Origin of the sequence: Psychrobacter namhaensis (assembly GCF_016107545.1) — a bacterium.
Taxonomy (GTDB): Bacteria; Pseudomonadota; Gammaproteobacteria; order Pseudomonadales; family Moraxellaceae; genus Psychrobacter; species Psychrobacter namhaensis.
Window position 1 is genome coordinate 1 of record NZ_JABASS010000017.1, and the last position, 51,499, is coordinate 51,499.

The window sequence follows — 51,499 nt, forward strand, 5'->3', positions numbered from 1 at the left end:
CAGAACTCAGTCCTTGATATAAACTTAAACCGTCCAACATTTGGGGGTCAGTTCATGAGCTACCCTTTTTTATTGGCCAAATATGATCGAGCCAAATCGATACTGCGTAGTTATTTAGCGTAACTTGCAGCCTACATTAAAGGCGCAATGCTTTGTGAGATGGTGTTTTCTGTCTCTTGGCTGTTGGCGCTAGTATTAGCCGGGGTGGGCTTCGGAATAACGGTGAGCTTGGCATCTGATTCAAAAACAATCGCTTCAACATCATCGAAGTTGTTTATCCCTTCAGAACGCATCGCACATTCGATCTCTTGCCCAGTCAACCGTTCAGCGCGCATCGCGTCGGGCAAGAACTGCCCTTGATAAAAGACAATACGTGGCTCAGATAAAATAAAACTGCTAAATTGCGGTGAGATAGAGGCGTATTTGGTGACCAAGAACTGCAATAGGTACAGCACCAAGATAGAAGCCACTCCTTCGATAAAAGGCACTTCTTTGAGAAGAATGGTACTGGCACCCAAGGAGCCAATCATCACCGTGACAACCCAATCAAAGTTGTTGAGCTGTGAAGTGGAGCGCTTCCCTGAGGCTTTAGTGACTAGCACGATTAATACATACACCATGGTTGCCGTCAGCACAATACGCCCAAGTTTGTCTACACTGTCAAAAAAAAGCATATCCATGAAGATCACTCCTGTTATCAAAGTAAAACTGCTTTTTATTAGTAAGGTATCTACTAAACTTAGCCTAACGGATTTTGCGCGTCTATAGGAAGAAATTTGTAGTCACTTGTAGAGGCCTTAGATGTCTTGTTAGTCTCAAATCGTCTTGCGTTTGGGATCAAGCAAGCGATTGAACGCCCAAATACTGATTCGAGCGCTGACTAAGGTCAGTACCAGTATCATGATCAACGATGAGAGCAGGGGTAACGGGCGTTGTTTGGCCATCTCAAACAACACTTCGCGATTTACTGCATCAAATAACCAAAACCATATGCCTAAGAAATAAACGACCGTGAGTAACCAAATGGCTGCGACTCCGCCAAACATCAAACGATTGATCTCTTCACTATCTAGTGCGCGCTGCTGATGTTTGACAAATTTGTGTACCGCGATGTAGGCGCCGACAATGACAGAGAGTACGGTGATGAGCTGGGAGTTTAGGGCGATTTGGGTTTGGATCATCATGAATATCACACTGGCAAGCGTATAACCAATCGCGAAAAACCCAACATATTGAGCCAGTTTAGGCTGAGCATGTTCATGGTGTTGTGCTGCCCTGTTATGGCCTAAGTGTGGGTTGGATTTATTGAGTTTAGTTGTCTTACGTGACATAAGCTGACCTTTATAAAGGTAAAAACAGAAGGTTCAAATTAACATTATGATGCGATAAAAGGGGCTCAGTGCTGCGCTGTCCAGTCTAGCATGGCATCTAACACGGGTCTGGCGGTATAAGTATTTAACGCCTGCTCACTATTGATAAGCCCAACCACGACATAGTCCTGTCCTGATATCCCTTTGACATACCCTGCCATCGAAGTGACGTTGTTTAAGGTGCCCGTTTTTATCCACGCGCGGCCAATGGCGGCTGACTCAGGTAAGCGGTCACTATGCGCCGTGATAGTGCCGCTGACACCAGCCACGCCCAAAGAGTTGACGTAGGCATCGAAGCTTGGACGGTTATAAGCGTGTGTTAATAACTCGCTTAAGTTAGCGGCAGTGATCGTACAGTCGCGGCACAGTCCTGAGCCATTGGTCAGATGCGGTGGCGGTGTGTCTAAATGGCGCTGCCACCACTGATTGATGGTCTGTAGTGTCTGCGGATAGTCCGTCGCGCTAACCTGATACAAGCTGCTGGTTTTCTGGAGACTATTTTGTTTGCCAATTATTTGCTCACGAGCCTTTTCACTGGGCATACTTTTATCGGTATTAGGTAAATTTTTGTGATGATAAGCGCCTATCGATAGCGCCACTTGCTCGGCCATGACATTGTTTGAGAAGTGATTGATGTCATGGACCTGCTGCCTTAAATTTAGCGAGGGGTAGCTGACAATGGGTAGTGGTGACATAGGCAGGGCGGCCAGACCTTTTGCTGGCGTTGGCTTTTTTGTCGCATCATACGGGGTTTCTTGGGTAATGACGGTGCCACTTAAGGTATTGCCCAACTCTTGCCACTTAGCGGCGATGGCCCGTGCAGCAAACGCTTTGGCATCAGGGTAGGCGACATAAAAGGCATGCTCTTGGCAGCGGTTTGGCAGATCGGTATTTAGTACTAACTGTTTGGCGTGCCACTTTGGGGCGAGACTATAGCGTGCTTGACCACAGGCCGCTGAACGCACATCTATCACGCTTGGCATGTGATAATTCGCTAATTGCGGCGTGTACGTGAGGCGAGCTTGACCGTTGTCCATCGGATAGCTTTTGATACCAACGGTGCTAAAATTGACCAAAAATCCATCAGGACTGGCGTTATAAGGACGTAGGGGCGCATTGTCAAAGGCGGCAGGGTCTTTAGTAACGTTGTGAAAAATAGAACTATCGACAATCATATCCCCATTGATATGGCGAATCCCTGAGGTTTGTACTTGATACAACAGTTGATTTAAACGCTCATGAGTCATTTTTGGATCGCCGCTCCCTTGAATAATCAAGTCGCCATACAGCCGATCTCCTATCACTAAGCCTGTGTGATAAACACGCGTATGCCAGACAAAGTCGGCACCTAGGGTGTCTAAAGCGATAAAACTCGGCACCAGTTTCATGGTGCTGGCGGGGGTACGCGGGGTATCAGGCTGATGACTCAGTAATGGAGAAAACGAGATTTTGATAGCAGATGCCGCTGTATGAGTATTACTGTCTGCTGCGCCCATGCTGCCATCATCAAGGACTGCTTGGTCGCCAACTGACTGAGAAGCGGAATGATGACTATCGGGGATCAGCGCCGGAATACTCTCCAAGCTTTGATAGGTATAAGGGTCGTCAGTATAAGCGTGTATTTTTTGCTCGTGTTTTTTAATCGTCCGCTTCTCGATAGTGGTTAGGGCAACCTGCGGACTCGAATTGTTTTTACCATCGTGCTGAGCATTTTGAGTACTGTTTTGTTTGAGGCTTTTAGAGTCAAAAGCTGCCTCAGTCTCTGCCGAGTCACTGCTATCGATAACTTGAATGGGAGACGGCAGGTGGCTGGCGTTTTTATCACCGACTGGCGTGATGACCATACTAATATCAGAAGCTGATAACTCTGCACGTGATAAAGCGGCTTGTATGGCCGCTGGCAATGCTGCTTGTGCATAGAGTGGTGTTGCGAGGACTGTCACTGCAGTGAGTATGCTACTAAGTAACGATAAGCGTTTACTGGCTTGAGATATCACACGAAAATAGCCAACAGAAGGTTTTGCTTTGGCGTCATTTTTGGCGTCAATAAGAGCGTTATCATTGAGGGTGTGGCAGCGTTTAGAGGTTGGTTGCATAAGCATCTATCATCAGCTAAAAAAACAGCCTATGGTAACATGAGTTGCTGTTTTCGCGTAGATGCTAGGCGTTGTTTGATAGTCGTCTGTACCGCTTATCATGAGCGCGCGCGTAGATGCAAAAACGCCATTGCGGTCATAATCGCGTCATTATAAGCATCATGAGCACCCAGCTCAGGAATGTCGTAATGCGCTAAAATGTTGCTCAAATGCTGCGATTGATTGGGAATACCTTGAGTACGATCACCCATACGCTGACTGTACAACTGACGGACATCAATGATCTTATTTGGTAGGGCCGTGCCCATGTAACGTTTGACCAATGGGTTTAAAAACCCAGTGTCTAGCTGCGTACAGAAGCCGACGATCGGTCGATTGCCTATAAATGGCAGCAAGTACGCCAGCATCTCCTCATAGCTCATGCCATGCTCCACATCAGCGGTACGCAAACCATGAATAACAATGGTATCGCGATCTGGCATCACAGGTGGTTTGCATACCAGATGCATCCCGTTGCCTGTATCGATCGTATTGTCATTGATATGAATCGCTGCGATAGATAACAAATGGTGTTTTCTTGGGTTCAGTCCCGTCATTTCACAATCAATCGCCACCCACTGCTTGGCTAAGGGTTTGCTAAACATGGCCGCCAGCTCTGGGCGCTGTAGTTGCGTCTTTTGCCAAGCGTAAGACAACTGCTTTAGCCAACTCATATTCGTTACCCATCCATTTACGTTAGTGTTAGCCTTATGATATTTCTAATTGATAGTGCTGACGGAGCTGTGTCTTAAAGCTTTTGACCACTGCCAAGCACTCTTTTAACAAGTCACGCTCAAGCGCAGTTAAGGTCATGGGGTCGACTTGTCGTGCGTGTTTGTCATCGGTCGAGAGTGCCACTGATAAACGCTGCGCCATAAAAAATTCCAACGCTTCCAATAAGGTGTCGGCGCGCTCTTGGTTGATGACATGAGCTTGCACCAACGCCTTAAGACGGTCTTTTGTGCTCGGCACGGCTAAGATGTCATATTCTAATGCCAAGGTGCGAATTCCGTGTACCAGAGGGAAGATACCGGCTTTTTTTAGGTCAATGTCTTGTGAGCTGGACTTGCCACCGAGTAAGGGCATGAACTTTTGCCACCACTGATTGACATCACCAAACTGTAGTGCTGCGCGGGCGAATTGACGAACGAACATTGGATCTGATTGCCGATGGGCGACCTTGAGGTGTTGACGTACTTGGGTCAGGAGCGACTCATCACCGCAGACGTATTCACCATCGAGTATGGCGGACAAATAAATACCATGCATCGGATCGGTGTTTTTAAACCATACGCCAATCTGGGCGTTAAACTGTTTTAGCGGCTGCCGCCACATGGGGTTGGTCATCATGATATTGCCGTCACACAGGGGGTAGCCTAGGTCTGCTAAATGGTGATTAAAAGTGTCAGCAAACTGGGCCAAATCAGGATGCGTGTAGCCATCGCGTATGATGAGCGCATTATCTTGGTCAGTACGCATGATTTGCTCACCGCGACCTTCAGAGCCCATCACGATGAGGCAGGTATTTTTCATGACGGCCTCAGGCACGATCAGCTGCCAAAGCTTGGTAAATACCTGTGCGTTTAGTGTCTGTACCATGCGGCTAACGTTGCCGATTTTTACGCCGTTTTGATGCTGAGCACGAATATAGCGACCGATAAGCTCGACCGCGGTATCTAGGCTCGTTAAGTCTTTTGCTTGTTCGATTTGCATACTAATAAGCTGTGAATGGTGACTAATGTGAGCGAGCAGGTCGCTTTGTCCCAGCACGCCTGCCACGTTACCGTCGTGGTCAATGACTGGCAGTCGATGGATGCGATAGCGGGTCATGGTCAGTAGGGCATCACCAATCTCATCATTCGCTCTGATCGTCCGTAAATTAAAGTTGGCGTAACGCTGACAAGGTGTCGTGGCGGGGTCTTTCTGGTCACTCACAGCGCGGCAAATGTCCGTGTCGGTGAGTATGCCTAATAGATGGCCAGTACGCTGCGGCAACGCGACATCATTTTCTACAGAATGGGGCTGTATCAGTACGTGTTTTAGTCCGGCCTTTGTCATGATACCAGCGGCTTCATAGAGGCTAGCGTTGGCATCGACAATATGTACTGGCAATAACTTAACCTCAATCACGGGCTGCAGCATGATTTGCTGTACTTCTTGTTGGTTATTATAATGAGAGGGATCGATGACTTTGCCACTGCGCCGTTGTCGTAAGGCTTTTAAGCGTTCCGGCAGCTTGTCTGATAACAGCTGGCGTACCAGATGATTCTGAGCGCTGATTTTATCGACTGTACTGCCCGCTACTTGCAGCAGCAAGGTATCTTCAGTCGCTCGAAACTGATAGGTCTGTACAGCTTTAGGGTTGGTGCTGTTTTCATCCCCTTGTTGTAAGCTGTTTTTGGGTGATGCTTCAGGCAGGCGTCGACTATCGAACCAGTCGTTGTTATTGAGATCGTCAGAGTGGTTGCTACCCAAGTAAGACGCGACAAAGTCACCATCGAGTGACTGTTCAATCTGTCCTTTGATGACCACATAAAGGTACTGTAACTCTGCCACAGGTAGGCTTTCATCTTTGGCAAGGAAGCGGATTTGGGTGTTTTTTCTGATACTTTGACGCTCAGCCAAGCTTAATACATCAAAGGGGGGCTGGGTAAAATCAAGATGGGGCATGGCATCATCCTTGATGGCACATTTAAAAAAGACACTTTACTATAGCACTATTAAGGCAAAAAACCTTTAATAACCACAGTTATATTGTGGCTATTAAAGGCTGGGGTCTTTCTGACCGCTCAATCTTTAGGCAGCTACCGTTTATGCGCCCAGCAGTTGACGAATGCGACTGATCGCTTCACGGCTTTCCTCGACACTAGCGACAAGAGCAATACGCACATAACCTTGCCCAGGATTGTGACCATTGACCTCACGGGACAAATAGCGCCCTGCTAGCGCGTGAATGTTGGCCTGCTCATAGAGTGCTTTGACAAATACCTCGTCATCACCATTGAATTGCTCAGGGACCTTTATCCAAAAGTAAAAACCAGCGTCAGGCATACGTAATTCTAGTAACTCGCCAAGCTCAGACATCCAGAGTGCAAATTTTTCTTGATAAAGCTGACGATTGTGTGCCACGTGCTTTTCATCTTGCCAAGCTGCAATAGAAGCAAGCTGATGCGGTATCGGCATCGCACAGCCTTGATAGGTGCGATACTGCAGGTAAGCCTGCAAAATCTTGGCATCTCCCGCCACAAACCCTGAGCGTAAACCGGGTAAGTTTGAGCGCTTGGACAACGAGTGAAAGACCAGGCAGTTGTGAAAATCATTCCGACCCAGAGCAGCGCAGGCTTGTAATAGACCGATTGGCGCTTTATCAAAATACAGCTCGCTATAACACTCGTCGCTTGCGATGATAAAACCGTATTGATCTGACAGACGAATGAGGTGCTCCCAGTCATCCATCGTCATGACCGAGCCTGTTGGATTATTTGGGCTACAAACAAATAACAGCTGCGTGCGCATCCAAACGTCCTTTGGCACCGCGCGATAGTTACCTTTAAAGTCATCATCGGGTGTACAAGGCACAAAGTAGGGTGCGGCTTGGGCGAGTAGTGCCGCGCCCTCGTATATTTGATAAAACGGATTGGGCATGACAACCGTCGGCGGTTGATCAGACCCAGACAGCGAACTGCTCTCTGTATCGGTTGCTTTATGATCAATGACCGCTTGTACCACGCTAAAAATGGCTTCGCGCGTCCCCATGACCGGCAATACCTGCGTATTGGCATCGACATGATGCAAAAAAAACCGCTTCTCTAGCCAGTGCGCGATGGTTTGCCGCAGCTCAAATAAGCCGTTGGTGGTGGGATAATGGCTTATTTTGTCCAAATTTTCGTGTAGGACGTCCAGAACAAATGCGGGCGGCTCATGTTTTGGTTCGCCAATACCCAGCTTGATTTCACTGTAGCTATGGGCTGGCGTGCTATCGGCAAGCAAGGTTGCCATCTTGGCAAAGGGGTAAGGGTGTAGGTGGGTCAAGTTGTGATTCATAAGTAGGGTAACTATAATGGACAATTAATAATAAAGTTATAAAGAAAAGTTACATTTAAGCAGTGTAGCATTTCTTTTGTTTTTTTTCCTTGGCTTCTTATATTAATACTATGTGTCTTGTAAAAGGCCAATAACTGTAATAAATTGAGAAGGCAGGGTTTAAAGAGGCTAAATAGCGTTAAGTAAAGCTTATCAGCTGATAACTTATAACAATGAAAAAAACCGCTATCAGACCTAACGATAGACTATTGTGAGGATAGTTTGATATGCCTAGTGCTTCGAATATTGAAGATATCAATACTAAAGAGAGCAGTGCTGAAGAGAGTATTGCCCAAGATATCAGTAATAAAAACGATGAGAGTAGCCAACAACGCACTAAACTGTATGAGCTATTAAAACAGCGGGAACAGTGCTGGTGGCAAGCGCGTCAGCAACTGATTAATCGTAAAGAACGAAAAGTGGTTTGGTACGGCGAAAACAGCTTAATGATGTGGTTGCTGTGGCAGCTGGTCAGTTATGTGGTCGTGGCGATGGTGCTGATGTTCCTCAGCAGCTTGTTGAACATAATGCTAACTTTATGGCAGTACGTTGCCTTATTTATCTTACAAACCGTGGTTTTTATCGCTATGCTGGCAGCCAAAGGGCGTACAGCAAAAACCCTGCAACGCAAAATTGATAAAGATGAGATAGTACGCGAAGAGGCGTTTAATGAGATGATTATTTTGGCAGAGGACAGTCTGTATCCAGACGTACACGCCAAATCGCCCATCTCTTTGAGACAGTTGTATGAGTGCTTTGATGGGAGTTTTCATCTGGCAACCTTACATGGTTTACTACAAAAAGAAGTCGACGCTGGACGCCTAATATTAGGCCAACAGCAGATGGATGCAAAAATTTTACCGCCAGATCTTGCCGATGATGAGCTTGATGAGCATGCCAGCGAGATGGTGTATAAAAGCACGTTATAAGCACTGACCGACGCTAAATGCTAGAAGGATGCCTATGACCACGTACTAAATAACCAAGTACTAAGGGTAACCATTTTCTCGCTAGCGGTCACACCTTTACAGTGCTTGAACATGTTTCTCAGCCTCCCAGCCCCACATGCCACCAGTAATAAATAGCTTCTTTACGCTGTATCAACAGTACGATGTTTAATGACATTTTTATTCAGTGCGCTCTCTGCTAATCAACGAAATGATTAGCAGAGAGCAAATTGCCATACTTAAATCACTTGGGTGTCTTTTTGGACGCTCAGACTCAGGATTAGTGCTGATTTTAAGGCCTCTAATCGATCAGCTGACAATGGCTCATCATTTTGATCACTGATATAAAACATATCCTCTGCACGCTCACCTAACGTGGTAATACGAGCAGCATGTACCTCAATTCTCTCTTGCAAAAAGACTTGTCCCACTCGTGCCAATAGCCCCGGCTGATCAAGTGTCTCTAAGCTCATGATATGTTGATCTGACGCTTCATTAAATTCAAAGTTAATAACCGTCGTCACTTCAAAATGCCTAAGTTGACGCGGGATGCGTTTATTCGTCAGCTTTAGCACGGTTGGGTCTTTAAAGGCATTGATCAACCGCTGCTTAAGCTCTTGTTGGCTGTCTTCATCGACCAGTAGCGTCCCACTAGGATCGAGCAGCACATAAGAATCCAACGCAAAATCGCGGGTGGCAGTAATGATGCGGGCGTCTAAAACGTCTAGATTCATCTGATCAAACACCGCCATGGTAACCGCAAAAAGATTTGTCTGATCTTGGGTATAAACAAAAACCTGTACCGCATCAAGAGCCAGCTCACGATGCTCTCGCAACACGATCAATGGTGGACTGTCCGCATTGGAGGCAAGACCAATCGGGGGGTGGTTCAAGATAGCTTCGGTATGCCATAAGATGTCTTCAGCAATCTCTCGCAAAAAGTACTCATCACCCAAATCATCCCACAGCCGCAAGACTTCATCGCGATTCATGTGCTGATTATTAACATTGTCTAGCATCGTGAGGGCTTGCCTACGTGTGGCACTGATCATGTCTTGGCGGTTGGTGGGCGCATCAATGTCAGCGCGCAAAATGCGCCGCGTTTGCGAGTACAACTGCTTCATCAAGGTGGCTCGCCAACTATTCCACAACTGTGGGTTAGTGGCATTCATGTCTGCGACGGTGAGCACATAGAGATGATTGAGGTGGGTCACATTACCCACTAGGTTGGCAAAAACGGTGACGACTTCTGGGTCTGAGATGTCTTTTTTCTGAGCGGTCATCGACATCAATAAGTGATAGCGGGTCAGCCAGCCGACTAGGTTTGCATCCGCTAAACTCATGCCATGAGCCAAGCAAAAATCAATTGATTCTGTTTGCCCAAGCTCACTATGATTGCCGCCGCGACCTTTAGCAATATCATGAAACATGGCTGCGAGCACTAAGATCTCTTTGCGCTCGATACGTTGAAAAATAGAGCTGACCAATGGGAAGTCTTCATAAAAACGTGGATCAGTGAAACGGTGCAAAATCCGAATCAAAAACAACGTATGGGCATCCACCGTGTAACGATGAAACAAATCATACTGCATCAGACCAGTGACTTGCGCAAAAGCGGGAATATAGCTGCCCAAAACGCCACAGCGATTCATGGTGCGGAGGCGATGAAAGAGATAGTTTTGTTCTTTTAAGTTGGCTAAAAAAAGCGCTTGGTGAGTGGGGTTGTCGCGATAAACCTGATCGATACCGCGTGCTGCGATTTTTAATGCCCGCAGGGTATGTGTACGGACGTTTTTGATACCGTATTGACCCATCAATAAAAACATCTCTAAAATGGCGTCAGGATGCTGGGCAAATACTCGATGATGCGCCATGGCGATTTGTTCACCCACTTGATTAAAGTGTGCGTTGATTGGCTGCTTTTTCGGGCGCTCATCATCTGGCAGCTGCGGCTCTATGATCGTCTCGTAGTAATGATTGGTCAACATCTCAGACAGCGTCGATATCTGCATAGCACAGCGATAGTAATCCCGCATAAAGCGTTCCACCGCCGCATTAGGCTGATCGTCCGGCTGCGTCTCATAGCCCATAAGCTGGGCAATCTCACGCTGATAGTCAAACAGTAGCTTGTTTTCATTACGGCCAGTCAGCACATGCAAATAATGACGTATTTGCCATAAGTAGCCTTCTGCAAAGCTGAGCTCATCAAATTCCTTTTCGGTCAAAAAGTTTTGCTGGACTAAGTCATACAGCTTGCCGACTCGAAAATAACGTTTGGTCACCCAGCCGATGATGTGAATATCGCGTAAGCCTCCAGGGGCCGTTTTGATATTTGGCTCAAGATTGTACTCTGTGGCGTTGTGCTGTAGATAGCGCGCTTTGGCTTCTGCAATTTTTGCGTCAAAAAAGGCACGGGGCGTCCACTGCTTATTGACAATCTGAATAGGCACATCTTGCAGAGCCTCATTACCAATCAGCAGCCGAGCTTCGAGCTGTGCACTAGCAATGGTATGATCAAGCGCCGCTTCTAGAGCGTCACTAACGCTACGCACAGAAAGGGCAGGCTCTAGGCCTATGTCCCAGAGTAGCGCGACCAAGCGGTCAATTTTTCCACTCGTATTTGTGTCAACTTCTTCAGGGGAGAGCAGTAAAATATCGACATCTGAATAAAGCGACAGCTCACCGCGACCATACCCACCAGTTGCAAACAATGCCAAATCGGTCTGATCCAATTCAAACCACTTGAACAACGCTATCAGTAGGCTGTCAATCGCACAGGCCCGCGCTGCCACTAATTGACGAATATTGACGCCGCGTTCTAAAGAGCGGCTAATATCCTCATTGATTTGAGCCAACCAATCAGGAATGCCAAGCAACGATTTTTCTGTTGCAGCGGTGTCTGGCAGCAGTGAGGCATTTGTCGCTATATCACTTGATAGTAAAGGCAGAGGCGTGAGATCAAGAGTCGCGACATCGCAATTAAACATGAGTGTTATCCAATTAAGAATTTAAAAATCAATCGTTAGAGCTAACAGTGGACTAAAAAAAAGGCGTAACAATTAAGATATCGCTACGTGAAGGTACTGCTATATGGTCATTAGAATGTAACTGTATTTAATGAGCAGTATAAAGGGACATCATTGCTAAACAGTCACTAGACAATCACCACGCATAGTACGCAATATGCCTGAATTTTAGTCCAAAAAAAAGACCGCCTAGGCGATCTTTTGTAGTACTACTGGGTCAAAAAGCTTAAATCTTCTTCAGGGCGAGTGGTAAACACTTCACAGCCATTATCGGTCACGACCATCGTGTGCTCCCACTGGGCAGATAGCTTACGGTCTTTGGTAATTGCTGTCCATTCATCAGGCAAAATCTTAGTCTGCCACGTGCCTTGGTTAATCATCGGCTCGATGGTAAAGGTCATGCCTGTTTTTAGCTCAAAGCCGGTGCCTTTTTTGCCATAGTGCATGACTTGCGGCTCATGGTGAAACTCATTACTAATACCATGACCACAGAACTCGCGCACGATACTAAAACGCTCAGGTTCCACCACTTCTTGAATAGCAGCACCGATATCGCCTAAGCGAGCGCCATTTTTGACGACACTCATACCTGCATATAGCGCGTCTTGTGCCACTTTGCAGATACGCTGCGCCATAATTGAGCCGTTACCCACGATCCACATTTTTGAGGTATCGCCGTAATAGCCGTCTTTAATCACCGTGACATCAATGTTGATGATATCACCATCTTTTAGCAGTTTGTTTTCGGTTGGGATGCCGTGACAGACGACATGGTTTACCGAGGTACAAATAGACTTTGGAAAGCCATTGTAGTTGAGCGGCGCAGGAATCGCCTGTTGCACATTAACGATATAGTCGTGAGCGATTTGGTTCAACGCCTCGGTACTGATACCGACTCGGACGTGCTCATTGAGCATGACAAGGACATCGCTGGCAAGTTTACCGGCCACACGCATTTTTTCTATGGCGTCGGCGGACTGGATAAGAGATTTTTTAGTCATCATGATCTTACTTATAGTTATGGAATTAATGTCTTGCATTATAGCATAAATGCAGCTGCGGCTGTTTTGTGAGACTGGCATATAGAGCGTCAGTTTAGCTAACCGCTAACCTAAGAGGTTATAAGTTTATACATTCAAAGAAATGACTATATGGTCATAAATAAATTGCCTATCGTTAATAAAATAATTGAATGTTGCAAAATATAGACGTATTGTAAATTTAGTTGCTAAAAGGATTAGCCATTGTTTTGAGAGTGTTTGTATTGCCGGTAGTACAAACGCTCATGCATGAGAACGACAAAACACTAACGATAACAAGGACGTTATTATGAGGCTCAAAGCTTACCTTTCGACGGCGTTTACGCCTGCTCTGTTTTTACCTTCCCTTGGTGCCATTGGTGTTGGTGTGGTCATGATGGCAGTGCAAACCACCTCTGCCCAAGCCGCTGGACAGTACTACAATTGTGCCAACCCTACGGGGTGCAAGCTGGTCAGTAACCAGTATTGGACGTCAACTTATACAGCCACCCAGTACCCCATTGTCATGGCTCATGGTCTTGGTGGTTTTACTAAGGCATTTGGGTTGGTGGATTATTTTCATGGTATCCCTGAGACCTTAATGAGTGGAGGAAGTCAGGTATATACGACCAAAACCTCATCGGTTCACAACAGTGAGTTTCGCGGTGAGCAGCTGCTGCAACAAGTTAAAACCATCAGTGCCATCTCAGGCAGCCCAAAAGTCAATTTACTCGGGCATAGTCAAGGCGGTATTGATATTCGTTATGTCGCTGCTGTAGAACCGAAATACGTGGCGTCAGTAACGGCTATCGCAAGCCCAGAGCAAGGCTCAAAGATGGGCGACTGGGTAATCAAACAAGTCGTCGAAGGGAGTGCAAAGGATGGCTATGATGAAGGCGAGTTTAATGTTGGCTCACAGATAGCCATTGGGTTTTTTAAGTTTGTGGGTGGCTTTATGGACGTCAGCGCGGGTATTGGTTTTAAAGAGATACAAGAGCAAGACGGCTGGAACGCGGTTCTTGCCTTATCGACTGACTATGCCACTCAGTTTAACGCCAAGTTTCCAGCGGCGATGCCAACCACCTATTGTGGTCAGCCTGCTAACACGGAAGTTAACGGCATAAAGTACTACTCATTCAGTGGGATTGGTCAGCTCACCAATGGCCTTGACCCTAGTGACTATATGCTGGCCTTAACAGGCACCACCTTTGATAACGATCCAAACGATGGCTTGGTATCTGCCTGCTCGAGTCGACTTGGGTATGTCATTCGTGATGACTATCGTATGAATCATTTGGATTCAGCCAATCAAGTATTGGGCTTGACTGCCTGGGGGCAGCCAGACCCAAAAACCTTATATCGTGGTCATGTTAACCGTTTGAAAAGGGCCAATTTATAAAGCTCATTGATAAAGCTGGTATGAGTAACCATCGGTGAGCTTGAGATTACCAAGCTTATGTATAACCAGTTGATACATAAGCTTGGTCATAAAACTGATTTATTAAAAAGGTGTTTTACTATGAGACGCAATCGCCGCCGACCTTTTTTATCTGTGTTTATTATCACTGTCATACTCGCGATAACAGTGGCGATTATTCTGTGGTTTAAGCCTAATAATAAAAAAAGCACGATGTTTCCTCACCTGCCTTTCACAACGATCGGTGAGAATGACCTAAGCAGCTCGATAGATATGACCATGTTTAGTAATAAAGTGCGCAGCGCAGCCACTCAAAATAATACCTCGTTTACCACAGGGCTAGAAAATTTACCGCGCTCTTTACAAGGTACGGAGGTGGATGGCGAAATCATTATTAATGAAAACAAGCAACTGATCGTCACTGAAGGCTTACGGCGTTTGTTTGATTATTTTTTGTCAGCGCTGGGTGAGGAGGATGACGCTGTTATCTATGCCCGTGTGGAGCATTATATTCGCAATCACACGCCTGAACCTGCGGCCAGTCAAGCAATCGCTATATTTGATCGCTACGTTGCTTATCTTAAGGCCATTCCTGAAATAGAAAACCGTTACGGCAATTTGCAATTGCAAGCCACGAAAAGCGGCGAGCTGGATCTGAATGTCGTGGCACAGCAAAAGCAAGATGTGACCAAGCAACGCCAGCAGTATTTTGCCAAGGACACCATCAAAGCGTTCTTTGGCGCTGATGATGCCTATGATGATTATAGTATCGAGATGATTGGCATTAACCAAAACAAACAGCTGTCTGCTGCCCAAAAAGAAGCGGCAAAGCAGGATTATATTAGCCGTATGCCAGATAATGCCACCAAAGCCCATATTGAGCAGCAAACTAATCTGAATGAGCTAATGAGTCGTACCGCACAAATGAAAGCAGAAGGTGCCACAGCTGAGGAGCTGTACAATATGCGCCGTGAGCTGGTAGGAGCGCCTGCCGCTCAAAGGCTTGCGCAAGTAGACCAAGAAAACGCCAATTTTGACCAGCGCTTCACTCAGTATGAAACACAAAAACAACGCTTATTAAGCCAAAATCCGGACCAAGCTCAAGCACAAGTTCAGATAAATCAGCTTGAGCAGCAATTGTTTGATGAGACTGAGCGCCAACGTTTGGCAGGGTATACCGCTCTGCAAGAAACAAAGACGCAATAAGAACATTTGAGTAACATTAAATAATTTACAGTGATGTAAGAGACAGGTAAGCTAAAAATGTGAATAAGTTATGGTTACTGGTAGAAGTACGATCCAATATCTGTAGCTTTATTACAATGACATGCATACTTCCATTGAACCAAAGAACTATTAAAAACATTCTAGGAGCTAAGATGAAAAATATAACCAAAGCATTGATGACAGGTATTGTCATGGTAACGGTATTGGTCGGTTGCCAATCTTTATCAAGCATGACGGCACCCGCCACTAACGAGCCAGAAATTACGGGTACTGACGTTATCTAAGGTTGTCGCTGACACGTTTATTGATAGCGAAACGCTTTGTCTAAAGAAGCGATAAGTACAATCAGCAATAACGCATACGACTTTATTGAAGCAACACTATACAAAAACACCTCGCTATTGAGCGGGGTGTTTTGCGCAGTAACGCTTGTTTTAGAGATGTTAGGAGAAAAACTAGAAAAGGGTTAGCAGCTAATGCGTCGCCTAGCAAGACGTGTTAGCAAAACAACCATAGAGTGGAACAAATAGGTGGGAATCTTACACCTAACCTATCAAGACAGGTAAGTATCAGATGTGCATAATAGCGACATTGTTTAGGTGCATGAATAAAACAATAAATGAATCATAATAAAAACGAACATTTAGAGTGAAAAATATCTTGGTTGTTCATTCTAAATCAAACCACTGCGGAGATGATATGAAAAATATGACTAAAATAATGATGGCTGCAACCCTTGCGGTAGGGACACTTGCGGCCGGTTGCCAAACCACCCCTAATATCACGGCCCCTGTCACCCAGCCCATCACTGCAGAGGCACTGCAAGCGTATAATTGGCAACTTGTCGATGCCAAGCGTACCAATGGCGACAAAGTCAGCCAGTTGTTTTTTGATCCAGCCAAGCCGTTAACGCTAAATTTCTTTACCTCTAACGGTAGTGACCGTGTGACCTTTATCAATACGTGTAACAATATGGGTGCAGAATACAGTGTGGTCAATGGCAATGTACAGATTAAAAACGGCATCAGTACTTTGATGGCTTGTCCTGAGCCGCAAGCGAGCTTTGATACAGCGACATTAGCGACTGTACAAGGTAAATATAGCCTAGATAAAAATGCGAATAAAACGCCTATATTGACCATCAAAAATGACAGTCAAGTGGCTTACTTCAAAGGCGTCGCTAAATAATTCAATCATCACAAATAAGGGATTTAAGCCCACTGTTTTTTTAACCTAATATTTAGTTTTAATCATGCCTCACTATTAAGTGGGGCATTTTTTTATCTAAAATCAAAGCGCAATGTACGCTACACTAGAAGCAATACACGCCTTTAGCAAAAGACGCATAACGCATCTTCGAAGGCTATATTGGACTTTATCTTATGTTAAAAACCTCTGCGCTAAAAGTGGCCATAAACGTGCGCCTAATAAACCACACTATCGTCATTGGCACTCTCAGCGTGTTAACGGGGTGTCAGACGCTATCCAGCCCGCCTGCCAAAACGCCTACCAATACAGTCGCGACCAATCCACTGACAGCACGTATGCCCGCAATAGACCGTCAAGGCTACATTGCCTATGTGGAGGAGCAAGGAGTGGGCAGCGCTAAAATATCGACACTTTATCGCATTCGTCCTAATGGTAGCGATCGCCAACTGATCGACCAGTTAAATGGCTATATCTATGCGCCAGCGTGGTCAGCTGACGGGCGATTGCTCGCCTATAGCAAACAGGCCCCGCGTGAGCACCCCAACATTTATATTTATGATCGGAGCAATCGCACGCGCAATCTGGTGGTCAATGCTGACGGTAGCAATCTGTCAGCATCCTTCTCCCCTGATGGACAAAAATTACTCTACAGCTCCACCGTTGGTGGCAACGCCGATATCTATGAGATGCGTTTGAGTGATGGCGAAACCCGCCAGCTGACCACCTTACCCAGCACAGAAGTGCAGCCCAGCTATGCAGCCGACGGCAAGAGCTTTGTCTATACCAGTGATAAAGTCCGCGCTGGGCGTCCTCGTATCTACCGTTATAGCTTTGCCACTACCAATGCCGTACCGGTGTCGACAGGTGGCTACGCGGCCAGTCCCCAGTTGAGTCTAGATGGTCAGCGTCTGGCGTACCTCAATGGTCGCAAGGCAGCGGTCATGACGCTCGCCACGGGACAAGTGAATAATCTGGCAGAGACAGGACTGGATGAACCAGCACGGTTATCACCCTCTGGACAGTATGCAGTCTATCCAACGCGTCATTCGAATTTAGACGGGCAAGTAGGCGGTCAAAGCGGTGGTAGTTTGATTATCCATTCACTGTCTGGCAACGCAAGCTATACCATCAATCGTAAAGATGGCGGGGTAGTACGCTCACCAGCGTGGAGCCGTTAACATGACAGTTTTAAAAATTTAGTCACCAATCTAATCAATCTAAGGGTAATAAGGAATGGCGCACAAAAAGAAGAACGTCCGCAAAAAAGAATGTCCGGTCTGCGAGCGCGAGTTTAGCTGGAGCAAGAAGCTCGATAAAAACTGGGACAACATGGTCTACTGCTCAGATCAGTGCCGACGGATTAAAAAGTATGAGGGCGTCGAGCATCAGAAGTAAGATGATACCAAACAACAAAAATACGATTAGCTGTGTCAAAATCGCTTAGCCTACAACGCGTAGTACTTGCACTCTTTTTCCTTGCTACTCTAATTTTTGTGAATGGTATGAATAATTCATCAGTCGAATAGATAAGGTAGGGCAGTTATGGCACATAAGAAAGTCAACTTACCGCAAAAAACCTGTCCCGTCTGCCAGCGTCCGTTTACGTGGCGTAAGAAGTGGGAAAAAGACTGGGAGCAGGTGATTTATTGTTCGGAGAAGTGTCGGCGTGGGAAGGATAAAGCTGATTAAGTTAATTCAAGATAGTAAGGTAAATTATGAGTAAGCATTATGAACAATCAAGCTTCCGAGAAAAGCTTATTGAGCACTTATTTATTGGTGAAATACTAAAATTATCGTGGTTAAAAGGTGATTGTCAGTTGGAGGTTATGAAACCTGAAGTTGATAACGCAGGTTGTGATGTTGTCCTTGAAGACAATAATATTATTCGTCATATTCAACTCAAAACGTCAAAATTAGGTGCTAAAGCGTCAAGTCAAAAAGTTAATGTGCGTTTAGCCAATAAACCTTCAGGATGTATTGTTTGGATAGTATTTGATGAAGATACTTTAGAGTTATGCTCGTTTTATTTTTTTGGTGCTGAGGCTGGCAAGCCATTAACTGGACTAGAGAATGCTAAAGTTGCAAAACATACCAAAGCCAATGCGGATGGCATAAAAGCTGAAAGGCCTAATATCCGAACTATTAATAAAGGAAAATTTGATCGTTACGATAGCATTGAAGCTTTATATAACGTCTTGTTCATTCCAAAAAGCTAAGGTCGCACTAGGCAAGACAGTGACAGGATTGAAGTGAAAATCTGGCTATGACTCTATAAAAAATGGCTTACTCATCGTAAATGAGTAAGCCAAAAGATAGTCACAAAATGGTTAAGCGTTAACTGATTTTCACACCTCTACAAATTCGGATTCAACCACTTCTCAGCAGTTTTCATATCCCAGCCTTTACGCTCCGCATAGCTCTCTAACTGGTCACGACTGATTTTACCGACGTTGAAATATTCACTGTCAGGGTGTGAGTAATAGAAGCCGCTGACCGACGACGCAGGCCACATCGCATAGCTTTCGGTCAAGGTTGTACCGATGGCATCGACTGTACCCAGCCAGTCAAACAATTTGCCTTTTTCCGTGTGTTCAGGACAGGCAGGATAGCCGGGCGCTGGACGGATACCGACGTATTTTTCTTTAATCATCTCATCATTGGTGAGTGACTCAGTCGGCTGATAGCCCCAATAGTCTTTTCGAATCAGCTCGTGCAAGTGCTCAGCAAAGGCTTCTGCCAATCGATCAGACAAGGCTTGTACCATGATGGCATTATAATCATCACCCGCCGCTTTATACTTTTCTGCCAATGCTTCTGTGCCGACGATGGAGACGGTAAAGCCGCCCAAGTAATCATTATAGGCATCCGAAGGCGAGATAAAGTCCGCCAAGCTCAAGTTCGGCTTGCCGCTAGATTTGTCGCTTTGCTGGCGTAAGTGCTCAAACTGATGGGTTGGGTTGCCACCCTTGCCCCCATCAAACGCAGCATCATTGTCATAGACCGTGACGGTGTCTGCACCAGTACGACGGGCGGGCATGAGTTTAAACACGCCTTTGGCCACGATTAACTTTTCATCGATCATTTTTTGTAGCATGTCTTCTGCATTGGCAAACAGATCGCGTGCCGCTTCGCCCACCACGTCATCTTGCAAGATCTTTGGGTATTTACCCGTCAGGCCCCAAGAGATAAAGAATGGTGTCCAGTCAATATAAGGGAGGAGGTTGGTGATGGGATAGTCGTCAAATATCACTTGTCCGAGGGTATTTGGGACAGGCGGTACATAGTTTTCCCAATCATACTGAAAGCCAATCTTAACCGACTCAGCATAGGTCAACTTGGCCGCTTTCGGTTGACGCTTGGCCAGACGCTCACGTACTTTGACATACTCTTCGCGTGTCTCATCGATAAGCGCTTGACGGTGCTCTTTTGATAGCAGTTTGGTCACCACGCCGACTGAGCGCGAGGCGTCTGAGACATAGATCACACCATCGTTTTGGTATTGTGGCTCGACTTTGACAGCGGTATGGGCTTTTGAGGTGGTGGCACCGCCAATCATTAGCGGTAAGGTCATGCCGCGCTCTTGCATTTGTTTGGCGACGTAGACCATCTCATCAAGACTTGGGGTAATCAAGCCTGATAGACCGATGATATCGACTTTTTCTTTGATGGCGGTATCGAGAATTTTTTCACAAGGCACCATCACGCCCAGATCAAGGATATCGTAACCATTACAGCCCAGTACCACGCCGACGATGTTTTTGCCGATATCATGCACGTCACCTTTGACCGTTGCCATCAGGACTTTACCTTTGACTTCACCCTCGACCTTTTCGGCTTCAATGTACGGGTTGAGCCAAGCGACCGATTGCTTCATGACGCGCGCCGATTTTACCACTTGCGGCAAAAACATTTTACCCGCGCCAAAGAGATCACCGACGATATTCATACCGTCCATGAGTGGTCCTTCGATGACCTCTAGCGGTTTGGGATATTTCTCCCACGCTTCTTTGGTATCGGCTTCGATAAAGGTGGTGATGCCTTTTACTAGCGCATGAGCAATACGCTCTTCTACCGTCCCTTCACGCCAGCTCATATCAACGGTGCTGTCTTTTTTCTTACCACCATCTTGATAATTTTCCGCGACAGTCATGAGACGCTCAGTCGCATCTTGCCCCGTGTCACCTTGATTGCGGTTCAGCATCACATCTTCGATGGCCTCACGCGCCTCGACAGGAATGTCATCGTACACTTCAAGCATGGCGGGATTAACGATACCCATGGTCAGACCGTTTTTGATCGCATGGTATAGGAACACAGAGTTGATCGCTTCACGGATAGGGTTACCACGGAAACTAAATGAGACGTTAGACACACCGCCCGACACCATAGCGTTCGGTAGGTTTTCAGTGATCCAGCGCGTGGCATTGATAAAGTCAGCGCCATAGTTGTTGTGCTCGGTGATACCCGTTGCGACCGCAAAAATATTGGGATCAAAGATAATGTCCTCGCTAGGAAACCCCACTTCATTGACCAACACATCATAGCTGCGCTGACAAATCTGAATTTTACGCTCGTAGGTATCGGCTTGACCATCTTCATCAAAGGCCATGACAATCACAGCCGCGCCATAACGCATACATAACTTAGCGCGTTCGACGAACTCAGCATGGCCTTCTTTTAAGGAGATGGAGTTGACGACAGATTTGCCTTGTGTGCGTTTGAGGCCTTCTTCAATGATGTCCCATTTAGATGAGTCAATCATCAAGGGGACACGGCTGATGTCAGGCTCACCTGAGACCAGATTAACAAAATGGATCATCGCTTGCTTAGAATCAAGCATGCCCTCATCCATGTTGATATCGACGATTTGCGCGCCGCCCTCGACCTGATCACGAGCGACATCGAGCGCCTCAAGATAGGCTTCGGTTTTAATCAAACGCAAGAACTTCTTTGACCCAGTGACGTTGGTACGCTCACCCACGTTGACAAACAAACTCTCAGGCGTGATGGTAAAAGGTTCAAGTCCTGATAGACGGCAGGCAGGCGGTATCTCAGGAATGACGCGAGGCGGATAGTTCGCCACCATGTTGGCAATCTGGCGAATGTGCTCAGGCGTCGTACCACAGCAGCCGCCGACGATATTTAAGATACCAGCCTTGGCAAAACCTTCGAGTAGGGCAGCCGTTTCCTCAGCAGTCTCATCGTACTCCCCAAACTCATTGGGCAGACCGGCATTTGGATGCGCAGAGACAAAAGTGTCCGCGATGTTTGACAGCGTCTGAATGTGTGGACGCAGCGCATCGGCCCCCAGCGCACAGTTAAAACCCACAGATAATGGTTTGGCATGGCGGACAGAGTTATAAAACGCCTCAGCCGTTTGACCTGATAGGGTTCGACCCGAGGCATCGGTAATCGTCCCTGAGATCATAATTGGTAATTCAAAGCCGATATCATCAAACACACCAGTGATCGCAAATATCGCCGCCTTGGCATTGAGCGTATCAAAGATGGTTTCAATCAAGATAATATCCACGCCGCCTTCTATGAGTGCCAAGGTCGCTTCACGGTAATTTAGCACCAGCTCATCAAAGGTAATATTACGAAAAGCAGGATCGTTGACATCAGGCGACAGCGAACACGTGCGCGAAGTTGGACCCACGACACCAGCCACAAAGCGCGGCTTATCAGGCGTTTTGGCGGTAAACGCATCCGCCGCCGCACGTGCAATGTTGGCCGCCGTCTTATTCAGCTCGGGCACCAGATATTCCATATCGTAGTCGGCCATCGATAGGCGCGTACCGTTAAAGCTGTTGGTCTCAATGATATCTGCCCCAGCCGCCAGATGATCGTGATGAATCTCTTTAATCATGTGCGGCTGCGAGAGTACCAGCAGATCGTTATTGCCCCTGACGTCTTGACTGATATCTGCAAAACGCTCACCACGATAATCCGCTTCTTCCAACTTGTAAGTTTGAATCTGGGTACCCATCGCGCCATCTAACATCAAAATTCTTGAGGTCATCTGCTCAGTGATGCGGGCACGTGCCGTCAGTTGTTTTTCTTTATAAGGAAATACAGCAGGCGGCGTTAGCACAAAGCCGTCAGTAGAGTGTGATGAGCTAGGAGTGGTATCAGTTTGAGAGGAAGTCTGTGAAGTCGTTGTTTGAGTCATAGGAGTGCTGCTTATATCGTCAATATTATAAAAGGAGGGAATAACAAATAGGGTGCAAAATTTTATAAAAGGCGTCGGCAAATCCAGATTATTTTAGCATGAAAATCATATAGTACGCCGGATAGTCCTTATTCCTCTTTGGGAATTTGATAAACCTGATGTCAGTTTAATGACGAACGGGCATGGCATCAAAGTCTATGGCATAAAATGGTTTGGCACAAATGAATATCATTTCGCTAAAAGATTACAGAAAGCTTTGCTTTTATAAATGAAAGCCAACGGGCATTCGTAAAAGTCAGACAAGGTTTACACCGATACTACAAAAAATAGCGGAAAGAGGAATTGATAAAACGGCTTTATATGTTAATTTAATTTCAGAAGAGTTGGTTTTTTATAAGTAATACTTACTAGTAAATGTTAATGATTGCTATTCGCTATTTTTCAGTATAAATCAATAACAGCCAAGCAAGTAGGGACTTTAGAAAACCAATTTGATCTGTAAGTCAGTAAGATCGTAGTCAAAAAATAATTAATCATTAAGGACAATGTTATGAAAATTAGTAAAATTGCTACCATCGGTACATTAGCGGTTTCAATCGCAGGTCTAAGCGCTTGTAATAATATGATGCCTCATGAGACCGCACATATGAAAGCGCCTATGCACAGTCAATCGATGGCAAAAATGAACGTGGTACAAGTTGCCCAAAGTAACGCTGATTTCTCATTGCTCGTAGAAGCGATACAAGCAGCTGGTCTAACGGGTGCGCTTGCCAATCCAAATGCCAATTACACCATATTTGCCCCAACCAACGCCGCCTTTGTGCAAGCTCTGCAAGAAACAGGGATGACGAAAGCGCAGCTGTTTGCCAATAAGCCATTGCTAACCAAAATCTTAGGTTACCACGTGATCAACGGTGATATGGCGATGTATGCCAAAGACGTGAAGCCAGGCAACGTCATGACTCTGAGCAACGACACATTAATGGTGACCAGCCAAGGCAACTTGATGGATGAAAACGGTCGTACGACGAACATCATAAAAACCGACATCGCGGCTAATAACGGTGTGGTACACGTCATTGACAGAGTATTACTACCGAAATAAGGGTAAGTAAAAACTTTGGTTGTTGGGAGTAGGAAACGAGCCCCTGATTACTTTATACAACGAATATGACACGACGAAGCTGGTCTAAGTACTGGCTATCGTCTTTTTTAACCTAAGGGTCAGACAGTGGTCATTGTTCAGGCGGTATTGTTTTCGATGCCCACTCTCTAGTGGTACACGTGATTAATACAGTGATACTACCTAAGTAAGCATCAATCTAAAAGTAATAAGTTACACTCATAGTGATTGGTATAACAGGTTTGAGGTAGTTGGCACTGGCTAACCTGCCATGCTTGCCATTAATAAAATATTTACTGTTATATTCATTGGTTACATACATACATTCATTAAGAGACACTATTTATTTAGCAAAATTATTTGTTCAATCAATAGTCTAATCATTCATTTATAAGGAAATACTCATGTTAAAGAAGAACGTACTATCTATCGCCGTTGTTACTGCTGCCATGTCGTTGGCGGCCTGTAATGACACTGAAACTGTCGCAGATCCTGTGGAGCCTGAAGTCACTACTGAAGAAGTGGTGGTAGTAGATCCAGTGGTTGAGGCTGAACCAATGGTGGAAGCTGAGCCAATGGCTGAAACTGACGTAGTCGGGACGCAAACCATTGGCGAGATGGCAGCGAGCAATGAAGATCTAACCATTCTTACGGCTGCACTACAAGCCGCTGGACTAGATACAATGCTGATGGCTGATGACAAATACACGGTATTTGCCCCTACTGATGAGGCGTTTGCTGCTTTATTAACCAAACTGGACATGACCAAAGAAGAGCTATTGGCTGATGAAGCGACGCTAAAAAGCGTCCTGCCTTATCACGTCGTTCCTATGGTCGTGACAGCGTCTGATATCCCTTATGGCACTGATATCGAAACGGCAAATGGCCAAGCCTTCATGATTAGTGAAGATAATGTGATCACTGATGCGAGTGGCAATACGGCCAATATCGTTGGCACAGACATGATGGCAACCAATGGTGTGGTCCATGTAATCGATACCGTACTATTACCAAAATAAGCCTGTGTAAACGATTGCTATAATTTGCAGATGTTACCTAAAGAGCCTAGCGATGAGCTGGGCTTTTTTGTGCTTGATTATTGTCCATAGGCCTCTCAGGAATGGAGCCGCAGAGACATTAGAAGCGCGCTTAGCATGGGCAGCCATACCTAGTGAGGAGGTATCAATGAGAGACTGCCGATTTAACGCCACATTTCACTTTTTCATGCTTTGGCTTTACGCATTCAACGTTCAAAATGAAAAAAGCCCGAGACGATGGCCTCGGGCTTTTGCTTAAGATACTTATTTAGCAACCGTTGTCGTGATTACTTACGCTCTTTACGTAGTGGGTCAGCCGCCAGTCTTTGTTGCTCTAGTAGATGACGCTCTTCCCAATAAGGCGCATTTTTGATACCGAATTTTGCAGGATCAAAACTGTAGCGTGCAACGCCAGCTTTACGCTGTGCTTCATAATCTTTAAGCATAGTGAGTGTTGGACGTGCCACGATAAAGATGACCAAGATACCAACAATATTGAGCCATGCCATGAGGCCAACACCAATATCACCAATAGCCCAAATGTAACCCGCTGAGTTTAGACCACCGTAGGCAACCATCACCATGATGAGGACTTTAACTAAGAATAAGCCCGTCTTATTGGCACCGCGACTGAGAAAGCGAGTCAAGTAAGCCACGTTCACTTCAGCGATGTAGTAGTAGGCCAAGATAGTCGTAAAGGCAAAGAAGAATACAGCCACCGCGATAAAGGTATTACCAAAACCACCGTATACAGATTCCATTGCCATTTGCGTAAATGCAGGCGCGTTGATCTCAGTGGTAGCAGCGACATTCTGTACGATGAATTGACCGTCTGGTAGCGTACCTTGGATATTATAAGTACCCATCGTCAAGATCATAAAGGCAGTAGCAGAACATACTAGCAATGTATCAACATACACTGAGAATGCCTGTACCAGACCTTGCTGTGATGGATGCTCAACTTCAGCAGCAGCAGCAGCGTGAGGGCCTGTCCCTTGACCTGCTTCGTTTGAGTAAATACCACGTTTGACACCCCAACCAATAGCCGCACCGAAACCTGCTTGTGCCGTAAAGGCATCGCTAATGATGAGACCGAATACTTGTGGAATCATGTCAAAGTTAGTGAACATAATGATGAGGGCTAGCACGATATAGCCTAACGCCATAAAAGGGACGGCAAACTCAGTAAAGGTTGCAATACGTTTAATACCACCAAAGATGATGATACCTAAAACCACTAGGATGATAGCTAGAGCGACCAAACGCATAGAACCGACTTCTAATGCGCCGATACTCATGACAGTGCCTTCACCCATTACCTGTGCGAACGCATTGATCACGCCGTTGGCCTGAACGCCTGGCAAGAACATACCACAAGACAAGATTGAGGCGATGGCAAAGAGGATACCGTACCATTTTTGACCAAGGGCACGCTCAAAATAATACGCAGGGCCACCGCGGTACTCGCCAGTGACCGTGTCTTTTTCTTTATAAATCTGTGCAAGTGTCGACTCAACGTAAGCCGTAGATGCGCCTAAGAAGGCCACGATCCACATCCAAAACACCGCACCCGGACCACCAAAGCCGATAGCCGCAGCAACACCTGCGATGTTACCCATACCCACACGGCCTGCGAGTGAGACGGCAAGTGCCTGAAATGATGAAATACCTTGTTGGCTGGACTTACCAGTGAAGAGCAATTTGATCATTTCACCGAATAAACGCACTTGTACAAAGCGCGTCAGAATGGAATAGAACAGGCCCGCGCCCAAACACAGATAGATCAGTGCGGGGCTCCAGATAATTCCGTTTACTAAGTTAACTAAACCTTCCATATGTATATTCCTAGTACTGTCTCAAAGTGGCTCTGTATGCTAGGAGTAAGCTAACTGGTTAACTTACTTATTTAAGTTAAGCAGTTAAATTAGCTACATTGACTTATATATCAGATAAGTCTCATACGCGCTTAGCCACTAAGAATGGACTGTAGTTGTCTGTATTTATCCGCTTAGCTCATCAGCAACATTGACGGTTTGCATAACACCTACTGACGCCAATATTTCTATCAGCGACATTTGCCACGCTTTTGCTGTCTTTATTACTGGTGCATCTTATTATCACATCATAAATAAGATAAGTTATAAGTAGACCAGCGGATAAAATAGGCGGCTAATCATTAAATACTGATCGTATTTAACTTGTTATGAGCCGTACCGATTGATGACAGGACGGGCGTGGATGATTGAATCTGTGAGCAACTGTCTAATAATTGATTGACACTTTTATACATCAATCAACGATTGGCTAGTACTAATCAAACGATAAGTCCACTACCAAATGTATTCAAACCGTACGGCTACGTAACTGCAATTTGCCATATTTTTTTACCAATTACTAGAATTTTCTTTGTACATAACCATATATATTCTTTTTGCGTGAGGTGGTCACTGTCATAAATAACGCTAACGTGGGGGCATATAACGCTGCTAGGTGTGGCAAGACCGCCTACTAAAAAATGTATCACCTAATGAGAACGCTAACGTTGTCACGGCTTTTACCACGCTCTATCTATGAATAGTAAGGGACGGAAAGCGGCATCAAAATAAGGGTTTGCGGTTGTTTTTTGGTAACGGTGAATTGTAAAAGTGCCGTTATCACGCCATTATTGTTAGGATAACTTATAGGCTATAAACCTGAGTATAACTTGAGCGTATGATTAGTATTTAATCCGCCAGCGCTTGTGTTTTGCATCTGCACTTATGTTTATATTTTTTGAATAAAAATACAGCCCCACAGAACGTTACTGACAGTAGTCAGGAGTTTCAGTAGTCAGGCGTTCTGAAAACAAGATTAAAAGCTGTGACTGGTTATTTGTTATTTATCATCATTAGGAGAGACATCGATGACGCGTCAATCAATTGTAAAACCCATGTTGCTTGCAGCAGTATTAGCAACTTCTACTGTTGGTCTAAGCGGTTGTGGCTATAATAACCTTCAAGCCCAAGACGAGCAGGTGACGGCGTCGTGGTCAGAAGTGGTCAACCAGTATCAACGCCGTTCTGACTTGGTGCCAAACTTAGTCAAAGTGGTACAGCAGTATGCGGAGCAAGAACAAGAGGTGTTTACTCAAGTGGCTGAGGCTCGCTCACGTGCTGGCAGTATCACCGTGACGCCTGAGGTACTCAATGATCCAGAAGCGATGGAGCGTTATGCGGCTGCGCAAGAACAAATGACGGGGGCGTTATCACGTCTGATGGCAGTGTCTGAGCGATATCCTGAGCTAAAGTCAGATGCGTTGTTCCAAGATTTACAGGCACAGCTCGAAGGCACTGAAAACCGGATTGCTGTCGCTCGTAACCGTTATATACAAGAAGTACAAGCTTACAATACCACTGTGCGCCAGTTCCCAACCAACATCACGGCGAAAGTGTTTGGTATGGATGCTAAGCCAAACTTTAGCGTGGCGAATGAAGAGGCTATCTCAACTGCGCCAAATGTCGACTTCGGTGATGATAACGCAGCGACAGCTGAGTAACCTTAATTAAATGCATGAGTAGCGAGGTATTTGCCTGGTTGCGGGTTTAGAGGGCACTGCCAGATTTGTTTTAAAGGTGTCGATAGTTATGAATGCCTATTAATTTAGTACCGATGTCACTTGAGGTGGTATAGAGTAGATGAATAATTCCAAAGCAATCTTATCAACATTGTTGTTCACCCTAAGCATGAGTAGTGCCTCTGTGCTGCATGCTGCGCCTGCTGACACGGCTATGGCGACAGAAAATAACCCCTCAAGCATACAAGACCGTAGCGTCGAGGATTTGGTGGCTATTGCCAAAGCCGGTGAGTCCAATGAAGCCATCAATGACGCTGTACTGGGTAATGATGCCATTAACCCAGCGGCGGCCAACAGTGAGGCCACCGCTGAGACCTCAGCAGCCACTCGCCCTTCTGTACAATCAAGCGCGCCTAGTGTCGATGCAGACAAACTGATATTAAATGAGCCAGTGATTGATCAGGCCAATATTTTAAACCCGCAAGAAAAACAGCGCTTGGAAGCACAGCTTAGAAATATCTACCAGCAAGGTCTGGCACAAGCGGCTGTTGTCATCGTACCGACGACAAATGGTCTGCCTATCTTTGACTATGCCTTGCAAGTGGCAGAAAAATGGCAGCTTGGCGATCAAGACATCGATGATGGTTTGTTAATTGTCGTTGCGGTCAATGACCGTGACATGTATATTTTAACGGGCTACGGCCTAGAGGGCGTCTTGCCAGATGCTGCGGTCAATCGTATCATTCGGGAAGAGATCACCCCGCTATTTAAACAGGACAACTATGGCGCTGGGATTTTAGCTGGGGTGGAGGCCTTAAAAGCGCGTCTGAGCGCTGACCCTGAGGTTTTGGCGCGTGCCGATGCGCAAGCGGCCGAACGTAGCCAAAATCCAAACGATGTCGGTGACAACTCATCACCCGTTTTTTTATTCGTCATGGCGATGATATTTGGTAGTTTCATTACCAGCATCTTTGGCCGCGTTTTTGGCTCGATCCTGACGGCCGGAGGTTTTTTTGCCGGTTCATTGGCACTCGGCGGCGGCTTTTTTATGACGCTGATTATGGCGATATTTATCTGGATGTTCCTGATTTCACGCGGTGGTGGTGGCAAAGGCGGCGGTAAAGGTGGTCGCAGAGGCGGCGGCATGATTTTCCTACCAGGCATGGGCGGCGGCGGTTTTGGCGGTGGTGGTTTCGGAGGCGGCGGCTTTGGCGGCGGTGGTGGTGGCTTTGGCGGCGGCGGTGCTGGCGGCTCGTGGTAGACCCATTCACTAAATGAACGTCAGTAATGACGTACTTGAGGAAATAATATAATGGCAGAAAACAGCGCTTCAAATTCCAGTTTTGCCCGCTGGTGGCGTCAAGTCTTGTTTGTCCCTTTATTGCATAGTAAGTGGCTGACAGCAGACGCCAAAGCACGTTTAACAGATAAAGTAACACGCGCTGAGCGTGGACATCGGGGTGAGGTGTTTTTGATTGTAGAAAACCATCTACCCATTCAAGAGGCCTATCACATCGGCTGCCGCGACCGTGCGATTGACTTGTTTAGTGAGTATCGAGTTTGGGATACCGAAGAAAACACCGGTGTTTTGATCTATGTCAATATTTGTGAGCATCAGCTAGAGATAGTCGCTGATCGTGGCATCAGCGCGCACGTCAGCCCAACGGTATGGCGAGCGATGTGTGAAAAAGCGCTATCAGGTATTGCGAATAAGAAAACAGAAGAAAGTTTGACTGAACTGTTAGATGAGGTGGGACAATTGCTGCGTCAGTACTATCATCTTGAGCACAATCCAGCTGGTAATGAGTTGTCTGATACGGTGGTGTTTTTGAAGTAAGTACTATGATTAGCTATTTCTATGAGTCTTCTTATTGATAAAGGGCACATTCATCGCGTTAAATGGTTTGCTTTTAGCCTATGGGGTTTTGTGGGTAATTCAAATATAATACGCGTCTAGCCACAGAAAATGACTGATGTGTGTCGCATTTAAGCCCATGTATCGTCTGCCTGTCTTGATAAAAAACACTACTGGAACACTATGATTGAGTTAATAAAGAAACTACCGAAAGCGGAACTGCATCTACATATTGAAGGCTCACTAGAACCTGAGCTGATGTTTCGATTGGCCAAAAAGAACGACGTAAAGATTCCTTATGAAAACATAGAAGATGTACGCAAGGCTTATAACTTCACCAATTTGCAAACCTTTTTAGACATTTACTATGCGGGTGCAAATGTTCTGCTCACCAAAGATGACTTTTATGATTTGACTTGGGAATACATTCTTAAATGTGTTGAGGACAATGTCATCCACACGGAGATCTTTTTTGATCCCCAGACACATACAGAAAGAGGCGTGCCTTTTGAGGCTGTAATAACGGGTATCAAAGAGGCACTTGCGGATGCTAAAGAAAAGTACGGCATCACCTCTTGTATTATTATGTGCTTTTTGCGTCATTTATCCCAAGAAGAGGCCTTTGAAACGTTAGAGCAAGCCTTGGCATTCAAAGACGACATCATTGGTGTTGGTCTTGATTCATCAGAGCTGGGCAATCCGCCATCGAAGTTTAAAGAGGTATTTAAAAAGGCCAAAGAAGAAGGCTTTAAATTGGTGGCCCATGCAGGTGAAGAGGCAGATTTTTCGTACATTTACGAAGCGTTAGATTTATTGAATATCAATAGAATCGATCATGGTGTGCAATCTATAAAAAGTCCAGAGCTGATGCAACGACTCAAAGATGAGCAAATGCCGCTGACCGTCTGCCCGAACTCAAATATCGAACTGAAAGTTTTTGAAACCTATAAAGAGCACAACATCAAAGAGCTGTTGGATTATGGTCTAAATATCAGTGTTAACTCAGACGATCCAGCGTACTTTAAAGGCTACGTCAATCAAAACTTTATCAACTTATATGAGAATCTACCGATCACGGAAGATGATGTCATAACCTTGGTGAAAAATTCTTTTCGTTCGGCATTTATAGATGATGAATTAAAAGAGGCGTATTTAGCGAAAGTTGATCTAGCGTTACAATAAGACCTGTTTGGATCGTGGTCTCGTACAAAGCTTAATGGTTGATACAAACCGTTAAGCCTTTTTTTTGGTCTGATAAAAAGTTAAACGAACTCAGCCCCTAAGCTAGTGTTAGATTTTATGATTCGTCACACAGCCATAATTATAACTCAGTGATTGCTTGTATGAGTGCTGGCATTATCACCCCCGCTTTTTCTGCTAACGTGATATCAACGACAGTATTGGGCGTCGGATTTGGATTTATTTCAATGATTTTAGCGCCATTGTGCTTTGCTAACTGGGCCAGTCCCGCAGCAGGATAAACGAGGCTTGAGGTACCAATACTGATAAACACTTCACAGCTAGCAGCGGCGTCCTCTGCCGTCTGCCATGCCTGTACGGGCAGCGCTTCCCCAAACCAAACGATATCTGGCCTGATATAACCGCCACAGTGCTGGCAAGTGATTAACGTATCAGTAAAATCTGTGTCATTCTCGCTATTAGATGAGCCTTCTGGGTTGCTTTGATAAGGTGCTTTACACTGACTACAACGATTACGCCACAGATTCCCATGCAGATGAGACACGGTACTGCCAGCTTGTTCATGTAAGTCATCGACATTTTGAGTGATGAGCGTTAACTGCTGATGGTTTGCTTTGATATGTTGCTGCCACTGGGCTAAGGCAACATGCGCGGGATTTGGCGTTTTATCCGCTACCAACTCTCTGCGCCATTGATACCACGACCATACCAGTTTTGGGTCGCGGGCGAACGCAGTTGGTGTGGCCAAGTCCTCTGCATGATAGTTTTCCCATAAGCCTGTTTGCTTATCTCGAAAAGTTGGAATACCGCTTTCTGCTGAAATTCCTGCCCCCGTTAAAACACAAATACGCTGTGCGGAAGCCAATAGTTTCGCTGCATCCTGTACTTCTGCTATTAACGCTGGTGTTAATTCTGCTAACATAAGCCAACCCTTGCTAATAATGGATACTCTTCTTATGATAGATGGAATTTGGTGGCTTGTCATATTTTTTGCCGTTATCGCCGCCTTATGGCTGGTGGCAAAGTCACGTGGGACAAAAGTAGGAGAGCAGAAGGGGCACACACAGTCAAAAAAAGATAAGTCTCATGATGGCTTACAGAAGACCTCTGCATTATTAAAAAAATATTTCCCTAATTATCGAGTGACCCGTAAGGCAAATCATTTATTACTGAGTAAGCAAGATAAAAAAATTGCCATGATCACCATTGATAGAAAGCTTGCCACAGGGCAGCGCCGTCTTGGTGATGTGCCAGTGATTAACTACCACCGTGTCCCTAGCCGCGCGCAACTAACGGCTAATTTGCAAGAGGCAGAATAAGCTCACGTTATAAGCAAAACATTTAAAAAGATAGGCGCACAGCAACAAACACAAATATCTTTAAAGACATATTTGCATAAGGGTGAGCAATGTAAGGTAGTGCTAGGGAAGGGTGAAATACGATGATTGGTGCGCTCGGCGGGAATCGAACCCACGACCCTCGGCTTCGGAAACCGATACTCTATCCAACTGAGCTACGAGCGCATCATAACAACGGCATCTTGTATTAAACAACATAACGCTTAAACGAGGTTATAAGCGGTATTAGGTGTCGAAAAATAAAGACCGCTTAGTCTAACAAATAAAAGTCATAAAGCCAATAAATGAAGACAAGGATTGATGTTTTTTAAGAAAAAACAGCATAGTCATGAAACAGGCATGGCAATTTACCTGCCTTTTCCCTTATAATGACAGGGAGAATTCATATTTATAATCACCGATTACAAGTGTGCTGACACGCGGGATGGCTGTTTGCTATTGATGACGAGAGGTCATTAAAGGAGGACAGACAGAATGTCCGAGCCGTGCCAGCCTTTGTACATGTAATAAGAGAACGTGACGAATGAGAAAAGTAGTTATGTTATCGGCAGCTGCCATTCTAGGAATCGCTAGTATCGCGGTGAGCCAAGCTGAAGATGTGGCAGGGCCTTCTGTCACTGTTACTGATGTAGCAGAAGCGCAGGAAGTGGTAGAAAATGTTCCTCAAAAGCTAGGTAATGATACCCAAGCTGCGGCAGTGACGACAGAGAGCGAAGTTTCTCCTGATGAAGCCGCACAAGTAGATGGCGCAGCCGTTGAAGAAACGGCCGCTGCAGCGCCTGCTGCTGAAGAAGAGTCCATTCCGCAAGATACACCGCAAGTACAAAAACTGATTGCTTTATACCCCAATCTAATCGCACGTATTCAGCCTGTTGCCAATGTGTGCTTTGAAGATGATGACGTTTGTGATGTGACACCACGTGCCGCTGGCCCATCAGCAGGTGACGGTCCTCGTGATGGTAAAGCTGTGTACAATGCTGTGTGTCAGACTTGCCATGGTGCAGGCTTACTTGGCTCTCCTATTTTTGGCGATGCTGGCGCTTGGGGACCACGTATAGCAAAAGGTAAAGACACGTTATATACCCATGCTATCAATGGTTTTAACGCCATGCCTGCAAAAGGTGGTGCTGATATCCCTGATGAAGAAGTCCAAAATGCGGTGGACTACATGATTGATGGAGCAAGCTAATAAAATTTGCGATGTCTGTCTGTACAGCGCCTATTTCATTTGATGAGATAGGCGCTTTTTTAATGGTAACTGTTATTAATATACGCCTTCCAAGCCGCTGCAGTTGAAATTTATCCTCAACAGCCTCATTTCATGACAGTATCTTTTCTAGATAGTAGAGTGTGTTAAATATTTCACGGCGCTTTTGTCAGTGTCGTCGTTGAATGTTCAACACGGCCTATTATTCTAAAACCATTTTTTATATAAGTTTATAACAAATAAAGAGGTCTTCATGTCTGAGGTACCAGCACTTTCTATCCAGAACTTATCCAAAACCTACGACAATGGGTTTTCGGCGCTCAAGGATGTCAGTTTGACCGTCCCCCAAGGGGGGTTTTTTGCATTACTTGGGCCAAATGGTGCCGGTAAGTCAACGATGATTGGCATTATCAGCTCATTGTTTAAGCCCACCACAGGCAGCGTGAAGATTTTTGGCACCGACCTGCTAGAAAACCCCTCCATTGCCAAGCAATATCTAGGCGTGGTGCCGCAAGAATTTAATTTTAATCAGTTTGAAAAAGTACAAGATATCTTGATCACCCAAGCGGGTTATTTTGGTATTCCTGCCAAAGAAGCGCGCCCACGGGCGAAGCGGCTACTGACAGCGCTTGGTCTATGGGATAAGCGTGACAACAAATCACGTGAGTTATCAGGTGGTATGAAGCGCCGTTTGATGATTGCTAGGGCTTTGATTCATAAGCCCAAGCTGTTGATTCTTGATGAGCCAACCGCTGGGGTTGATATCGAGCTGCGCCGTTCTATGTGGGAGTTTATGCAGCAGATTAATATTGAAGAAAAGACCACTATCATTCTGACCACTCACTATCTTGAAGAAGCCGAGCAGTTATGTAAGCGCATTGCTATTTTGGATCATGGTGAAATTCGTATCAATACAGAGATGAAAGACTTATTGGCGCAGTTATCCGTTGAAACATTTGTTTTTGACTTAAATACACCGCTCACACGTCAGCTGGCTTTGACAGGAGTGACGGGGATAGCACAACCAGATGATCAGACGCTTGAAGTCACCTTGACAGAAGGTGAGTCGTTAAACGGTGTCTTTGATCAGCTGTCTGAGCAGGACATCAGTGTGGCGAGTATGCGCAACAAAGCCAATCGACTAGAAGAGCTGTTTATGCGTTTAGTAGATAAAAATATTCAAAGTACAGATAGTATGAAGGAGGCAGGGTTATGAGTCAGGAACTGATAGATCGCAATAAAACGGATCTTAGCAAAACCATGTCATGGAGTAAGAAGTGGATCGCTTTTCGTACTATTTGGTTTAAAGAGATTCGTCGAATCCTACGTATTTGGCCACAGACCTTGCTGCCGCCCGTTATCACAATGAGCCTATATTTTGTCATCTTTGGTAAGATGATTGGCTCACGTGTGGGTGAGATGGGCGGTGTACCGTATATGCAGTTTATCGTGCCTGGCTTGATTATGATGTCTATCATTACCAACAGCTACTCAAACGTGGTTTCAAGCTTTTTTAGTGCCAAGTTTACAGCCAGCATCGAGGAGCTTTTGGTCTCACCAGTCTCTAAGCATGCGATCTTGATGGGTTATATCAGTGGTGGTATCTTTCGTGGACTGGCCATTGGTGTCATTGTCTCAATAGTGGCGCTGTTCTTTACTGATCTTGGTATCGAGCATTTATTCGTGACGGTGTTTACTGTACTTGGCACCTCTATTTTGTTTTCACTTGGCGGTTTTATCAATGCCGTATTTGCTCGCTCATTTGATGATATTTCTATCATTCCAAGCTTTGTGCTCACGCCACTGACCTATCTTGGCGGAGTGTTTTATTCACTAGAAAACTTGTCACCATTTTGGCAAAATATTTCGCTTTTGAACCCGATTGTCTATATGGTCAACGCATTTCGTTACGGTATTTTAGGTTATTCTGATGTAAACGTTTGGTATTCAATGGTCGCTATTTTTGTCTTTTGTGCGATATTTTATACGATTGCCTATCGTCTGCTGAGTAATGGTTCACGCGTGCGTTTGTAAGGTTTTTGGGCCAAAAGCCAGTGTGACTCATGTAAGATTTGGGTCAAGGTACTCTCTATCGGACTGATTCGTAAAAGTCAGAGTACCATAATTTTTTAACGGTTTAATATTAGGAAGGTAAATGAGTATTCACGGCATCTTGGGTGAGCAAACCACCGACTATCCAACCACGTATAGCCCAGAGACGCTATATCCTATTGCACGCAGTATGGGACGTGACGCTATTGGCTGGCAAACAGATAAGTTAACGGTGGGTGTTGATTGGTGGCAGGCTTTTGAGATGTCGTGGCTTAACACACAAGGCGTCTCGCAGGTCGCTATCGCACGCTTTAGTATTCCTGCCAGCTCGCCATTTATCGTAGAGTCCAAGTCACTTAAGCTATATCTGAATAGTATTAATTTTACTGAGTTTGCCAGCTGGGACGACGTACAAGCGTTGATAACTAAAGACTTGTCCGCCTGTTTGCAAGCACAGGTGCAGGTCGCGCTGTTTGGCTTAAATGAGGATCTAAATGACAACGCATCCGGGCTGTTAATTGCCCAGCCTGAAGGGGTTTGTATTGATGATGCGTTGTCAGACAGCACTGACAAAATCGCATTAACTGAGCACCCTGATGCGTCGTTGCTGCGTCATCATGACACACAAAGCAGTACGAGTGCAGTAAGAGACAGTAGCCAGCCTTATGCGTTCTACTCCAATCTACTGCGGAGTAACTGCCCTGTGACCAATCAGCCAGATTGGGGCACATTAGCCGTTTCGATAAGGAGTGAACACCCCATCAGTGAAGCCAATATGCTGCGTTATATATTGAGTTTTCGTCAGCATAATGGGTTTCATGAGCAGTGCGTTGAGCAGATATTTGCTGATTTGAGCAGATGCTATGCGCCAAGTGAGCTGATGGTGCGCGCCTGGTATACACGCCGCGGTGGTATCGATATCAATCCTTGCCGCGTTAGCGATATAAGCTTGCTGCCTAAGCCTAGCCGTTTGATTCGCCAATAAATAAGCACTTGTAAGGTGGGTTGTAAGTAAAACAGATACGATCAGCTTTATTAATAAAAAAGCGCCTATCTCTTCAGTGAGATAGGCGCTTTTGCTTGAGCGGTCTGTATTAAAAGGGCTACTTGCCGCTGACTTTTGCCAATACGTCTTCACGGCTTAGCATTTGCTTCTCGGTTTCGCGGCGATTGACGTACTCGTACTTGTCTTCTGCCAGATTGCGGTCAGAGACGACAATACGATGCGGAATACCAATCAATTCTAGATCTGCAAACTTAACGCCTGGGCGCTCGTTACGATCGTCAAGTAGCACATTGACACCTTGAGCTTTTAGCTCTTCGTAGAGTGCCGTTGCCGTTTGCATGACCGTTTCTTCTTTTGACTTCATCGGTATGATGGCCACTTCAAAAGGTGCAATAGAGTCCTCAACGGTCGGCGTGGTTGGCCACATGATCCCGTTTTCATCGTTGTTTTGCTCGATGGCAGCGGCAATAATACGGCTGACGCCAATACCATAACAGCCCATCATGAGAGTGACGGGCTTGCCGTCTTCACCCGATACCGTACAGTTCATCGCTTGTGAGTACTTATCACCCAACTGGAAAATGTGACCCACTTCGATACCGCGTTTGATTTTTAGGCTGCCTTTACCATCGGGAGAAGGGTCGCCTTCTTGTACATTACGCACATCAACGATGCGAGTAATGCGCGTATCGCGTGCCCAGTTCATACCGATGGTATGCTTATTGACTTCATTAGCACCGCAGACAAAGTCTGACAAGGCGGCGGCCGAGCGATCAACGAACACAGGCATGTCTAAGTCAACACCAATGTAGCCTTTATGCAGGCCAGCTGCCTTTAGCTCTTCATCTGAGGCGAGCGTTAATGGTACGTTGGCTTCTTCGATTTTTTCAGCCTTGATGGTGTTGAGCTGATGGTCACCGCGCAATACGACAGCGATCAGTTGTGGCTCATCGGCTTCGGTATGACCATGTACGATCAAGGTTTTAACCGTGGTCGCAAGTGGGATATCCAAATGCTCAGCAACCATTTTACAGCTGGTCATGCCTTCTGTTAAGACGTCTTCACGCTCCATTCTAGGCGGCTGACGCTCAGCTGTGCTCACAGACTCCGCCAGCTCAACGTTGGCTGCATAGTCAGATGAGTCAGAGAAGGCAATGTCATCTTCGCCGCTATCCGCCAATACATGGAACTCATGTGAGGCAAAACCGCCGATAGAGCCTGTGTCTGCTTGTACCGCGCGGAAATCCAAACCCAAGCGGGTAAAGATGCGGGTATAGGCGTCATACATGTCATGATAAGTCTTAGCCAATGATGCTTGATCAAGATGGAACGAATAGGCGTCTTTCATGGTGAACTCGCGAGCACGCATCACCCCAAAGCGCGGACGAATCTCATCACGGAACTTGCCTTGAATTTGAAAGAAAGTTATCGGCAGCTGCTTATAGCTACGTAGCTCACCTTGAGCAAGATTGGTGATAACCTCTTCGTGAGTGGGACCAAGCACGAAATCACGATCATGACGGTCTTTAAAGCGAAGTAGCTCAGGACCATAATCGTCAAAACGTCCCGTCGTCTGCCAAAGCTCTGCAGGTTGGGTCATGGGCATCAGCACTTCTTGCGCGCCGACATTTTGCATCTCTTCACGAACAATACGTTCGACTTTTTGTAAGACGCGCAGCCCCATGGGCAACCAAATATATAACCCAGAAGCGATTTTGCGAATGAGGCCGGCACGCACCATCAACTGGCTTGAGGCGATGTCGGCATCACTTGGGGTTTCTTTTAGTGTGGCAAATAAAAATTGACTGGCTTTCATAAATAAAGCGTAACCTTATCAACGATAAAAAAATAAGAAATAGTAGGATGTTGAGCGTATGGCTAATCGTTTCATGGCCGCCGCAAGCTTACCTTTATCACTTAGCAATAATCTAGGGTGTGTCCTAGAGACTAAAATGCTTGTAAAAAAGCACATAAGTAAACCGCTCTTATAAAAGAGGGAAAGTTATGATTGACATATCAATATATCGAGCGGTTGAATGGGTAATTTCAGGCTAAAATCCTGATAAGTATACCTATGCCGACATTTTATCCATGCAATCTGACTATGTTAGGTAAAGTTTGTCTAAGACGCAATGACTTTTTGTTTTTTCAGACCGAACGGGCGTTAAAGTCTCAGCTGGGGCAGCCATAATGGCACTGTTTGCTGGTTTTAAGCGTGTTTACAGTCAGTAACAGCGAATTTTGAAGAGCTAAGAGGATTGGGGCTTATGTAGCATATTAGTAGCCATAACTTGAAGTGAAGGCGCAAAAATAGCATTTATATTATAGACCGATGTTTGTCATGTAATTTATAGAAGTAAACGGTATAAACGATACAGTATAAATGATGAAGTATTGAGGTGGCCTATATGAACAATCCTGATGATCGCTCTCCTATTGAGCATAAGGGGAGAAGTCCGCAAGCGAAAAAACCGATAGCCATGATGTCATGGGTTATTTTGCTCATTGGTTTGGCCGCGATTGTTTTTGCTATTTATAGTGCGCAGAATCTAACAGAAGAAGAGCCCATAGAAACCATCACTCGCGAGGGTGTGGTCACGCAAATCCAGCAGCTTAATCGTTTGCATACCGTTGCGTTTAGTGTCGATACCGTGATTACAAGCGAGCGTCCCGGTAGCTGGATGAAGCTGTGGCAGGATGAACAAAAAGGCTTGTTTATCGCTCGTGGGCGGGTAGAAGCGGGTATTGATTTAAGTACGTTGACATCTGAGATGGTACAGGTAGTACCGCCTGCTGAGGCTAACACTGATGTAGACGGAGAGCAGGTAGCTGACAGCGGTACACCAGCCTCAAGCATGCCAAAAATCAATATTACCTTACCGCCCTCAGAGATATTCTCCGTGTATTTGGATGATATTGAGGTTTATGATTGGCAAACGGGCGCTTTTGGCCTGATGCAAGTCGATCCAAAAATCTTAGCACAAGCACAAAGTATGGCCAAAAAAGAAGTCCTAGAACGGGCTTGCCGAGGAGACGTAATGAATATGGCGCTACAAAACGCGCAAACGCAATTGCAGCAGCTGTTTGCTTTGACAGGAGCCGTGGTAACAGTGACCAATCAGGGGGCAGGGGCGTGCCAAATGCCACTGACCGTGTCGGCAAATGGTTAAACCTATATATAGCTAACACGGCTAATCGTACTTGTTTAAATTAATTGTTATTTTTTAAATTCTGCGATAGCAAGCTGGCGTGCTTTTTTATGCTCGACCATGGGCACAGGGTAGTCAAGGTCGGCAAATTGTCCCCCTTTACCGAGCGCCTTGCGGAGTTTGTCTTCGGAGTGCAAGACATTGGTAGGGATGCTCTTTAGTTCAGGTAGCCACGTCTTGATAAACGTCCCGTCAGTATCATGGGTCTTAGCTTGGCTAAAGGGATTCATAATGCGGAAATAGGGCGCAGAATCCGTACCAGTCGAGGCGCTCCATTGCCAGCCGCCATTGTTGGATGCAAAGTCACCATCGATGAGCTGCTGCATAAAATAGCGCTCACCCAAGCGCCAGTCAATGAGCAAATCTTTAGTCAAAAACATCGCTGTGACCATCCGCAGGCGATTGTGCATAAAGCCTGTTGCATTGAGGCAGCGCATGGCAGCATCGACCAGTGGCACACCCGTTTTTCCCACACACCAGGCTTTAAAACTCTCCTCATGGTATGACCAATTAATTTGTTTGTCCGTTTCATCCTTGTAGGCTTGGTGGCGGATTAGTGCTGGCTTATCGACCAGTACATGACGATAAAAATCTCGCCACGCAAGCTCGCTGATCCAGCGGTTGATATCGTCATTGTCGCCATCATTACCGTGAAGCTTTTCTTGTACTTTGCTTGCTTGAACATAGCAAAGTCTGGGGCTGATTGCCCCTATCGTGAGATAGGCAGATAGTTGACTGGTTGCCTGTAGGCTAGGCATATCGCGACTCACATCGTAATCATTGATATCTTCAGCAGCAAACTCCTCTAACCGCTGGCAAGCAGTGGCCTCACCAGCAGGATAAGCATCTCTTGCCTGAGTGAGCTGTGCTTCCATATTGACATGCTGTAATGCTTCCGTACTTTGCAGTGTTTTTTGGTAGTCATTCATGACCGCTCTACCGAGATTTTCTATCTCCTTAACAGAGCTTGCACTGTTTTTTGCTAATGTTAACTCATCGTTTTGTTTCTCATTTACCCCTGCTGCTGTATGTAGTTGTAGATCGCTTACGTCCAACGTCTGCCGCCATTTTTTATAAAACGGAGTAAATACTTGATACATGCTATCGTCATTGGTGGTAATGCTTTGCGGTGGCAAGATACATTGGTCATGCCAACGGACAAATTCGATATCGTCTTTTGTCAGTCGCTCGTTTAATTGTTCATCACGGTTGATTTCATTGCCTTCGTACTCGTGATTGGTCATGATGCAGCTGATGGCATTGTCCTTACATAAGGTAGTTAGCGCATCTATACAGTCCGAAAAACTGAGACAGACCTGCACTATTAGCGTGACATTCAATTGCTCTTGTAGGTGTTGTGCAAGTAGCGGTAAGGTACGAGAGATATGGTCAACCTGTGCAAGTGACATGTCATGGGCTTGCCACTGAGCGGGCGTTAGAAAAAACACCGCGCTGAGCTGAGCGTTGTCTGCGTTTGCCCGCTCACACAAAGCCGCTAGGGCGGTATTATCATGAATTCGCAGATCACGACGAAACCACATCAAATAATGAGGCGGATTTACGCTTGTATTTTTAGCGTTGCTATCAGTGTGGTTAGCCGTTGCTGACGCGGTCTTAGACATTCAAGTCGCCTTATGTCAATCATAAACAAAATTAGGAATAAAAGTATGCTAGGATAAGTTTTTGGATGCAATGGATTTGCCATCTGATTAACAAATTATCATATTTACTTGGTAGCGCTAGCGATTGGCATTTTTCGCGAGTCCGTTTAACCCTGTCATGCTAAGTTTCTTATTTAAGGTCATGTCATGCACGTTAAGTTTTGCGGTTTTACCCAGCTTAGTGATATTCATACTGCTGTACAATTGGGTGTGGATGCGGTCGGCTTGGTGTTTTACCCACCAAGTCCGCGTGCTGTCACGCTTACGCAAGCAAAGACGCTAAGCGCGGCGGTGCCTGCTTTTGTGAATGTGGTGGCGTTAGTGGTTAATATGCCTGAGGATGAACTGGTTGATTTGGCCAATCATGTACCTTTTGACCTCATTCAATTTCATGGCGATGAGACGCCTGAGCAGTGTGAGCAGCTGGCAAGCATGGTCAATAAGCGCTGGATCAAAGCGCTGCGTATCAATGCTGATCAGCATACCACGGCTAGCGTGCGCGCCCAGATTGATCAGTTTGCCGCAGCAGGGGCGAGCAGTATTTTACTCGATGCGTATCATCAGCATAAATATGGTGGTACTGGCGCACGTTTCGATTGGAGCTTGATACCAAAGGACAGCGCGCTACCCATTATCTTAGCGGGTGGACTCGATGCCGAAAATGTCGCGGCGACTTTAGAGCTGCCTATTTATGCAGTCGATGTCAGCGGTGGTATCGAGCAGGACAAAGGCAAAAAAGACACCGCCAAAATGCGCGCCTTTATGAAAGCAGTCAAACGCGATCGATGGCAAAATGAGACGCTTAGCGTACCTTCGAATCTGAGTAGCTAGCTTTGTATGACCGTTACATAGCCAGTTCCTTAAACCGTTTTCCCCATATTTATACTAAAAAATACCACTTATTACAGTAGGAATTATCATGAGTCATGTCACGAACAAAGATCTACCTGCCACTGCGCAATCTGTCAATACTTTTACCAATCCTGAAAACGTAGCCGACTTCAACCAATATCCGGATACGCGCGGACATTTTGGTGTACACGGTGGTCGTTTCGTCTCCGAAACCTTGATGGCTGCGCTTGAAGAGCTAGAGACGCTCTATACCAAAGTGAAAGCCGATCCTGCGTTTTGGGAAGAGTATCACAATGATTTGGTCAATTATGTCGGTCGTCCAACGCCGCTGTACCATGCCAAGCGTTTGAGTGATGAGATTGGCGGCGCGCAAATTTACTTTAAGCGTGAAGATCTCAACCATACAGGTGCCCACAAGGTAAATAACACCATCGGCCAAGCACTGCTTGCCAAAATGTGTGGTAAAAAACGTATCATCGCTGAGACGGGCGCAGGACAGCATGGCGTGGCGACAGCAACAATTGCGGCACGTTTAGGGCTAGAGTGTATCGTTTACATGGGCGCGGACGACGTTGAGCGTCAAAAGATGAACGTCTATCGTATGCGCTTGCTTGGCGCAAAAGTTGTCCCTGTCACGTCAGGCTCACGTACGCTCAAAGACGCCATGAACGAAGCGATGCGCGACTGGGTCACCAATGTCGATAGTACTTATTACATTATCGGTACGGTTGCAGGCCCCCATCCTTATCCGCTATTAGTCCGTGATTTTCAGGCGATTATCGGTAAAGAAGCGCGGATTCAGCATTTAGAAAAAACGGGTAAATTACCGGATGCCCTAGTCGCTTGTGTCGGCGGGGGCTCTAACGCCATTGGTTTGTTCTTTGACTTCCTAAACGACACCGACGTTAAAATGTATGGCGTTGAAGCAACGGGTGATGGCATTGAGTCAGGTCGTCATTCCGCGCCACTGGCTGCTGGTCGTATCGGCGTGCTACATGGCAACCGTACCTACCTGATGGCAGATGATGACGGCCAAATTCAAGAGACGCATTCTATCTCAGCGGGACTCGATTATCCCGGTGTCGGCCCTGAACACAGCTTTTTAAAAGACATGAAGCGCGTTGAATACGTTGGCTGTACTGACAAAGAATCACTAGAAGGCTTTCATGAGTCCACGCGCAAAGAAGGCATTATCCCTGCACTTGAATCAGCTCACGCAGTCGCTTATGCCTTAAAGCTGGCTAAGACGATGACACCTGATCAGACCATTATCGTCAATATGTCAGGTCGCGGTGATAAGGATCTGCATTCGGTGATGAAGGCAGAAGGGATTGAGCTGTAGCAGCGACTACTTTTGCACGCTTATCCAATCTATTGCTTATAAGAAAAATTGCTTAGCGCCCTTTGTTAGTTAATAAAGGGGCAAGCAAGTAAGCTCATTTATATGAATTAAGAGACTCCTATGACCCGAATTGAAAGCACGTTTGCAACCTTAAAATCACAAAACAAAAAAGCCCTCATTCCTTATGTGATGGCGGGCGATCCTAATCCTACGACGACCGTAGACTTGCTCCATGATTTGGTTAAGCACGGCGCGGATATGATCGAGCTTGGCTTGCCGTTCTCTGATCCAATGGCAGATGGTCCAGTTGTCGCCTTGGCGGGCGAGCGTGCCTTAGCAGCAGGGACCAGCACCCGTGATGCCCTAAAAATGGTCGCAGAGTTCCGTCAACAAGACACGCAAACGCCGATTATCTTGATGGGTTATCTTAATCCAGTGGAGATTATCGGTTATGATAACTTTGTCGCCTTATGTGAGCAGTCAGGCGTCGATGGTATCTTGATGGTGGATTTACCACCAGCAGAGGCGGGCAGCTTTACTCAGCATTTGACTGAACATTCGATGAATGAGATTTTCTTACTATCGCCAACGACTTTGCCTGAGCGCCGTGAGCAAGTATTGACCCATTGCGGCGGCTACATCTATTATGTGTCTTTAAAAGGCGTGACAGGCTCAGCCACGCTAGATACGGATGATGTGGCAACCCAAGTTCAAGCGATTAAGGCAAAAACCGATTTGCCAGTGTGTGTGGGCTTTGGTATTCGTGATGCGGATTCGGCCAAAGCGATTGGTACTCATGCAGATGGCGTGATCGTAGGGAGTGCCTTGGTACAGAACTTTGCTGATATAGATGCTAACGATGCCGATGCTGTCGCAAGCGCTCAGCAAAAGATCATGACTAAGATGGATGAGCTGCGGGCGGCACTCGATAGTTTAAGTGCTTAACTTTCAGATTATATGAGTATGCGGCCTTATTTTTTAGAGGATCAATAGTCAAGTTAAGGTGCCGTCACATTGTTTATAAAGACAGGGGCAAATGACTTTGCTAAAGTTAGTTTACGTGTGTAAACTAACCTCACATATAAATTGTTACAGTTGCACGTAAGTGTGCCTTATAACTGCTCATGTTATGACTGTATGTGACTCTTAAATCTACTCTTAGGGACAAGTGAATGAGCCAACTTGCCGATAAGCCTTTGATAATGGCGAATAATATGACTGATACGATGACAAAACCCGATTCTAACAACGATAGTGCTGCTAGTCTTGAGCAAAATAACAAGACGGCTGGACAATCATGGTTTAATCGCCCGATACCAGGGATCAAGCAACAGCTGACGGCACCATTGACTGCGGTTGAGACCGAACCGTCAACGGAATGTAGCAGCTGCCACTCCATGATTACCAATACGGCGCTGATTTTTAACTGTTATGTGTGCCCACATTGTGACCATCATTTACCGATGAGTGCTCGTGAACGCTTAAACTGGCTACTCGATCAAGTAGATGGGGAGATTGGGCAAGAGTTTACCGCCAAAGATCCGCTAAGCTTTGTGGACAGTAAACCCTATCCACAGCGTATGACGGAAGCACAAGAGAAAACAGGCGAGAGTGAAGCACTGATTGTGATGCACGGCAAATTGCGCAATCTAGATGTGGTCACTTGTGCCTTTGATTTCCGTTTTATGGGTGGCTCTATGGGGTCAGTGGTTGGCGATCGTTTTGTCCAAGCGGCCGAAAAAGCCCTTGAAGACAAAGTCCCTTTAGTGTGCTTTGCAGCCTCGGGCGGTGCCCGTATGCAAGAAGGTCTGCTGTCATTAATGCAAATGGCACGAACCGCTGCCGCCATTGAACGCTTGCGCTTAGCTGGCATACCTTATATTGTGGTATTGACCAATCCTGTTTATGGTGGTGTGACGGCTTCTTTGGCCATGATCGGCGATATTCACTTGGCAGAACCAAAAGCGATGATCGGCTTTGCTGGCAAGCGCGTGATTGAACAAACCGTCCGTGAGACGTTAGAAGAGCCGTTCCAACGGGCAGAATTTTTGTTAGAGCATGGCGTGGTTGATGAAGTGGTGCATCGTCATCAGTTGATAGACACGATTTACCGTCTATTGGCCAAGTTATGCCGTGTACCGAATGTTGACGCTCAGTAGATAAAAGCGTCTATTACGGTATGTATAACGGTTTCTTGTCGTGCTAATATCTATCGCATAGGTAACACTAACGAATAGCATTTATCGTCAATCACGGTAAATGCTATTTTTTATTGTTATTTAGCTCGTTATACTATTTTAAGCTTTTATCAAATTTGAGCTTTTATCAAAATTTTTATATAGGTTTTGTCCATGTCTGATTCTTTAACTTCTCGTACTCATAGCCCCAATAACGAAGCCAGCCTAACTGAGTGGCTTGATTATATGCAGCAGATACATGTCTCTGCGATCGACATGGGTTTATCGCGAGTATTGCCAGTCGCTGAGTCGCTAGGCGTCGTGCAATCAGCGAAGGATGACGCCTACGTATTTACGGTGGCAGGTACCAACGGCAAAGGGTCAACCACCGCCGCTATCGCACAGATGTGTCAAGCTGCCGGTTATAAAACCGCTCTGTATCAGTCGCCGCACCTGAGTGTCTTTAATGAGCGCGTGCGTATCAATGGCGAGATGGTCAGTGATCAGACGTTGATTGATGCTTTTAGCAAAGTAGAGTTGGCACGGTTAGAATGCGCGTTGACCCTATCGTTTTTTGAGATGACGACGCTGGCAGCATTACTGATATTTGCTGAAGCAGACTGTGATGTTTGGGTGTTAGAAGTAGGCTTGGGTGGCCGTTTAGATGTGGTGAATATCATCGATCCTGACATGGCAGTGATTACCAACATCGGCATCGATCATGTCGATTGGCTAGGCGACAATGTTGAAGACATCGGTCGCGAGAAAGCGGGTATCTTACGTGAAGGTATTCCCTTAATTTACGGTACGACAGCGATGCCAGATAGTGTGCAGCAAGCCATCAATAAGCATAAAGCGACTTGCTACCAGTTTGGGCAAGATTTTAGTTACCGCGAAATCGACGCAAAAACGTGGCAGTACAGTAATGCCGCTGTCACGATGCAACTACCACGGCCCGCACTGTCATTGACCAACACCGCCAACGCGCTGTCAGCAGTATTGGCAAGTTCGTTAAATGTAGACACTCATGCGATTGAGCAAGCGTTACAAACGGTCAAGTTAGCCGGTCGCTTTGACTACCGTGAAGTGCAAGGTCGTCATTGGCTATTGGACGTGGCGCATAACGAACAAGGCGTTGAGTTTTTACTGGCACAGTTGTTACCTTTTTGGCAGCAGCATTTAGTAAAACAAAACAAGCACAACCGCCACGCTCATATCGCGCCGCCAAAGATAAAAATGCTGTTTTCAATGCTAGGTGATAAGGACATCAATAAAGTCGTGCAGTGTTTGACCGAAGCAGATCTGCCAATTAGCGACTGGTTTATCGCTGAAATTGACTATCCGCGTGCTGCAAGTACCGAGCGTCTGCAAAGTATCTTAGCTGAGTATGTGGATGGCGCTCAGATACATGAGTTTGAGGGTTTGCAGGCAGCGACGCAGGCGGTGATAAACGCCAGTCAACCACAAGATCTCATCGTGGTCTGTGGCTCTTTTCACACGATTGGAGAGGCACTGGCTGCTCTTGAGGTAGCGTGATTTAAGTTAAAGTAGCTGCTATTTCATGTGAATTTTAGTGATAGGATGATGGCAGACAGCATGAAAAATATGCTTTATAATCAAAGTGATTTAGCAGACTGGTATTAGAAAGTCGGTATAAATTCTGCGAACGAATAGACGAAACCGACGGCCGTTACTGCAGATTAAAGCTATCTATAGTATAGTTTTGAGACGATAGCTGCGGCGCTCAATCAACCTTATTACCAACTAAGAGACGTAAACGGATGAACTTTTCGAGACAAGCCTTATTGGGCATTGGGATGATTATAGGCGGTAGCGTGATGCTATACGCAATGGTACAACAGATTGGTGATAGCAATAAACCTGCGCCAACGTCAGCGATGATAGAGAAGCCAGATACCGAGCAAGAGTTGCCGCAGCCACTGACGACTGACATTGAGACTGAAAAACGTATCCTCGCGCAAAAACAAAGAGAACGTGCCGCTCGCGTTGCCGAGCAAGAAAGGCGTGCTCAGCAGTTCTTAACAGAGCAAGAGGTTGCTGAAGCGCAAGCATTAGCAAAAGCTCGGGCGGAAAGTCAGCAGTATGTCAAAAATATCGCTGCGGTAAGTGAGCAGAGTGACAGTTCAGCAGAGGAAACAAACACGGAAAAGAATGGCAAAAGTAAGGAAGTGCAAGATGCTGAGAAGTTGGTTAAAGCCGCCGACGATGCAGTGAAAGAAGCCAAAGCGAAAAAGCAGGCAGATGAAAAGCAACAGGCTGAAGCAAAACAGGAAACAGCCACTGCTGAAAAACTAGCAGAAAGTAAAAAACAAGCAGAAGCAAAGAGACAAGCTGACGCTCAAGCTGCGGCTGAGAGGAAAAAAGAGGCAGCGGAGGCCGCTAAAAACGAGCCACCAAAATCGCCTTCTGAGTATCAAGTCAAAAGAGGGGATGGGCTCATTAAACTGGCTAGACAATACAACATGCCAGTTGAAGTCTTGGCTCAAGCAAATAATATCTCACCGTCTACCTCACTACAGCTGGGTCAAAACATAACTATTCCGTCGCGTGATCAAGTGCAACGTCTAGAGCGTGAAGCAGCGGCGGCTGAGCAAGCACGTGAAGAAAAGCGTCAACGAGAAGAAGCGCTAGCAAAGAAATCTGCCGATGCTAAGCGTGATGCCCAGCAAAAACTCAGCGAGGCACGCAAAGAAGCGAGAGAAACGGATGCCAAAGGTAGCTTTGGAGTGCAAGTGGCATTAGCAGATAATCAGGCCAAAGCGGACGCACTAGCAAAAAAACTCCAAGCTGCGGGCTATCAAGTGAAGACCAGTCCTACCAGTCGCGGTGTCCGAGTAATCGTGGGGCCTGAGCGCGGTAAAGTGGCCGCATTAGCCCTAAAAGATAAGATTAATAGCGATCCTAAAGTCAATACGACCAACGCTTGGGTGCTTTACTGGCGCTAAAGTACAGATGCGGCAATTGTCATCAAAGGCTTATATTTAGATAAATAGGAGCGCTTTTATGAGGTTGGTCTGACTTTTTATTTCCTAACTATCAAAACACGACATCTACTGTCGTGTTTTTTGTTTTATAGTTTGCTGATTGGCGCGTGTTTGGTTACGATGAGCAGCATTTTTATTCTCTCTTTTTATATAACCTGTCAGCCTACAAGGGCTGCCCTGTTGTGATCAGTTAGTGATCTTAATAAGGTCGTGACGTCTAGCCGCTCACTCTCATATTGTATAAGGTAAAACCATGTCATTTGGCGTTATATTTTTAATATTGGCCGTTGGATTTTTAGGGCTGATTACGTTACCCAAGCTGTTATCAAAACGTCAAAGCACTGAGCCGGACCCAAAGCCAGTTCGCGGCGATGAGCTGGCGATTTGGCCGTTTGCGCCAATGCCCATCATGACCGATACGGAAGTGATTTTTTTTAATAAGCTCAAAAACGCCCTGCCGGAATATCACATCTTTGTGCAAGTTCAGCTGTCGCGGATCATTGAAGCCAATAGTAATGAGACATCCGAGCGTAGCTTTTGGTTTAACCGCATCTGCCGTCAGAGCGTCGATTATGTAATCGTGGATGTTGATGCACAGACCACGCTAGTGGCGATTGAGCTGGATGATTGGACGCACAGCAGTAAAGCGCGGCAAAAGGCTGATGACAAAAAAGATAAAGCCCTGGCGAGTGCAGGCATTGCCATCGTCCGTTTTCACGCTGAGCGTATGCCCAGTGCGGATATGCTCAGGTATGAGCTGATGCAAGTGATTGAAACATATTGACGGTTTTACGAGTGCATATTAAAAACTGTCGTGAGCTTGGCCGCGCTGATGGGGGTAAATAACGATGGGTCTATCACCTTCAAAGTACAATCCTGTTTTGAGTGACTCGTTATCAGAGTAGATGAGTGGCGATGGATGACCATCATCGCGATCGTAAAAGCGGCGTTTGCTAAACCATTCAATATAATGTGCAGCTCGTAATGTGGTCGTATCAATCGTAGCGAGGTTAACCGTATCATTTTTATCACACCACTCATGTATTGGGAAGCTGGGTTGTAGCCAAGCGGGCCAATCATAGCGGCCAAAGTGTTTGGTGTTTATGGGTAAAAAGAACCGTCCTTTTATAACGCCATAACGCTTATCAATTTTGATTTGACCTCGATCCTCAGTATCTACCCACACCGCTCGAAATTGCTTGGTTTGCATATGGGTCATTTTACGCTGTAGATTGTCATTGGAATTAATACCTACCCAGTTCACAGGTTCAAACGGGGCTGAGCCCATAAAAAACTTAATGGCCAGCTCCCAATGCTCGACAAGCTGCTCTTCATGATTGTATAAAATCAAATCAAGCTCGCCGGTTGTCTGTTTGCCGTTGTACAGTTGCACGTTGTTAGCCAACGTTTCGTAGGGATGCAACTGACGCGCAAAACCATCCTCTAGCCAAAATGATAATAATCCTTCAAAGTGAAAGCCCAAGCGATTGGGACTGGGACGCTTGAGTAAATAGCGGGTGAGCGTCTGGTAGGCAGTGGTGGTGTCAAGCTCTTCTAAACGCTGTTGGTACGCTGCAAACTGTGCTTGCCAGAAGCTTGCACTATGTACTTCAACCTTATGCGTATTTTGATGCGGCGAAAAGTCCAGCCACGTCGTTAAGACATTGGGGCACGCCAGCACATACGCCAAATCACGCACATAAGGTCGTCGGTAACGCTCCCAAGGTGCGTCATCTATAAGCGTAGAGACAGGCTTGGCAATAGGCTCGGACATAGGATAAACCATCATAATGGGCAAGCATTTACCCTAACTGCTCACCTAATAAAAGTCTAGTTATGGTGAGTATCAGTCAGGGCAGTGTATGCGCTGTCGCTATGAGGGAAGGGCAGTAGTGATGTGATAAATATAAATACTGATATCGGACGGTGAGAGTAAGTAAGGTAATAGAATGCTGAGTATTATCTTGATTATTGGTAATAACCATTTTGATGAATTTCTGGATGCGTTATGCGGTGGTTGGTTGTTCTGGGTCATTGATTTAGCTCCATGTAGTGATTGAGCCTTAGCAGTGTGCTACGGTTTACATGGGCTAGATTAATATTAATTAAGAGTAATAATAAGATGACGCTTCTAGAAGCGTAAGGGGTGCATGATAAAACGATTATATAGTTACACTTGTTTACATGTGTCTTTATACTTTTGAGCGTATCCCAGATTCTGTGTAACTGCCATTTAGATTAAATGCCTGCTAATACG

At 45.8% G+C, this 51,499-nt stretch carries 42 protein-coding genes and 1 tRNA gene; 28 read left to right on the plus strand and 15 right to left on the minus strand.

Annotated features, from left to right (window positions below):
• Positions 1–131: 131 nt before the first annotated feature.
• The 6 genes from JFC06_RS10905 to dapC form a co-directional block, all read right to left on the minus strand.
• Positions 132–680: a DUF421 domain-containing protein gene (locus tag JFC06_RS10905; protein ID WP_198335064.1), complete on the minus strand. Its 549-nt coding sequence runs from the start codon at positions 678–680 to the stop codon at positions 132–134.
• A gap of 135 nt (positions 681–815) precedes the next feature.
• Positions 816–1,331 carry an ABZJ_00895 family protein gene (locus JFC06_RS10910; protein WP_198335065.1) on the minus strand — a complete coding sequence of 172 codons (516 nt, stop codon included), beginning with the start codon at positions 1,329–1,331 and terminating at the stop codon, positions 816–818.
• A gap of 65 nt (positions 1,332–1,396) precedes the next feature.
• Positions 1,397–3,466, minus strand: a complete 2,070-nt coding sequence (locus JFC06_RS10915; protein WP_227670132.1) for a D-alanyl-D-alanine carboxypeptidase/D-alanyl-D-alanine-endopeptidase — start codon at positions 3,464–3,466, stop codon at positions 1,397–1,399.
• A gap of 98 nt (positions 3,467–3,564) precedes the next feature.
• On the minus strand, positions 3,565–4,179 hold the full coding sequence (locus tag JFC06_RS10920; RefSeq protein ID WP_198335067.1) for a 3'-5' exonuclease: 615 nt from the start codon (positions 4,177–4,179) through the stop codon (positions 3,565–3,567).
• A gap of 34 nt (positions 4,180–4,213) precedes the next feature.
• Positions 4,214–6,175, minus strand: a complete 1,962-nt coding sequence (locus JFC06_RS10925; protein WP_198335068.1) for a DUF294 nucleotidyltransferase-like domain-containing protein — start codon at positions 6,173–6,175, stop codon at positions 4,214–4,216.
• Positions 6,176–6,316: 141 nt separating this feature from the next.
• Positions 6,317–7,549 (minus strand): succinyldiaminopimelate transaminase, encoded by a 1,233-nt coding sequence (dapC, locus tag JFC06_RS10930; RefSeq protein ID WP_198335069.1) that lies wholly within the window; start codon positions 7,547–7,549, stop codon positions 6,317–6,319.
• A gap of 266 nt (positions 7,550–7,815) precedes the next feature.
• Here dapC and JFC06_RS10935 point away from each other — a divergent pair, with 266 nt between their 5' ends.
• Positions 7,816–8,517: a hypothetical protein gene (locus tag JFC06_RS10935; RefSeq protein WP_198335070.1), complete on the plus strand. Its 702-nt coding sequence runs from the start codon at positions 7,816–7,818 to the stop codon at positions 8,515–8,517.
• Positions 8,518–8,774: 257 nt separating this feature from the next.
• Here the strand turns inward: JFC06_RS10935 and glnD are convergent, their stop codons facing one another.
• Both glnD and map read right to left on the minus strand, forming a co-directional pair.
• Positions 8,775–11,522 (minus strand): [protein-PII] uridylyltransferase, encoded by a 2,748-nt coding sequence (gene glnD, locus JFC06_RS10940; RefSeq protein WP_193005739.1) that lies wholly within the window; start codon positions 11,520–11,522, stop codon positions 8,775–8,777.
• Between the two features lie 248 nt (positions 11,523–11,770).
• Entirely contained in the window at positions 11,771–12,562 is a 792-nt protein-coding gene (gene map / locus JFC06_RS10945; RefSeq protein WP_406947923.1) for a type I methionyl aminopeptidase, read from the minus strand.
• A 328-nt stretch (positions 12,563–12,890) separates the two neighbouring features.
• Here map and JFC06_RS10950 point away from each other — a divergent pair, with 328 nt between their 5' ends.
• The 8 genes from JFC06_RS10950 (at position 12,891) to JFC06_RS10980 (ending at position 18,649) form a co-directional block, all read left to right on the plus strand.
• Positions 12,891–13,979, plus strand: coding sequence for a lipase family alpha/beta hydrolase (locus JFC06_RS10950; protein WP_198335072.1), 1,089 nt, complete (start codon positions 12,891–12,893; stop codon positions 13,977–13,979).
• Positions 13,980–14,099: 120 nt separating this feature from the next.
• Entirely contained in the window at positions 14,100–15,203 is a 1,104-nt protein-coding gene (locus JFC06_RS10955; RefSeq protein ID WP_198335073.1) for a lipase secretion chaperone, read from the plus strand.
• Positions 15,204–15,376: 173 nt separating this feature from the next.
• A complete protein-coding gene (locus JFC06_RS12360; protein WP_265088187.1) occupies positions 15,377–15,508 on the plus strand; it encodes a hypothetical protein in 132 nt (43 codons plus the stop codon).
• Positions 15,509–15,923: 415 nt separating this feature from the next.
• Positions 15,924–16,412: an META domain-containing protein gene (locus JFC06_RS10960; RefSeq protein ID WP_198335074.1), complete on the plus strand. Its 489-nt coding sequence runs from the start codon at positions 15,924–15,926 to the stop codon at positions 16,410–16,412.
• Between the two features lie 194 nt (positions 16,413–16,606).
• Positions 16,607–17,611 carry a PD40 domain-containing protein gene (locus tag JFC06_RS10965; RefSeq protein WP_198335075.1) on the plus strand — a complete coding sequence of 335 codons (1,005 nt, stop codon included), beginning with the start codon at positions 16,607–16,609 and terminating at the stop codon, positions 17,609–17,611.
• Positions 17,612–17,666: 55 nt separating this feature from the next.
• Positions 17,667–17,828 carry a DUF2256 domain-containing protein gene (locus tag JFC06_RS10970; RefSeq protein ID WP_193005733.1) on the plus strand — a complete coding sequence of 54 codons (162 nt, stop codon included), beginning with the start codon at positions 17,667–17,669 and terminating at the stop codon, positions 17,826–17,828.
• A gap of 147 nt (positions 17,829–17,975) precedes the next feature.
• Complete coding sequence (locus tag JFC06_RS10975; protein ID WP_198335076.1) at positions 17,976–18,122, plus strand: DUF2256 domain-containing protein; 147 nt, start codon at positions 17,976–17,978, stop codon at positions 18,120–18,122.
• Positions 18,123–18,148: 26 nt separating this feature from the next.
• Complete coding sequence (locus JFC06_RS10980) at positions 18,149–18,649, plus strand: hypothetical protein (RefSeq protein ID WP_198335077.1); 501 nt, start codon at positions 18,149–18,151, stop codon at positions 18,647–18,649.
• A 137-nt stretch (positions 18,650–18,786) separates the two neighbouring features.
• Here the strand turns inward: JFC06_RS10980 and metH are convergent, their stop codons facing one another.
• Positions 18,787–22,485: a methionine synthase gene (gene metH, locus JFC06_RS10985; RefSeq protein ID WP_406947922.1), complete on the minus strand. Its 3,699-nt coding sequence runs from the start codon at positions 22,483–22,485 to the stop codon at positions 18,787–18,789.
• Positions 22,486–23,155: 670 nt separating this feature from the next.
• Here metH and JFC06_RS10990 point away from each other — a divergent pair.
• Both JFC06_RS10990 and JFC06_RS10995 read left to right on the plus strand, forming a co-directional pair.
• Positions 23,156–23,710, plus strand: coding sequence for a fasciclin domain-containing protein (locus JFC06_RS10990; RefSeq protein WP_198335079.1), 555 nt, complete (start codon positions 23,156–23,158; stop codon positions 23,708–23,710).
• Between the two features lie 422 nt (positions 23,711–24,132).
• Positions 24,133–24,747, plus strand: coding sequence for a fasciclin domain-containing protein (locus JFC06_RS10995; protein WP_198335080.1), 615 nt, complete (start codon positions 24,133–24,135; stop codon positions 24,745–24,747).
• 305 nt (positions 24,748–25,052) lie between these two features.
• On the opposite strand, the gene JFC06_RS11000 is transcribed toward JFC06_RS10995, so the two are convergent.
• Entirely contained in the window at positions 25,053–26,600 is a 1,548-nt protein-coding gene (locus tag JFC06_RS11000) for an alanine/glycine:cation symporter family protein (RefSeq protein WP_193005727.1), read from the minus strand.
• Positions 26,601–27,667: 1,067 nt separating this feature from the next.
• Between JFC06_RS11000 and JFC06_RS11005 the strand changes: the two genes are divergently transcribed.
• From JFC06_RS11005 to JFC06_RS11020, 4 genes are all read left to right on the plus strand, one after another.
• Entirely contained in the window at positions 27,668–28,300 is a 633-nt protein-coding gene (locus JFC06_RS11005) for a LemA family protein (protein WP_198335081.1), read from the plus strand.
• 139 nt (positions 28,301–28,439) lie between these two features.
• Positions 28,440–29,579, plus strand: coding sequence for a TPM domain-containing protein (locus JFC06_RS11010; protein ID WP_198335082.1), 1,140 nt, complete (start codon positions 28,440–28,442; stop codon positions 29,577–29,579).
• Positions 29,580–29,630: 51 nt separating this feature from the next.
• On the plus strand, positions 29,631–30,155 hold the full coding sequence (locus JFC06_RS11015) for a TPM domain-containing protein (protein ID WP_198335083.1): 525 nt from the start codon (positions 29,631–29,633) through the stop codon (positions 30,153–30,155).
• Positions 30,156–30,356: 201 nt separating this feature from the next.
• Positions 30,357–31,355, plus strand: a complete 999-nt coding sequence (locus JFC06_RS11020) for an adenosine deaminase (RefSeq protein WP_198335084.1) — start codon at positions 30,357–30,359, stop codon at positions 31,353–31,355.
• 139 nt (positions 31,356–31,494) lie between these two features.
• Here JFC06_RS11020 and JFC06_RS11025 read toward each other — a convergent pair whose 3' ends face one another.
• Positions 31,495–32,295, minus strand: coding sequence for an SIR2 family NAD-dependent protein deacylase (locus JFC06_RS11025; RefSeq protein ID WP_198335085.1), 801 nt, complete (start codon positions 32,293–32,295; stop codon positions 31,495–31,497).
• Between the two features lie 34 nt (positions 32,296–32,329).
• Here JFC06_RS11025 and JFC06_RS11030 point away from each other — a divergent pair, with 34 nt between their 5' ends.
• Entirely contained in the window at positions 32,330–32,692 is a 363-nt protein-coding gene (locus tag JFC06_RS11030; protein WP_198335086.1) for a hypothetical protein, read from the plus strand.
• 127 nt (positions 32,693–32,819) lie between these two features.
• On the opposite strand, the gene JFC06_RS11035 is transcribed toward JFC06_RS11030, so the two are convergent.
• Positions 32,820–32,896: transfer RNA gene (locus JFC06_RS11035), tRNA-Arg, on the minus strand.
• A gap of 358 nt (positions 32,897–33,254) precedes the next feature.
• On the opposite strand from JFC06_RS11035, the gene JFC06_RS11040 reads away from it, so the two are divergent.
• The 4 genes from JFC06_RS11040 to queF all read left to right on the plus strand — a co-directional run bounded on the left by JFC06_RS11040 (position 33,255) and on the right by queF (position 36,975).
• Positions 33,255–33,920: a c-type cytochrome gene (locus tag JFC06_RS11040; protein ID WP_198335087.1), complete on the plus strand. Its 666-nt coding sequence runs from the start codon at positions 33,255–33,257 to the stop codon at positions 33,918–33,920.
• 271 nt (positions 33,921–34,191) lie between these two features.
• Positions 34,192–35,154: an ABC transporter ATP-binding protein gene (locus tag JFC06_RS11045; protein WP_198335088.1), complete on the plus strand. Its 963-nt coding sequence runs from the start codon at positions 34,192–34,194 to the stop codon at positions 35,152–35,154.
• A gap of 44 nt (positions 35,155–35,198) precedes the next feature.
• Entirely contained in the window at positions 35,199–35,972 is a 774-nt protein-coding gene (locus JFC06_RS11050) for an ABC transporter permease (protein WP_198335099.1), read from the plus strand.
• Positions 35,973–36,093: 121 nt separating this feature from the next.
• A complete protein-coding gene (gene queF / locus JFC06_RS11055; protein WP_198335089.1) occupies positions 36,094–36,975 on the plus strand; it encodes an NADPH-dependent 7-cyano-7-deazaguanine reductase QueF in 882 nt (293 codons plus the stop codon).
• Positions 36,976–37,093: 118 nt separating this feature from the next.
• On the opposite strand, the gene JFC06_RS11060 is transcribed toward queF, so the two are convergent.
• Entirely contained in the window at positions 37,094–38,812 is a 1,719-nt protein-coding gene (locus JFC06_RS11060) for a proline--tRNA ligase (protein ID WP_193006068.1), read from the minus strand.
• 592 nt (positions 38,813–39,404) lie between these two features.
• Here JFC06_RS11060 and JFC06_RS11065 point away from each other — a divergent pair.
• The gene (locus tag JFC06_RS11065; RefSeq protein WP_198335090.1) at positions 39,405–40,166 is read left to right on the plus strand and encodes a DUF4230 domain-containing protein; all 762 of its coding nucleotides are present in this window, start codon (positions 39,405–39,407) and stop codon (positions 40,164–40,166) included.
• Positions 40,167–40,213: 47 nt separating this feature from the next.
• Here JFC06_RS11065 and JFC06_RS11070 read toward each other — a convergent pair whose 3' ends face one another.
• Entirely contained in the window at positions 40,214–41,827 is a 1,614-nt protein-coding gene (locus tag JFC06_RS11070; RefSeq protein ID WP_198335091.1) for a cryptochrome/photolyase family protein, read from the minus strand.
• A 186-nt stretch (positions 41,828–42,013) separates the two neighbouring features.
• On the opposite strand from JFC06_RS11070, the gene JFC06_RS11075 reads away from it, so the two are divergent.
• The 7 genes from JFC06_RS11075 to JFC06_RS11105 all read left to right on the plus strand — a co-directional run bounded on the left by JFC06_RS11075 (position 42,014) and on the right by JFC06_RS11105 (position 50,026).
• Positions 42,014–42,697, plus strand: a complete 684-nt coding sequence (locus tag JFC06_RS11075) for a phosphoribosylanthranilate isomerase (protein WP_198335092.1) — start codon at positions 42,014–42,016, stop codon at positions 42,695–42,697.
• Positions 42,698–42,785: 88 nt separating this feature from the next.
• Positions 42,786–44,060, plus strand: coding sequence for a tryptophan synthase subunit beta (gene trpB / locus JFC06_RS11080; protein ID WP_198335093.1), 1,275 nt, complete (start codon positions 42,786–42,788; stop codon positions 44,058–44,060).
• A 120-nt stretch (positions 44,061–44,180) separates the two neighbouring features.
• The gene (gene trpA, locus JFC06_RS11085; protein WP_198335094.1) at positions 44,181–45,005 is read left to right on the plus strand and encodes a tryptophan synthase subunit alpha; all 825 of its coding nucleotides are present in this window, start codon (positions 44,181–44,183) and stop codon (positions 45,003–45,005) included.
• 257 nt (positions 45,006–45,262) lie between these two features.
• On the plus strand, positions 45,263–46,219 hold the full coding sequence (gene accD / locus JFC06_RS11090; RefSeq protein ID WP_198335100.1) for an acetyl-CoA carboxylase, carboxyltransferase subunit beta: 957 nt from the start codon (positions 45,263–45,265) through the stop codon (positions 46,217–46,219).
• Positions 46,220–46,411: 192 nt separating this feature from the next.
• Complete coding sequence (gene folC, locus JFC06_RS11095) at positions 46,412–47,773, plus strand: bifunctional tetrahydrofolate synthase/dihydrofolate synthase (protein ID WP_198335095.1); 1,362 nt, start codon at positions 46,412–46,414, stop codon at positions 47,771–47,773.
• A 245-nt stretch (positions 47,774–48,018) separates the two neighbouring features.
• A complete protein-coding gene (locus JFC06_RS11100) occupies positions 48,019–49,203 on the plus strand; it encodes an SPOR domain-containing protein (protein WP_198335096.1) in 1,185 nt (394 codons plus the stop codon).
• Positions 49,204–49,495: 292 nt separating this feature from the next.
• The gene (locus tag JFC06_RS11105; protein ID WP_198335097.1) at positions 49,496–50,026 is read left to right on the plus strand and encodes a DUF2726 domain-containing protein; all 531 of its coding nucleotides are present in this window, start codon (positions 49,496–49,498) and stop codon (positions 50,024–50,026) included.
• 18 nt (positions 50,027–50,044) lie between these two features.
• On the opposite strand, the gene JFC06_RS11110 is transcribed toward JFC06_RS11105, so the two are convergent.
• Positions 50,045–51,016, minus strand: a complete 972-nt coding sequence (locus tag JFC06_RS11110; protein ID WP_198335098.1) for a DUF1853 family protein — start codon at positions 51,014–51,016, stop codon at positions 50,045–50,047.
• Between the last annotated feature and the right edge of the window lie 483 nt (positions 51,017–51,499).

Excerpts from the sequence above, each read along its gene's own strand:
- JFC06_RS10905 (WP_198335064.1), bottom strand. The coding sequence starts at position 680 with ATGGATATGCTTTTTTTTGACAGTGTAGACAAACTTGGGCGTATTGTG.
- JFC06_RS10910 (WP_198335065.1), bottom strand. The coding sequence starts at position 1,331 with ATGTCACGTAAGACAACTAAACTCAATAAATCCAACCCACACTTAGGC.
- JFC06_RS10915 (WP_227670132.1), bottom strand. The coding sequence starts at position 3,466 with ATGCAACCAACCTCTAAACGCTGCCACACCCTCAATGATAACGCTCTT.
- JFC06_RS10920 (WP_198335067.1), bottom strand. The coding sequence starts at position 4,179 with ATGAGTTGGCTAAAGCAGTTGTCTTACGCTTGGCAAAAGACGCAACTA.
- JFC06_RS10925 (WP_198335068.1), bottom strand. The coding sequence starts at position 6,175 with ATGCCCCATCTTGATTTTACCCAGCCCCCCTTTGATGTATTAAGCTTG.
- dapC (WP_198335069.1), bottom strand. The coding sequence starts at position 7,549 with ATGAATCACAACTTGACCCACCTACACCCTTACCCCTTTGCCAAGATG.
- JFC06_RS10935 (WP_198335070.1), top strand. The coding sequence starts at position 7,816 with ATGCCTAGTGCTTCGAATATTGAAGATATCAATACTAAAGAGAGCAGT.
- glnD (WP_193005739.1), bottom strand. The coding sequence starts at position 11,522 with ATGTTTAATTGCGATGTCGCGACTCTTGATCTCACGCCTCTGCCTTTA.
- map (WP_406947923.1), bottom strand. The coding sequence starts at position 12,562 with ATGACTAAAAAATCTCTTATCCAGTCCGCCGACGCCATAGAAAAAATG.
- JFC06_RS10950 (WP_198335072.1), top strand. The coding sequence starts at position 12,891 with ATGAGGCTCAAAGCTTACCTTTCGACGGCGTTTACGCCTGCTCTGTTT.
- JFC06_RS10955 (WP_198335073.1), top strand. The coding sequence starts at position 14,100 with ATGAGACGCAATCGCCGCCGACCTTTTTTATCTGTGTTTATTATCACT.
- JFC06_RS12360 (WP_265088187.1), top strand. The coding sequence starts at position 15,377 with ATGAAAAATATAACCAAAGCATTGATGACAGGTATTGTCATGGTAACG.
- JFC06_RS10960 (WP_198335074.1), top strand. The coding sequence starts at position 15,924 with ATGAAAAATATGACTAAAATAATGATGGCTGCAACCCTTGCGGTAGGG.
- JFC06_RS10965 (WP_198335075.1), top strand. The coding sequence starts at position 16,607 with ATGTTAAAAACCTCTGCGCTAAAAGTGGCCATAAACGTGCGCCTAATA.
- JFC06_RS10970 (WP_193005733.1), top strand. The coding sequence starts at position 17,667 with ATGGCGCACAAAAAGAAGAACGTCCGCAAAAAAGAATGTCCGGTCTGC.
- JFC06_RS10975 (WP_198335076.1), top strand. The coding sequence starts at position 17,976 with ATGGCACATAAGAAAGTCAACTTACCGCAAAAAACCTGTCCCGTCTGC.
- JFC06_RS10980 (WP_198335077.1), top strand. The coding sequence starts at position 18,149 with ATGAGTAAGCATTATGAACAATCAAGCTTCCGAGAAAAGCTTATTGAG.
- JFC06_RS10990 (WP_198335079.1), top strand. The coding sequence starts at position 23,156 with ATGAAAATTAGTAAAATTGCTACCATCGGTACATTAGCGGTTTCAATC.
- JFC06_RS10995 (WP_198335080.1), top strand. The coding sequence starts at position 24,133 with ATGTTAAAGAAGAACGTACTATCTATCGCCGTTGTTACTGCTGCCATG.
- JFC06_RS11000 (WP_193005727.1), bottom strand. The coding sequence starts at position 26,600 with ATGGAAGGTTTAGTTAACTTAGTAAACGGAATTATCTGGAGCCCCGCA.
- JFC06_RS11005 (WP_198335081.1), top strand. The coding sequence starts at position 27,668 with ATGACGCGTCAATCAATTGTAAAACCCATGTTGCTTGCAGCAGTATTA.
- JFC06_RS11010 (WP_198335082.1), top strand. The coding sequence starts at position 28,440 with ATGAATAATTCCAAAGCAATCTTATCAACATTGTTGTTCACCCTAAGC.
- JFC06_RS11015 (WP_198335083.1), top strand. The coding sequence starts at position 29,631 with ATGGCAGAAAACAGCGCTTCAAATTCCAGTTTTGCCCGCTGGTGGCGT.
- JFC06_RS11020 (WP_198335084.1), top strand. The coding sequence starts at position 30,357 with ATGATTGAGTTAATAAAGAAACTACCGAAAGCGGAACTGCATCTACAT.
- JFC06_RS11025 (WP_198335085.1), bottom strand. The coding sequence starts at position 32,295 with ATGTTAGCAGAATTAACACCAGCGTTAATAGCAGAAGTACAGGATGCA.
- JFC06_RS11030 (WP_198335086.1), top strand. The coding sequence starts at position 32,330 with ATGATAGATGGAATTTGGTGGCTTGTCATATTTTTTGCCGTTATCGCC.
- JFC06_RS11040 (WP_198335087.1), top strand. The coding sequence starts at position 33,255 with ATGAGAAAAGTAGTTATGTTATCGGCAGCTGCCATTCTAGGAATCGCT.
- JFC06_RS11045 (WP_198335088.1), top strand. The coding sequence starts at position 34,192 with ATGTCTGAGGTACCAGCACTTTCTATCCAGAACTTATCCAAAACCTAC.
- JFC06_RS11050 (WP_198335099.1), top strand. The coding sequence starts at position 35,199 with ATGTCATGGAGTAAGAAGTGGATCGCTTTTCGTACTATTTGGTTTAAA.
- queF (WP_198335089.1), top strand. The coding sequence starts at position 36,094 with ATGAGTATTCACGGCATCTTGGGTGAGCAAACCACCGACTATCCAACC.
- JFC06_RS11060 (WP_193006068.1), bottom strand. The coding sequence starts at position 38,812 with ATGAAAGCCAGTCAATTTTTATTTGCCACACTAAAAGAAACCCCAAGT.
- JFC06_RS11065 (WP_198335090.1), top strand. The coding sequence starts at position 39,405 with ATGAACAATCCTGATGATCGCTCTCCTATTGAGCATAAGGGGAGAAGT.
- JFC06_RS11070 (WP_198335091.1), bottom strand. The coding sequence starts at position 41,827 with ATGTCTAAGACCGCGTCAGCAACGGCTAACCACACTGATAGCAACGCT.
- JFC06_RS11075 (WP_198335092.1), top strand. The coding sequence starts at position 42,014 with ATGCACGTTAAGTTTTGCGGTTTTACCCAGCTTAGTGATATTCATACT.
- trpB (WP_198335093.1), top strand. The coding sequence starts at position 42,786 with ATGAGTCATGTCACGAACAAAGATCTACCTGCCACTGCGCAATCTGTC.
- trpA (WP_198335094.1), top strand. The coding sequence starts at position 44,181 with ATGACCCGAATTGAAAGCACGTTTGCAACCTTAAAATCACAAAACAAA.
- accD (WP_198335100.1), top strand. The coding sequence starts at position 45,263 with ATGGCGAATAATATGACTGATACGATGACAAAACCCGATTCTAACAAC.
- folC (WP_198335095.1), top strand. The coding sequence starts at position 46,412 with ATGTCTGATTCTTTAACTTCTCGTACTCATAGCCCCAATAACGAAGCC.
- JFC06_RS11100 (WP_198335096.1), top strand. The coding sequence starts at position 48,019 with ATGAACTTTTCGAGACAAGCCTTATTGGGCATTGGGATGATTATAGGC.
- JFC06_RS11105 (WP_198335097.1), top strand. The coding sequence starts at position 49,496 with ATGTCATTTGGCGTTATATTTTTAATATTGGCCGTTGGATTTTTAGGG.
- JFC06_RS11110 (WP_198335098.1), bottom strand. The coding sequence starts at position 51,016 with ATGTCCGAGCCTATTGCCAAGCCTGTCTCTACGCTTATAGATGACGCA.